The organism is Pseudomonas aestuarii, assembly GCF_027988105.1.
Classification (GTDB): Bacteria; Pseudomonadota; Gammaproteobacteria; order Pseudomonadales; family Pseudomonadaceae; genus Aquipseudomonas; species Aquipseudomonas aestuarii.
On record NZ_JAQJZJ010000009.1, the window covers coordinates 1 to 57,671 of the forward strand.

48 protein-coding genes and 2 pseudogenes (1 of these 50 running past the window's edge) are annotated in these 57,671 nt (G+C 58.5%); 39 read left to right on the forward strand and 11 right to left on the reverse strand.

Going from position 1 to position 57,671, the window contains the following annotated elements:
• Nucleotides 1-1,761 (reverse strand): retention module-containing protein (locus tag PH586_RS17790; protein WP_271349091.1); only part of this gene is annotated, 1,761 nt, incomplete at its 3' end.
• Nucleotides 1,762-2,217: 456 nt separating this feature from the next.
• Between PH586_RS17790 and PH586_RS17795 the strand changes: the two genes are divergently transcribed.
• From PH586_RS17795 to PH586_RS17805, 3 genes are read left to right on the forward strand one after another with little or no spacing between them, the layout of a single operon-like run.
• Entirely contained in the window at nt 2,218-3,573 is a 1,356-nt protein-coding gene (locus PH586_RS17795; RefSeq protein WP_271349092.1) for a TolC family outer membrane protein, read from the forward strand.
• A gap of 31 nt (nt 3,574-3,604) precedes the next feature.
• Nucleotides 3,605-5,755, forward strand: a complete 2,151-nt coding sequence (locus PH586_RS17800; protein WP_271349363.1) for a type I secretion system permease/ATPase — start codon at nt 3,605-3,607, stop codon at nt 5,753-5,755.
• A 10-nt stretch (nt 5,756-5,765) separates the two neighbouring features.
• Entirely contained in the window at nt 5,766-7,124 is a 1,359-nt protein-coding gene (locus tag PH586_RS17805) for an HlyD family type I secretion periplasmic adaptor subunit (protein ID WP_271349093.1), read from the forward strand.
• A gap of 227 nt (nt 7,125-7,351) precedes the next feature.
• Here the strand turns inward: PH586_RS17805 and PH586_RS17810 are convergent, their stop codons facing one another.
• The 3 genes from PH586_RS17810 to PH586_RS17820 all read right to left on the reverse strand — a co-directional run bounded on the left by PH586_RS17810 (nt 7,352) and on the right by PH586_RS17820 (nt 10,979).
• Nucleotides 7,352-7,954: a tRNA-uridine aminocarboxypropyltransferase gene (locus PH586_RS17810; protein WP_271349094.1), complete on the reverse strand. Its 603-nt coding sequence runs from the start codon at nt 7,952-7,954 to the stop codon at nt 7,352-7,354.
• 441 nt (nt 7,955-8,395) lie between these two features.
• Nucleotides 8,396-9,961, reverse strand: a complete 1,566-nt coding sequence (locus tag PH586_RS17815) for a methyl-accepting chemotaxis protein (RefSeq protein WP_271349095.1) — start codon at nt 9,959-9,961, stop codon at nt 8,396-8,398.
• 124 nt (nt 9,962-10,085) lie between these two features.
• A complete protein-coding gene (locus PH586_RS17820; RefSeq protein ID WP_271349096.1) occupies nt 10,086-10,979 on the reverse strand; it encodes a LysR family transcriptional regulator in 894 nt (297 codons plus the stop codon).
• Between the two features lie 189 nt (nt 10,980-11,168).
• Here PH586_RS17820 and speB point away from each other — a divergent pair, with 189 nt between their 5' ends.
• The 5 genes from speB (at nt 11,169) to PH586_RS17845 (ending at nt 16,572) form a co-directional block, all read left to right on the forward strand.
• The gene (gene speB, locus PH586_RS17825; RefSeq protein ID WP_271349097.1) at nt 11,169-12,128 is read left to right on the forward strand and encodes an agmatinase; all 960 of its coding nucleotides are present in this window, start codon (nt 11,169-11,171) and stop codon (nt 12,126-12,128) included.
• Between the two features lie 70 nt (nt 12,129-12,198).
• Nucleotides 12,199-13,593: a YjiH family protein gene (locus tag PH586_RS17830; protein WP_271349098.1), complete on the forward strand. Its 1,395-nt coding sequence runs from the start codon at nt 12,199-12,201 to the stop codon at nt 13,591-13,593.
• An 88-nt stretch (nt 13,594-13,681) separates the two neighbouring features.
• On the forward strand, nt 13,682-15,013 hold the full coding sequence (locus PH586_RS17835; protein WP_271349099.1) for a purine-cytosine permease family protein: 1,332 nt from the start codon (nt 13,682-13,684) through the stop codon (nt 15,011-15,013).
• 5 nt (nt 15,014-15,018) lie between these two features.
• Nucleotides 15,019-15,795 (forward strand): carbon-nitrogen hydrolase family protein, encoded by a 777-nt coding sequence (locus tag PH586_RS17840; protein WP_271349100.1) that lies wholly within the window; start codon nt 15,019-15,021, stop codon nt 15,793-15,795.
• Nucleotides 15,796-15,837: 42 nt separating this feature from the next.
• A complete protein-coding gene (locus tag PH586_RS17845) occupies nt 15,838-16,572 on the forward strand; it encodes an MBL fold metallo-hydrolase (RefSeq protein ID WP_271349101.1) in 735 nt (244 codons plus the stop codon).
• Nucleotides 16,573-16,649: 77 nt separating this feature from the next.
• Here the strand turns inward: PH586_RS17845 and PH586_RS23600 are convergent, their stop codons facing one another.
• Nucleotides 16,650-16,784 (reverse strand): PA1414 family protein, encoded by a 135-nt coding sequence (locus PH586_RS23600; protein WP_300657094.1) that lies wholly within the window; start codon nt 16,782-16,784, stop codon nt 16,650-16,652.
• Nucleotides 16,785-16,956: 172 nt separating this feature from the next.
• Nucleotides 16,957-18,681: a bifunctional isocitrate dehydrogenase kinase/phosphatase gene (gene aceK, locus PH586_RS17850; RefSeq protein WP_271349102.1), complete on the reverse strand. Its 1,725-nt coding sequence runs from the start codon at nt 18,679-18,681 to the stop codon at nt 16,957-16,959.
• 205 nt (nt 18,682-18,886) lie between these two features.
• On the opposite strand from aceK, the pseudogene PH586_RS17855 reads away from it, so the two are divergent.
• The 7 genes and pseudogenes from PH586_RS17855 to PH586_RS17885 form a co-directional block, all read left to right on the forward strand.
• Nucleotides 18,887-19,192: pseudogene (locus PH586_RS17855) on the forward strand (EamA family transporter); the annotation flags it as partial.
• A 45-nt stretch (nt 19,193-19,237) separates the two neighbouring features.
• Complete coding sequence (locus PH586_RS17860; protein ID WP_271349103.1) at nt 19,238-20,809, forward strand: recombinase family protein; 1,572 nt, start codon at nt 19,238-19,240, stop codon at nt 20,807-20,809.
• 935 nt (nt 20,810-21,744) lie between these two features.
• Nucleotides 21,745-22,005, forward strand: a complete 261-nt coding sequence (locus PH586_RS17865) for a hypothetical protein (protein ID WP_271349105.1) — start codon at nt 21,745-21,747, stop codon at nt 22,003-22,005.
• Entirely contained in the window at nt 21,995-22,228 is a 234-nt protein-coding gene (locus PH586_RS17870; protein ID WP_271349106.1) for a hypothetical protein, read from the forward strand. The genes PH586_RS17865 and PH586_RS17870 overlap by 11 nt, the downstream gene beginning before the upstream one ends.
• Nucleotides 22,229-22,262: 34 nt before the next feature.
• The gene (locus PH586_RS17875; RefSeq protein WP_271349107.1) at nt 22,263-22,760 is read left to right on the forward strand and encodes a hypothetical protein; all 498 of its coding nucleotides are present in this window, start codon (nt 22,263-22,265) and stop codon (nt 22,758-22,760) included.
• Nucleotides 22,761-22,971: 211 nt separating this feature from the next.
• Nucleotides 22,972-23,097 carry a hypothetical protein gene (locus tag PH586_RS17880; RefSeq protein WP_271349108.1) on the forward strand — a complete coding sequence of 42 codons (126 nt, stop codon included), beginning with the start codon at nt 22,972-22,974 and terminating at the stop codon, nt 23,095-23,097.
• A gap of 203 nt (nt 23,098-23,300) precedes the next feature.
• The gene (locus PH586_RS17885; protein WP_271349109.1) at nt 23,301-24,572 is read left to right on the forward strand and encodes a hypothetical protein; all 1,272 of its coding nucleotides are present in this window, start codon (nt 23,301-23,303) and stop codon (nt 24,570-24,572) included.
• A gap of 189 nt (nt 24,573-24,761) precedes the next feature.
• Here the strand turns inward: PH586_RS17885 and PH586_RS17890 are convergent, their stop codons facing one another.
• Both PH586_RS17890 and PH586_RS17895 read right to left on the reverse strand, forming a co-directional pair.
• A complete protein-coding gene (locus tag PH586_RS17890; RefSeq protein ID WP_271349110.1) occupies nt 24,762-25,790 on the reverse strand; it encodes a hypothetical protein in 1,029 nt (342 codons plus the stop codon).
• A 334-nt stretch (nt 25,791-26,124) separates the two neighbouring features.
• Complete coding sequence (locus tag PH586_RS17895; RefSeq protein ID WP_271349111.1) at nt 26,125-27,231, reverse strand: hypothetical protein; 1,107 nt, start codon at nt 27,229-27,231, stop codon at nt 26,125-26,127.
• A gap of 274 nt (nt 27,232-27,505) precedes the next feature.
• On the opposite strand from PH586_RS17895, the gene PH586_RS17900 reads away from it, so the two are divergent.
• The gene (locus tag PH586_RS17900; protein WP_333908334.1) at nt 27,506-28,228 is read left to right on the forward strand and encodes a recombinase family protein; all 723 of its coding nucleotides are present in this window, start codon (nt 27,506-27,508) and stop codon (nt 28,226-28,228) included.
• A gap of 469 nt (nt 28,229-28,697) precedes the next feature.
• Nucleotides 28,698-29,390 (forward strand): hypothetical protein, encoded by a 693-nt coding sequence (locus tag PH586_RS17905; RefSeq protein WP_271349112.1) that lies wholly within the window; start codon nt 28,698-28,700, stop codon nt 29,388-29,390.
• Nucleotides 29,391-29,499: 109 nt separating this feature from the next.
• Here PH586_RS17905 and PH586_RS17910 read toward each other — a convergent pair whose 3' ends face one another.
• Entirely contained in the window at nt 29,500-30,282 is a 783-nt protein-coding gene (locus tag PH586_RS17910) for an abortive infection system antitoxin AbiGi family protein (protein WP_271349113.1), read from the reverse strand.
• Between the two features lie 110 nt (nt 30,283-30,392).
• Here PH586_RS17910 and PH586_RS17915 point away from each other — a divergent pair.
• Nucleotides 30,393-31,028 (forward strand): annotated as a pseudogene (locus PH586_RS17915) (DMT family transporter); the annotation flags it as partial.
• 56 nt (nt 31,029-31,084) lie between these two features.
• Here PH586_RS17915 and PH586_RS17920 read toward each other — a convergent pair.
• Nucleotides 31,085-31,765 (reverse strand): alpha/beta family hydrolase, encoded by a 681-nt coding sequence (locus PH586_RS17920; protein WP_271349114.1) that lies wholly within the window; start codon nt 31,763-31,765, stop codon nt 31,085-31,087.
• Nucleotides 31,766-31,869: 104 nt separating this feature from the next.
• Between PH586_RS17920 and ccoN (PH586_RS17925) the strand changes: the two genes are divergently transcribed.
• The 17 genes from ccoN (PH586_RS17925) to PH586_RS18005 all read left to right on the forward strand — a co-directional run bounded on the left by ccoN (PH586_RS17925) (nt 31,870) and on the right by PH586_RS18005 (nt 48,662).
• Nucleotides 31,870-33,309 (forward strand): cytochrome-c oxidase, cbb3-type subunit I, encoded by a 1,440-nt coding sequence (ccoN, locus tag PH586_RS17925; RefSeq protein WP_271349115.1) that lies wholly within the window; start codon nt 31,870-31,872, stop codon nt 33,307-33,309.
• The gene (ccoO, locus tag PH586_RS17930) at nt 33,309-33,917 is read left to right on the forward strand and encodes a cytochrome-c oxidase, cbb3-type subunit II (protein ID WP_271349116.1); all 609 of its coding nucleotides are present in this window, start codon (nt 33,309-33,311) and stop codon (nt 33,915-33,917) included. The genes ccoN (PH586_RS17925) and ccoO (PH586_RS17930) overlap by 1 nt, the downstream gene beginning before the upstream one ends.
• A 3-nt stretch (nt 33,918-33,920) precedes the next feature.
• Entirely contained in the window at nt 33,921-34,106 is a 186-nt protein-coding gene (locus PH586_RS17935) for a cbb3-type cytochrome oxidase subunit 3 (protein ID WP_271349117.1), read from the forward strand.
• Nucleotides 34,103-35,050, forward strand: coding sequence for a cytochrome-c oxidase, cbb3-type subunit III (gene ccoP / locus PH586_RS17940; protein WP_271349118.1), 948 nt, complete (start codon nt 34,103-34,105; stop codon nt 35,048-35,050). Before PH586_RS17935 ends, ccoP (PH586_RS17940) begins: the two co-directional genes overlap by 4 nt.
• Before the next feature lie 389 nt (nt 35,051-35,439).
• Entirely contained in the window at nt 35,440-36,882 is a 1,443-nt protein-coding gene (ccoN, locus tag PH586_RS17945; RefSeq protein ID WP_271349119.1) for a cytochrome-c oxidase, cbb3-type subunit I, read from the forward strand.
• Complete coding sequence (gene ccoO, locus PH586_RS17950) at nt 36,882-37,490, forward strand: cytochrome-c oxidase, cbb3-type subunit II (RefSeq protein ID WP_271349120.1); 609 nt, start codon at nt 36,882-36,884, stop codon at nt 37,488-37,490. The genes ccoN (PH586_RS17945) and ccoO (PH586_RS17950) overlap by 1 nt, the downstream gene beginning before the upstream one ends.
• A 6-nt stretch (nt 37,491-37,496) precedes the next feature.
• Nucleotides 37,497-37,697, forward strand: a complete 201-nt coding sequence (locus PH586_RS17955; RefSeq protein ID WP_271349121.1) for a cbb3-type cytochrome oxidase subunit 3 — start codon at nt 37,497-37,499, stop codon at nt 37,695-37,697.
• Nucleotides 37,694-38,680, forward strand: coding sequence for a cytochrome-c oxidase, cbb3-type subunit III (gene ccoP, locus PH586_RS17960; protein WP_271349122.1), 987 nt, complete (start codon nt 37,694-37,696; stop codon nt 38,678-38,680). Before PH586_RS17955 ends, ccoP (PH586_RS17960) begins: the two co-directional genes overlap by 4 nt.
• Before the next feature lie 137 nt (nt 38,681-38,817).
• A complete protein-coding gene (ccoG, locus tag PH586_RS17965) occupies nt 38,818-40,224 on the forward strand; it encodes a cytochrome c oxidase accessory protein CcoG (protein ID WP_271349124.1) in 1,407 nt (468 codons plus the stop codon).
• Nucleotides 40,225-40,238: 14 nt separating this feature from the next.
• The gene (locus PH586_RS17970; RefSeq protein ID WP_271349125.1) at nt 40,239-40,745 is read left to right on the forward strand and encodes a FixH family protein; all 507 of its coding nucleotides are present in this window, start codon (nt 40,239-40,241) and stop codon (nt 40,743-40,745) included.
• Nucleotides 40,746-40,859: 114 nt separating this feature from the next.
• Nucleotides 40,860-43,268 (forward strand): heavy metal translocating P-type ATPase, encoded by a 2,409-nt coding sequence (locus tag PH586_RS17975; RefSeq protein ID WP_271349126.1) that lies wholly within the window; start codon nt 40,860-40,862, stop codon nt 43,266-43,268.
• 96 nt (nt 43,269-43,364) lie between these two features.
• Nucleotides 43,365-43,583 (forward strand): cbb3-type cytochrome oxidase assembly protein CcoS, encoded by a 219-nt coding sequence (gene ccoS, locus PH586_RS17980; RefSeq protein ID WP_271349127.1) that lies wholly within the window; start codon nt 43,365-43,367, stop codon nt 43,581-43,583.
• Nucleotides 43,576-44,259: a sulfite exporter TauE/SafE family protein gene (locus tag PH586_RS17985; RefSeq protein ID WP_271349128.1), complete on the forward strand. Its 684-nt coding sequence runs from the start codon at nt 43,576-43,578 to the stop codon at nt 44,257-44,259. The genes ccoS and PH586_RS17985 overlap by 8 nt, the downstream gene beginning before the upstream one ends.
• A gap of 171 nt (nt 44,260-44,430) precedes the next feature.
• Complete coding sequence (gene hemN / locus PH586_RS17990) at nt 44,431-45,813, forward strand: oxygen-independent coproporphyrinogen III oxidase (protein ID WP_271349130.1); 1,383 nt, start codon at nt 44,431-44,433, stop codon at nt 45,811-45,813.
• Between the two features lie 529 nt (nt 45,814-46,342).
• Nucleotides 46,343-47,077 carry a fumarate/nitrate reduction transcriptional regulator Fnr gene (gene fnr, locus PH586_RS17995; protein ID WP_271349131.1) on the forward strand — a complete coding sequence of 245 codons (735 nt, stop codon included), beginning with the start codon at nt 46,343-46,345 and terminating at the stop codon, nt 47,075-47,077.
• Nucleotides 47,078-47,148: 71 nt separating this feature from the next.
• A complete protein-coding gene (locus PH586_RS18000; RefSeq protein WP_271349132.1) occupies nt 47,149-47,697 on the forward strand; it encodes an adenine phosphoribosyltransferase in 549 nt (182 codons plus the stop codon).
• 146 nt (nt 47,698-47,843) lie between these two features.
• Nucleotides 47,844-48,662, forward strand: a complete 819-nt coding sequence (locus PH586_RS18005; protein WP_271349133.1) for an ion transporter — start codon at nt 47,844-47,846, stop codon at nt 48,660-48,662.
• Between the two features lie 351 nt (nt 48,663-49,013).
• On the opposite strand, the gene PH586_RS18010 is transcribed toward PH586_RS18005, so the two are convergent.
• Nucleotides 49,014-49,712 carry a DUF6901 family protein gene (locus tag PH586_RS18010; protein WP_271349134.1) on the reverse strand — a complete coding sequence of 233 codons (699 nt, stop codon included), beginning with the start codon at nt 49,710-49,712 and terminating at the stop codon, nt 49,014-49,016.
• 159 nt (nt 49,713-49,871) lie between these two features.
• Between PH586_RS18010 and PH586_RS18015 the strand changes: the two genes are divergently transcribed.
• The 4 genes in view from PH586_RS18015 to PH586_RS18030 are tightly spaced (at most 43 nt apart) and all read left to right on the forward strand, a layout consistent with a single transcriptional unit that may run on beyond the window.
• On the forward strand, nt 49,872-51,167 hold the full coding sequence (locus PH586_RS18015; protein ID WP_271349135.1) for an ATP-binding protein: 1,296 nt from the start codon (nt 49,872-49,874) through the stop codon (nt 51,165-51,167).
• Nucleotides 51,160-52,503: an HD domain-containing phosphohydrolase gene (locus tag PH586_RS18020; RefSeq protein ID WP_271349136.1), complete on the forward strand. Its 1,344-nt coding sequence runs from the start codon at nt 51,160-51,162 to the stop codon at nt 52,501-52,503. The genes PH586_RS18015 and PH586_RS18020 overlap by 8 nt, the downstream gene beginning before the upstream one ends.
• Entirely contained in the window at nt 52,500-53,042 is a 543-nt protein-coding gene (locus PH586_RS18025; RefSeq protein ID WP_271349137.1) for a response regulator, read from the forward strand. The genes PH586_RS18020 and PH586_RS18025 overlap by 4 nt, the downstream gene beginning before the upstream one ends.
• Before the next feature lie 43 nt (nt 53,043-53,085).
• Nucleotides 53,086-57,671 carry the 5' portion of an EAL domain-containing protein gene (locus PH586_RS18030; RefSeq protein WP_271349138.1) on the forward strand. 1,177 nt of this gene lie beyond the right edge of the window, so 4,586 of the gene's 5,763 nt are visible here — the first part of the coding sequence; it begins with the start codon at nt 53,086-53,088; its stop codon lies off the right edge, out of view.

The following is a 57,671-nucleotide window of genomic DNA, read 5'->3' on the forward strand; positions in this document are numbered from 1 at the left end:
GTGCAGGTCGTTATCCAGCACGCTGCCGGTGACCGGGGTAATGCTGTCCTCACTGAGGCTGTTGCCGTCGTCGACCGCATTCGGCACGTCGTCGACGATCTCGATGATGATGCTCGCCGGCAGCGAACTGGCCGTGCCGTCCGAGGTGGTCAGGCTGAATTCGTCGGTCTCGATACCCACGCCGTCGGTGGTCGGGTTGGTCAGCTCGTAGCTGTAGCTGCCGACCCCAGTCAGGCTGTCGTACGCGGTGATGGTCAGGGTGCCGTTGCTACCGGCGAAACTGGCGCCGACCAGGCTGCCGATGGCCACGGTGCTGCCGTTGATGGTCACGCTCTGCAAATCATCGAGGCCATCGGCGTCGCTGAGGCTGAAGCTGCCAACGGCAAACTCGCTGTTGCTGGCCGCCGCCGAGCCCGTCGCCAGGCCGGCCTCATACACCAGATCATTCGCTCCGCCATTACCTGGATCGACGTTTATGACGGGAGTGTCATTGCTGCCATTGATGGTAATGGTCAGGGTTGCGGTGTCGGTATCGCCATCGGCGTCCTGAATGGTGTAGGTAAAGGTCTCGATCAGGCTCTCGCCAGTGTCCAGGCCCTGCACCGCCGGATTACTGGTATTCAGCAGGTAGCTGTAGGTGCCATTGCCGGTGTCGCTGAAGCTGCCGTAGCTGGCGGCCGTACTGGCCCAGCTGACGAAGCTGGCGGGACTGTCCGCTCCAGATTGGTCATTAGCCAGAACATCTCCGGTAATTGCTGCATCGCTGTCTTCAGCAAGACTGTTGCCGTCATCGATCGCAATCGGGCCATCGTCGTTGATCAGGATTATCAGTGGAGCAGCAGGCGAGATATCACCATCGGTATCGACGACCCGAACGGCGAAGGTATCAGCGACCTGATCGTCCGCTCCGGTAGCGCCGGGGATGTTGTGATCGACCGTATTGGTCGTGATGGTATAGACCCAATTACCAGCGGCATCGAAGGTCAATGTCCCGTATTGCCCGGTAACGGTTCCACCCACGCTGATATCAATCCACTCACCGGCGCTATTTTGTACCTGCAACTGCACTTGCAGCGAAGAAACGCCGTCTGGCGACGTAACCAGCAAATAGCCTGACGTTGTCTCATTGGGACTATCGGAATTGCTGCCGCCCGGCAGCGCCGCCTCATCGACCGTGCCTGTTCCGGAGTCGACGCTGGGGTTGTCGTAGACAACCTTGATTGCGGGGATGGAGTTCAGCTCCACAGCTTCTTCGATATCCGGATCGGGAAACTCCGGAATGAAACCGAGGCCCTTGGTAGGAAAACCAATGACCGGGTCGAGCGCACCTGCGGTTTCCCCTAGCAATACGAAAGAATGGCCACCGCCGGCATTGCCACCGGCACCAGCACCAGGTCCCGCAGCCGTAGCAGCCAAACTAGCGGTAGGGTCTTCACCCGCTTCGATGGCCGCCTGCAACTGCTCGACCTCGGCAAGGTCCTGCTCACTGGGTGCGCTCTCGGTGCCTTGGGCCACTGCAGCCGAACCGTCGCCGTGAGCCTCCGCCAGCAGTTGCGTATCGAGCATCAGGTTGCTGTCACGCCCAAGGGTCAGTTCGCCCCCGCCGACCAGGGCAATGGCAACTGCACCGCTTGCACCGGTAACCAACTGCTCACCGGCAAAAACCCGATCACCTTCTGCCAGGGCTCGACGCGCTCCATTGCCAGCTACCGCAAATACCTCGCCGATAACCTGACTGACGACACCAATCAAAGTAGCCATGATTCCTTCCTCACCGCAGCTGCCGACCAGCGTCGACATGCCTGAAAAGAGTCAAGACACCACTGCGACTATGGGACGTTGCTCAAGAGGCGACTGTGTGAAATGAAATGGCAGGAGCAGTCAAAAACCATGTGCGACAAAATAATGTCGCGCTCCCACCGCAGTACTACGCCAATTCAGAACCTACCCTACGCATTGTAAGTCGTGCTTGACCGCCTATTCCGTTCGCCATGCAACAGACTGTTAACCAATGAATACATGGCTCATAGAAGAAACAATGTGCTGCTTTTTCCTGACTGCATAAGATTTTTTCTTCATAAACCTTGTGACAAATTTTTCTTAGCCTCTGCAGAAAGATGTTCTTAGCTCTACTGTTACAAGAGTGGAACAGTTTTACTGGGGCCTTGCCAAAATTTTGGCGACACAAAAAGAACACTAATCAAGGAGATTCATCACATGCGTGCATTAAATCCGCTGTGGAGCAGTATGTTGCTGGCCCTGGCCTGCACTCAGACTCAAGCAATGACCCTCTCGGAAGCGATTCAAAGCACCCTGGACAATCACCCGGAAATCCATGCGGGGATCAACAACCGTCTTTCCTCGGATGAAGAAGTGAAGATGGCCAAAGGTGGCTACCTGCCGACAGTCGACCTGCTGGTCGGCTACGGCCGGGAACACACCGACAGCCCGAGCACCCGCGCACAGGGCGGCCACAACACCGAAACACTCAATGCGCGCAACGCCGAACTGCGTCTGCGACAGATGCTGTTCGATGGTTTCAATACCCCCAATGAAGTCGCACGAACCGAAGCGGTGGTGAACTCGCGGGCCTACCGGTTACTTGGCACCACAGAAAGCCTGGCGCTGCGCACAGTCGAGGTTTATTTGGATATCCTCAAACGCCGTGAACTGATCGATCTGGCAAAAAACAACCTGCTTGCCCACCATCGCATCACCGATCAAATCGATCTGCGTAATCGCCAAGGCGTCGGCAGCACAGCCGACTTCGACCAATCCAACGCACGCCTGGCCCTGGCGGAAAACAACCTCTACACCGAGCAGGTTAATCTGGCGGATGCCGAGGCGAACTTCATCAGCATCACCGGCCTCATGCCGGACGAACTGGTCGCCCCGGTCTCGGTCCGCAGTGCCTTGCCAGAAGACTTGAACGCTGCCCGGCAGGCAGTTATGCAAAACAACCCCTACCTGAAATCAGCGCAAGCCGACGTGCACGCTGCAGAGCAGCAATATGAGGTTGCCAAGTCCCCGTTCTACCCACGTTTCGACGTCGAGTTGGCGACCAATGCCGATGACAATATCCAAGGCGATGAAGGCCACTACAACAGCTGGCGCGCCGCCGTGGTGATGAACTACAACCTGTTCAACGGCCTGCGCGACAAGGCACGCCTGCAGTCCTCCGCTCACCAGATCAACGAATCGATGGACATTCGCAACAACGCGCTGCGCGTGCTCAACGAAAATCTTTCGCTAGCCTGGAACGCCATGGACAACGCCCGCCTGCAAACACCAAAGGCGCGCGACTATGCCGACTACACCACACGGGTTCGCGAGGCTTATCAGCAGCAATTCAGTCTGAGCCAACGCACCCTGCTCGACGTGCTGGACAGTGAGAACGAACTCTTCACCGCCAACCGTCGCTACGCCGAAGTGCGCTACACCGAAGAGTTCGCCATGTACCGCGTGCTGGCTGCCATGGGCGATTTGCTGCGCCACCAGCAAGTGATTGTGCCGACCGAGGCAGTGGCTCTTTCCGATGTAAAGACCGAGGCACGCCTTCCGGCAATGAAGTAATACCGGTCAAGGAGCAGTAACCGTGACGACAATGGAAAGGACTGGACCCGCCAGCGATCCACGCTTGAGCCATGACGATCCATTGCTCGATGGCTTGCTGATCCTCTGCAAGCTCCACGGCTGTAGTGTCAGCCGTGGCAGCCTGAGCGCCGGATTGCCGATGCCCAAGCAACGCCTGAGCGCCGACCTGCTAACGCGCGCGGCAGCACGGGCAGGCCTGCAAGGTCGCTTGCTACGCCGCGAACTGACTGCCATTTCCGCTCTGAACCTTCCAGTGCTGTTATTGCTCAAGAACGGACGCAGCGCAGTCCTGCGCAAGTGGCTGGGCAACGATCAGGCGCTGATTCTGCCGTGTGAAGCAGATGGTGGTGAACAGCGCGTTACGCGCGAGCAACTGGCCGAGGGTTACAGTGGGCAGGCGTTATTCGCTCGTCCTCGACATGAACTGGAAGACGCTCGCACACCACTGCTGCCACGTATCGATGCCTGGTTCCGCGACACCCTCAAGCTGTCCCGCTGGCTGTATACCGATGCCATGCTGGCCAGCCTGCTAGTCAACATGCTTGGCCTGATGGTGCCGCTGTTCGTCATGCAGACCTACGACCGCGTGGTGCCCAACCAAGCCACCTCGACTCTCTGGGTGCTGGCCATCGGCCTGTTCATCGGCACCTCCTTTGAACTGCTATTGCGGGTGCTGCGCGCCAATCTGCTGGACAGCGCTGGCAAGAAGACCGATGTGGTGCTCTCGGCCACCCTGTTTGAACGCATCACCGGCATGTCCATGAAGGCGCGCCCAACCTCTATCGGCGGCTTCGCACAGAACATCCATGACTTCCAAGGCCTGCGCGAGTTCCTAACCGCGGTGACCCTGACCAGCCTGATCGACCTGCCCTTCGCTCTACTGATGATTATGGTGATCGGATTGTTTGGCGGTGCGTTGGTCGCCATTCCGCTGCTGGCCTTTCCACTCACGGCGATCTTCGCCCTGATCATTCAGAGCCGCCTGCGCGACACCGTACAACGCAGCCTGGCATTGGGTGCGGAGCGCCAGGCACTGTTGATCGAAACCCTCGGGGGTCTGGAAACCCTCAAGGCCTGCGGCGCGGAAAGCGAACGCCAACACCAGTGGGAAACCACCCATGGCGCCCTGACCCGGCTGGATGCCCACGCACGCTTCCTCTCATCCCTGGCCACTAACGGCACCCTGTTTCTCCAGCAATGCGCAGGCATGGCCATCATCATCGCCGGGGTCTACGCGATCATCGCTGGCGACATGAGCGTCGGCGCCCTGATCGCCTGTTACATGCTCAATAGCCGGGTGATGGCCCCGCTCGGCCAGGTTGCCGGGCTGATCACCCGCTACCAGCAGGCGCGCCTGACCATGAAAAGTACCGACGCCCTGATGGGGCTGCCACAAGAACGCCAGACCAAGCAGCGCCCCCTGGAACGTACCTTGCTGGAGGGGGCCCTCGATGTGCGACAGGTCAGCTTCAGCTACCCCGGGCAGAGCAGTCCGGCTCTGGCCAAGGTCAGCCTGCGCCTGAACGCTGGCGAGCGTGTCGGCATCATCGGCCGCAGCGGCTCGGGCAAGAGCACCCTGGCGCGCCTGCTGATGGGCTTCTACACGCCGGACGAAGGGCAAATCCTGCTCGATGGCCTGGACCTGCGCCAGCTCGACGTAGCCGACCTGCGCCATCAGATCGGCTACGTTGCTCACGATCTGCCGTTATTGGCTGGCAGCCTGCGCGACAACCTGACTCTCGGCGCACGCTATGTCAGCGACGCGCGCATGCTCGAAGTGGCCGAAATGACCGGCGTCAGTGAACTGGCTCGGCAACACCCGCAAGGCTTCGATCGCCCGGTCGGCGAACGTGGCCAACAACTTTCTGGCGGCCAGCGCCAAGCCGTGCTGCTGGCCCGCGCTCTGCTACTTGATCCACAAATCCTGGTGTTCGACGAGCCGACCAGCGCGATGGACAATACTAGCGAGGAAATTCTGCGCAGCCGCCTGCATACATGGGCCCAGGGTAAAACCATGCTGCTGATTACCCACCGCAGTTCGATGCTCAGCCTGGTCGATCGGCTGGTGGTGCTGGACAACGGCCATATCGTCGCCGATGGACCGAAAGAGGTGGTAATCGAAGCCTTGCGCAAGGGCCGCGTCGGCCCGACAGCGGGATAGGAAGGTACCTATGCAACCGCATCAAGCCATCCTCGCCTACTTCGCCAGCCTGGGCCGGCGCAAGCAGGACACCGAGTTCATGCCAGAGGTCGAGGGCGCGATTCTCGAGGATTCGCCCTGGATGTCGCGAATCACCATCTGGGTAGTCTGTGCCTGCCTGATCGCCGCCTTGCTCTGGGCCCATTTTGCCGTGCTCGAAGAAGTCACCACCGGCGAGGGCAAAGCGATTCCCTCGAGTAAAATCCAGGTTATCCAGAACCTCGAAGGCGGCATCGTCAGTGAGATATTCGTGCGCGAAGGTCAGTTGGTGAACAAGGACGATGTGCTGCTGCGCCTCGACGACACCCGTTTTCTCTCGAACAAGGGCGAGACGGAAGCAGACCGCCTGGCGCTGATTGCCCGCATCGAACGACTGACCGCCGAAGCCGAAGGCCGGCCTATCGCCATGCCCGAAGAAATCACCCGCACGGCAGCGCAACTGGCCGAGGACGAACTGGCACTCTATGACTCGCGACAACAGCGCCTGCACAGCGAACAACGCACCCTCGGCGAACAGCTGCTGCAAAAAAGCCAGGAGCTCGCGGAATTTCGCTCCAAGGCTCGGCAATACCGTTCCAGCCTGGGCCTGATCCAGCAAGAGCTGAACATGTCGCAACCCCTGGTAGCCGCAGGGGCAATTTCCCAGGTGGAAATACTCCGCCTGCGTCGAAGTGCAGTCGAAGTGCGTGGCTCACTGGATGCCACTACCTTGGCCATCCCCAGGGCGGAAGCGGCGGTCAACGAGATCAAGAGCAAGATCGAGGAATCCGAGCTGGGCTTTCGCTCAGACGCCTTCAAGGAACTCAACGATGCCCGCACCGAACTGAAGAAAATCACCGCCACCAGCTCGGCCATTCAGGACCGGGTCAGCCGCACCACGGTGGTGTCTCCGGTCAACGGCATCATCAAACAACTGAAGATCAACACCATCGGCGGCGTCGTCCAGCCGGGCAGCGACATGTTGGAAATCGTACCGTTGGAGGACAATCTGCTGATAGAAGCCAAGGTGCGCCCGCAGGATGTCGCCTTTCTCCATCCAGGGCAGAAGGCCATGATCAAGTTCAGCGCCTACGACTACACCATCTATGGCGGCCTCAAGGCCAACCTGGAACTGATCAGCGCCGACACCATCACCGATGAAGAAGGCAAGAGTTTCTACCTGATCCAGCTACGGACCGATAAAAGCCACTTGGGCAGCGATGAGCATCCATTGCTGATCATTCCCGGCATGATCGCCACCGTAGACATCATCACCGGCAAGAAAAGCGTGCTGGACTACCTGCTCAAACCCGTGCTCAAGGCCCGCGCCGAAGCATTGCGCGAGCGCTGAAGCGGGGCATTTCGTCAGCGACCAGCGCTTGCACGGCGCCGCCGGGCGCGGGTTCCGCAGAGAGCGGGGTTTCCGCAACTCGATGCCGGAGCCTTACCAGCTTTCATGGCTGAATTTGCGCCTGCCTGGCCGCCCCCTCGCCAAGCTCATTTTCCGATGCAATCAGGGAAGGCTCTCAAGTCATGCCCAGCGCCCCCGAGTGCACCCGAATGAACCTGCCCATGCCCTCAGCCGCGCTGATGATTGCGCCGAAACGTCTCAACGCCCATCGCCTCGATCTGCCCTTCGATCAAGGCCTCGAACGGCTTGAGCAACGCATCGAACTGCGCCGGCGCCTCCAGGACTCCCAGCGCACTGACAACCGCCTCGATAGTCGACAAAGCCCCCGGCATCGGCGCCTTGCGCAACCGATAGCGCGACTCCAGCCCATCCACCAAAGTCACCCGCGGCAACGTCGCCAGCAGCGGATTGCAATGCAGCAGTTTGCGCGCCTTGCGCCAGGTGCCATCGGGCACAATCAACAACGCCGGCAACCCGTCCAGTTGCCTCGCGAACTGCGGTAAAGGCTGAGCCTGCTCCCCGGGAAACAGCAAACACGCCCGATAACCGGGCTGCGCCAACAGCGCCGGCAAGTCCTCGAACACCTCGCCTACGCGCAACTCGGCGTTGTTCAGGCCCAGCGCCGCCAAGCGTGCGGTATTCAACGCATGCCTGACTTCGCTCGGGTGCTGCAGAATCAGCACCCGCGTGCGACTCGACAACCGGGGAATCAGCGCACATAAACAGTGGTCTAGCGGGCGACTACAGCGCGGGCAGTGGGGGCGTGACATCGGCATCTCCTTGGCCGATCAGTTTGCCACAGGCCTGACTACAAGCCACTTGCCCGTGCCTATTGCCGGTGGTTTTCGCCATGCCCGCGGGCTGGATAAAGTAGTCATCAGTGCCAGGCGATCCCTTGCCGCGATGCTACTGACCCATGAGATTGCACCCGTCCAGGACCGCTGGCCAGCACCTCGCCTGGATACCATCGGAGGCAGGGTGCAGGCGCAAGATTTCCCAGGTTTTCATTAGGTTGCAAAAATATTGCTCACCCGGTCTAGATGAACAGCAAGGCCTCACTGCCGGCCCTTACAGGTGAGCAGCCTGGTTCACTCCCCCACCCTGCAAGGCTGTTTAGCAGCCTTGCGCCTTGTTGCTAAGGCCCTGCTGATAGCGGCCGTTGGGCTTCGCCGCCAAGCGACCCACCCCAACGGGGCTAATCACAGCCAGCATTAGCGATTGAAGCGCTCGGCCAGGCTGTGCAGATATTCGGCCATCTGCTCCAACTCCTTGCCGACTGCCGCCCCTTGGTGTGCCTGCCCGGCACTCTGGTCGGACAGTTGGGCAATGCGGGTGATCTGCCGGCTGATGTCTTCGGCGACATGGCTTTGCTCCTCGGAGGCGGTGGCCATCTGCTGACTCATGCCGGTGATATGGCTGACCGACGCACTGATGCCATCCAGCGCCAAACGCACCGCTTCGACGCTCTGTACACTCTCGCGGGAGATCTCCTCGCCCCTGCCGGCGGTAACCACCGCCCGCTCCGCACCAGCCCTGAGGGAGGCGATGATCTGGTGAATTTGTTCGGTCGACTCGCGCGTACGTGCGGCCAGTGCCCGCACCTCGTCGGCCACCACGGCGAATCCACGCCCCTGCTCACCCGCACGTGCCGCTTCGATGGCGGCATTCAGAGCGAGCAGGTTGGTCTGTTCGGCAATCGAGGTAATCACATCGGCTACGCTGCCAATCGACTGGGTCGAATTGGCCAGGTCATTCACCGCCTGGCCAATATCGACCACCGATTTGGCCATATGCTGCATAGATAGCAGGCTGTCTGCTGCCAGTTGCAGGCCGTGCCTGGCCAGCCCATCCGCCTCTTCGGCTGCATGGGAGGTGTTTTGTACGTTGTGCGTGACCTCCTGAATGGTCGCGGCCATCTGGTTGATCGCGGTGGCCGACTGGTCGGCCTCGCTGCGCTGCTGATCGAGCATCTCTGCGCCGGAACGCGACAATTGCGCCGATTGCGCCGCATGTTTCTTGACGTTGATACCGGCATCTTCCAGGCGGGTAAGCGCCGTCTGGAGGCGCGCCTCTTCGCTGATCATCGCCATATCCAGCAAAGCCTGGGCACCGCGATTATCGCTATAGGTCAAGGCCACCAGGCTGCTGGTAAAGGCCTTGGGGTGATCGGCCAAGGTCTGCCGAATCGACTGGCGACTACTGGACAGTTGATAAACACCCAAGGCAACCAGGGTTGCCGCGATGAAGGCCAGTAGCCAGGGGCCTTCGACCAGCGAATGCACCCCTAGAATCGCCAGGCCGGCGAGAATCAGTGGCCAGGAGCGAACCAGGCTGTGGGTCCAGTCCTCGAGCAGAGGTGTCGCAGCCTTGCCAGCCCTGAGCCTTGCATAGAGCGCCTCGGCCCGGCGCTTCTGCGCTTCGCTGGGCAAGGTGCGAACCGACTCGTAGCCGGACATCTGGCCGCCTTCATAGATCGGCGTGACATAGGCACTGACCCAGTAGAAATCACCGTTTTTTGCGCGGTTCTTGACGATGCCCATCCAGGGTTTGCCCTGCTTGATGGTTTCCCACATATGGGCAAATACCGTTGGCGGCATATCGGGGTGGCGCACCTGGTTGTGCGGCTTGCCGATCAGCTCTTCCCGGGTGAAACCGCTGATGGTGACGAAAGCATCGTTGCAGTAGCTGACATTGCTATTGAGGTCGGTGGTTGAAATCAGCCGCTCGTGTGCTGCGAAGGTTCTTTCCCGCTGTGTCACTGGAAGATTCTGGCGCATCGCATGCAATCCCTGTCGTTGATAAATTCTGTCCGCCGCCGCTCATAACGCTTATTTCTAGCACAGCGAAAGCAATATGCCACCTCGGCATTAAGTAAATTTGACTGAAACGACAGGAAGTGTGTCAACGAGCGCTGAGCTGGGCCTTCAACAAGTCCCTGAAGGTCTGGATCAACGGCTCGCGCGAACGGCCACGGCGCAGGATCAGGGAAAACGGCGCCTGATAGCCAAAGGTCGCCGGCAGCAGGACGCGCAGCCCCCCTTGCTCGACCCAGGGATGGGCATAGTGTTCCGGCAGATAGCCGATATAGGCGCCGGACAGCACCAGGATCAGCTGCGCTTCCATCGACTCCACCGTCGCCGCGCTGTGCTTGAAGCCGTGTCGCGCCAGCTCGGCCTGACTCCAGTAGCCACGGCCGACCATGCGCTGCTGGGCGATCACCTCCTCGGGGATGCGCCGCTCGCCAAACAGTGAATGGCGCTCGCTGCAGTACAGCCAGTGCTGTTCGCGGTACAGCGGCTGGTAGACCAGGCCATTCATCCGGGTGGAAAAGGCGCCAATGGCCAGGTCCAGGCGGTTATCCAGTACCGCCAATTGCAGCTCGTAAGGGCTCATCACCGACAGATGCAGGTGTACGGCCGGGTGCTCCTGACTATAGGCACCGATCACCTCGGCCAACGGCAGGGCCGGATCGCTGACGGTTGAATCCAGCACGCCGAGGTTGAGGGTGCCGCGCAGTTCGCCCTTGAGGGCGGCAGAGTAGCGTTCGAAGCCTTCCAGCTCGCCGAGCAGGCGCAGGGTTTCCTGGTAGAACAGCTCACCTTTGCTGGTCAGGCTGAAGCCGCCGCGACCACGATGGCACAGGCTCAGGCCGAGCTGGCCTTCCAGCTGGCTCATATAGGTGCTGATCGCCGAAGTCGACAGGTTCAGTTCCTGCTGCGCCGCGGCGAAACCCTGCTGGCGCACCACGCTGACGAAAATGCGCAGCAGCTTCAAATCGGGCAAGGCGTGGCTCATGGTTTTCTCGTCAGGTGTCGCAGAGATCAATGCGCCGCGCGCAGCACAAAGGTCGCCAGTGTAGGACGGGGCCATTAGTTTAGAAATATCTGAACTAAGTTTTTGTCCTCAGCGATTTTTCCTGCCACCTTCCTGTCCAACAATCCGGCCCGACGACTATTACAACCATAACAACCGTGAGGCCTTCCCATGGACAAGATTCTGCACCAACCCCTGGGCGGCAATGAGATGCCCCGTTTCGGCGGCATAGCCACCATGATGCGCCTGCCGCACATCCAGACGTCCGCCGAGCAGCACGACCTCGATGTCGGCTTTATCGGCGTACCGCTCGATATCGGCACCTCGCTGCGCTCCGGCACCCGCTTCGGCCCGCGGGAGATTCGCGCCCAGTCGGTGATGATTCGCCCCTACAACATGGCTACCGGCGCCGCACCCTTCGACTCACTGAACGTGGCCGACATCGGCGACGTCCCGATCAATACCTTCAATATGCTGGAAGCGGTACGTATCATCGAGGAGTTCTATGACAATGTTCTCGAGCACGGCATCATCCCACTGACCCTCGGCGGCGACCACACCATCACCCTGCCGATCCTGCGCGCGCTGAAGAAGAAGCATGGCAAGATCGGCCTGGTGCATATCGACGCCCATGCCGATGTGAATGATCACATGTTCGGCGAGAAAATCGCCCACGGCACCACCTTCCGCCGCGCTGTCGAGGAAGACCTGCTAGATTGCGACCGCGTGGTGCAGATCGGCCTGCGCGCCCAGGGCTATACCGCCGAAGACTTCAACTGGAGCCGCAAGCAGGGCTTCCGTGTGGTCCAGGCCGAAGAATGCTGGCACAAGTCCCTGGCCCCCCTGATGGAAGAAGTGCGCGCCAAGGTCGATGGTGGCCCGGTCTACTTGAGTTTCGATATTGACGGCATCGACCCGGCTTGGGCGCCCGGCACCGGCACCCCGGAAATCGGCGGTCTGACCACTATCCAGGCGATCGAGATCATTCGCGGCTGCCAGGGTCTGCAGCTGATCGGCGGCGATCTGGTCGAGGTCTCCCCGCCCTACGACACCACCGGCAACACCTCGTTGCTCGGCGCCAACCTTCTCTATGAAATGCTCTGCGTGTTGCCGGGTGTCCAGCACCGCTGAACAGGCCTTTCATATTCAACGGGCAGCGCACGCGCTGCCCGTGCACTACAACAATAAATAGGGTGCCAAGATGAACCACGAACAAGCCATGCCCCTGCTGGACGACCAACCGCCGGCAGACAACTCATACAATCTGCGCCAGCTGCTGATCTTCCTGATCCCTTCGCTACTCGGCGTCCTGCTGTTTCTTACCCCGGTTGTCTACGACGGCAAGGTCACCATCGGCCTCGGCGTCATGGCCGACGTCCTGAAAGCCTCGCTGAGCGCCTGGTTGCCGGCTATCGCCACTGGACTGCTGCTGTTCTCCGCCGCCCTCGGCCTGCTCGGCTCGGCTCTCAAGCCGCGCTGGCTTACCCAGCGCCACGCCCTTAACGAGATGTTCAACCTGAGCCCGCTGTGGCTCGGCCTGCGCGTGCTCGGCGCGGTGTTTGCCGCCATGACCTTCTGGCAGTTCGGCCCGGAATGGGTGTGGAACGCCAACACCGGCGGCGTGGTGCTGAAAGACCTGGCCCCGGTGCTGATCACCTTCTTCCTGGTCGCGGGCCTGATCCTGCCGCTGCTCACCGACTTCGGCCTGATGGAATTCTGCGGCACCCTGGTGCGCAACGTGTTCCGCAAGGTCTTCGGCCTGCCGGGCCGCTCGGCCATCGACGCCATCGCCAGCTGGCTCGGCTCCGGCACCGTCGGCGTACTGATCACCGCCCAGCAGTACCAGAAGGGCTTCTATAGCGCCCGGGAAGCGGCGGTGATTGCCACCAACTTCTCGGTCGCCTCGATCGCCTTCAGCCTGCTGATCACCAGCTTTATGAAGCTCGACCACCTGTTCGTGCCCTTCTACCTCACCGTAGTGGTAGCGGGCCTGGCGGCGGCGATCATCACCCCGCGCATTCCACCGCTGTCGTGGAAAAAGGACGAGTACGTCGCCGGCGTCGGCAAGCAGATCAAGGAAGACGTACCGGCCGGCACCTCGCTGCTGCGCTGGGGCGTCTTGCAGGCGGTGAATCGCGCCAATGCCAACCCGTCGCCGACGCAGATGGTCAAGGTCGGCGTGCATAACGTGGTGGATATCTGGCTCGGCCTGCTGCCGCTGGTGATGGCCATCGGCACCGTGTCCCTGGCGATTGCCGAGTACACGCCGATCTTCAACTGGCTGTCCGCACCGATCGTGCCTTTGCTGGAACTGCTGCAACTGCCGGAAGCCGCCAAGGCCGCACCGGCCATGCTGGTGGGTTTTGCCGATATGTTCCTACCGGCGGTGCTGGGCAAGGGCATCGAGAGCGAACTGACCCGCTTCGTGGTGGCCTGCGTGTCGCTGACCCAGCTGATCTACATGTCGGAAGTCGGCGTGCTGATCATCAAGGCCAAGCTGCCACTGAACCTGCTCGAACTGTTCGCCATCTTTATCATTCGCACCCTGATCACCCTGCCGATCATCGCGCTGATGGCGCACTGGATCGTCGGCTGACCGCACTGCCCTTAATCCGCCAGCTCCGCGGCAGGGCGAGGGCTTCTGATCGGATCACAATACCAACAATATCACTGGAGATTCGACAATGACCGGCTCCCTCCTGGGTCACGACACCCTGAGTAGTTCGCAGACGAAGAGCATGAAGTTCTTTGCCACCTTCGCCCTCTGGCTCGGCGCCAACATGGTGGTGACAACCATCCTGACCGGAATGCTGCTGGTTCCAGATCTGGACTTTCGCGATGCCTTGGGCACGGTCGTACTTGGCACACTGATCGGCGCCATCCCCCTGGTACTCGTCGGGTTGATGGGCCAGCGCACTGGCCTGCCGACCATGGTCCTGAGCCGACGCGCCTACGGCAACCTGGGAGCAAAGTTCATCTCCCTGGTCAACATCTGCATGCTGGTCGGCTGGAGCTGGATTCAGGCCCTGCTGGCAGCCATGAGCCTTAATTACGCCATTGAGTCGACCTTCGGCTACAGCAACCTGCCCTTGATGACAGTGATCTGCGAAGCCATCGTGGTGTTGGTCGTGCTGCGTGGCCATCTCGGTATCGAGCGAGTCGAGCGCTGGGCCGCCGTACTGATGCTGACTCTGTCGCTGGCCGTGTTCTATGCCCTGAACAGCCACTATGACCTCGGTTCGCTGCTGGAGCTGCCTAAACGTGTCGACGGCATCACTATCGGCATAGCCTTCGACATCGTCGTAGCTACCGCTTTCTCTTGGATATCGTCTTCGGCTGACTACAACCGCAACTGCAACTCACCACGCACGGCCGTCTGCGCCACCTACCTGGGTTACTTCACCGCCACCCTGCTAGCCATGACCCTGGGCGCGGCAGTATCGGGCCTGTCCCTGCTCAACAACATGGAGCAGACATATGACCCGACCCAACTGCTCAGCCACTTCGGCTTCGGCCTGCCGGCTGCCCTGGTAATTTTTCTCTCGGTAATGACCACCAACATCATGGCGGTTTACAGTGCCACCCTGTCTGCGATGAACCTGGCCCCCGAAATGAAATTCTGGAAGCCGGCCTTGACAATCGGTCTGGTCAGTGTCTTCGGCGCCCTGATCCCAGGCATCCTCGACCAGTTCCAGAACTTTCTGATCATCATCGGTGGCCTGTTCATTCCGGCATTCGCCGTGATGATCTGCGACTATTATTTGATTGATGCCAGCAGCTACAACGCAGGCCTGCTCAGCCAGAAACAGCAGATCGGCTTGCCCACGGCCAAGTTTGCCTTCGCCGCCTACCTGATCGGCGCCGGGCTATCTAGCTACTGGACCCTAGTCTCGCCCCTGTCCTTCGGCTCGTCGCTGCCAGTGTTCATCATCACTGGCTTGCTTTACTGGGCAAGCGTCAAGCTCCTTGTCCTTCCCGGCACGCAGCTGAGCGCCCAGCAAACCTCGAAAGGCTGATACTCATGCGTTTGATGATTGCCCAAACAGCCCCACAAAGAGCGCAGATCCCACACAACCTCGATGAGCTGGAGGCATTGTGCCTGCAAGCCAAGGAGGCCCAAGTGGATCTGCTGGCCCTGCCGGAACTCGCCCTCACCGGCTACCTGATCTTCGATCGCCTCGATGCACTTGCCGAGCCGCTCGATGGCCCGCTGCTCACCGAGGTGGCTCGATTGGCGCGACACTATGGCCTGCACCTGATCATCGGGGTTGCCGAACGGACTACGGACGGGATCTACAACAGCGCCGTACTGCTGGACGACCAAGGCACGCTGCTGGGCTGCTACCGGAAGATGCAATTATGGGCCGATGAGCACGGCGTATTCACCCCTGGCGAGGCGCCGTTGGTTGTGGACACGCGTCTCGGACGCATTGGCCTGATGATCTGCTACGACAACGAGTTTCCCGAAGTCAGCCGGGCATTGGCCCAGCAAGGCGCCGAGCTGATTATCAGCCCCACGGCCAACATGGTGCCCAACGCCAAGCGACAACAACTGCAGATCACCTGTCGCGCCTTGGACAATCAGGTCTTCGTCGCCTGCATCAACCGCAGTGGCCAGGAAGACCACTTGCAGTTCTGCGGCAATAGCTTGGTTGCCGGCCCGGATGGCGAAGTTCTCGCGCAACTGGCGGAGCAACCCGCCAGCGCCATCCTTGACCTCGATCTCAGTCGTTGCCAGAAGAGCCGCAAAGCACAGGACTACTTGCGCGACCTTCATCCTCGACTCAAGATAAGTTGATCAAGCAGGGACCTGACTGCACCTTATGACCCGAGCACAGACATGAAAATAGTCAGCCGCGACCAGTGGTTTGAGGTGGAGCATCGCCATGACGGCATCTGCCTGATCCACGAGCCCTATATCCGCCCCTTCTACCGCTGCAACCTGTGGCATATACAAGGCCGGGAGCGTGACGCGCTGATTGACTCCGGCTCCGGCCTGGTCAGCCTGCGCGAGCAATTGCCCTGGCTCACCGAGCGGCCGTTGCTGGCGGTGGCCAGTCATACACACTTCGACCATATCGCCGGCCACCATGAGTTCCCTGAGCGCCTGGTGCATCCCGCCGAAGCAGACATACTCGCGGCGCCGACCGGGGCCAACACCTTGGCCAAGGACTTCGTCGGCGACGAGATGTTCGAGGCGCACCCCGATTGTCCGCTGTGCTACGCCGAGTACCGGGTCAAGGCCGCGCCTGCAACCCGATTGATCGAGGAAGGTGATGTGCTGGATTTGGGCGATCGGGTATTGCAGGTGCTGCATACCCCGGGTCATTCACCAGGCGGTATCAGCCTGTGGGAGGCGGCAACGCAGACGTTGTTTTCCGGCGATATTCTCTACGACGGCCCGCTGATCGAAGATGCTTATCACTCCAACCTGGAGGATTACGCACAAAGCCTCGCCCGCCTGCGCCAACTGCCGGTACGCAACGTACACGGCGGGCACTTCCCGAGCTTTTCCGGTGAACGCATGCACGAACTGATTGGGCAATGGTTCAACGATCACCCGCAACTGACCTAACCTGCATAAGGCGCACCTTAAGCAGTGGTTGCCGATGCTCGCCCCTGGTGGGCTAATGCCCACCCTACCTTGAACTATTAACGACGGCGGCGAGGCGCTTGTGGGCGGCGCTGATCGTCGTCGCGCACAGGCACAGGCTGCAGTTTCGGCCGATCAAGCAAACCCAAGGCAACCAACAGGTCGTGTAAGGCGTTATGCAACTTGGCCATCATGGAATTACCTCCTGCCAAGGACTTCGATAAGGCACCCGAATGCACCTTATCTCGACATAGATTAACCCTAGCGCAACCGCCGAGGCTTGATGCAAATCAAACCGCCCTGAGCATGACCGGCTGTCGGCCCGGGCAATAACTGCGGCAGAGGCCTGGCGCTTTGCCAGCTGCCCTATTCGATCTGCTCGGCTTTGCGCCGGTAGGGGAACACGTCGATCACCTTGCCTGCGCGAATCGCATCCTGCAGGCTTTTCCAGTAATCGGCGTCATACAGTTCGCCGTGCAGCTGGCTGAACAAGCGGCGTAGCTTCATATCGGCGAACAGAAACGGCGGGAACTCCTCGGGAAACACGTCCAGCGGCGCCACCGAATACCAGGGTTCGGAGGCCATCTCATCCTCCGGGTAGCGCGGTGGCGGGATATGCCGAAAATTGGCCTCGGTGAGGAAGCAAATTTCGTCGTAGTCGTAGAACACCACTCGGCCATGACGGGTCACGCCGAAGTTCTTCAGCAGCATATCGCCGGGGAAGATGTTGGCGGCGGCCAACTGCTTGATCGCCAGGCCATAATCATCGAGCGCTTCGCGCACCTGGGCTTCGCTGGCATTTTCGACATACATGTTCAGCGGCGTCATGCGCCGCTCGGTCCAGCAGTGGCGGATCAGCACGGTATCGCCGTCGACCTCGACAGTCGATGGCGCCACCTCCAGCAGTTCGGCCAGACAATCCGCCTCGAACTTGACCTTGGGGAAGCGAAAATCGGCGAATTCCTGGGTATCGGCCATCCTGCCGACCCGGTCGACCCGCTTCACCAGGCGGTACTTCTCGATCACCGTATTGCGGTCGACGTTCTTCGACGGGGCGAAACGGTCCTTGATGATCTTGAACACGGTATTGAAGCCGGTCAGGGTGAACACGCTCATGACCATGCCACGCACGCCGGGAGCCATGATGAACTTGTCGTCGGTGCTCGCCAGGTGATTGATCAACGCGCGATAGAACTCCGACTTGCCATGCTTGTAGAAGCCGATCGAGGTGTACAACTCGGCAATATGCTTGCCCGGCAAGATGCGCTTGAGAAACCCGACGAACTCAGCCGGATAGTCGACCCGTACCATGAAATAGGAACGGGTGAAGGAGAAGATGATCGACACCTCGGCCTCATCGGTGATCAGCGTATCGATCTGGATACCCTGGCCCTCGCGGTGCAATAGCGGGATCACCAACGGCCACTGTTCGTCACGGGTATTGATGCGCCCGACCAGGTAGGCACCCTTGTTGCGGTACAGGCGCGAGGAGAACAGCTCGATACGCAGCTCGGGATCCTTGCACACCCAGTCCGGCAAGTTCTCGTGCACCTGCTTGATCAGCCGCGCAAGATCCCGCTCGACGTTATCGTAAGCCACCTCGAAACGGTAATCCTCGACGATCTGCCGCAGCGCCTGCTCGATATTGCCCTGGGGTCGGTAGATCCGGGTCAGCGGCGTCGGAACATTGGCGCGCAGGGCCGGGCGCGTGGTGTGAATGAACATGCAGCCATCGTTGATCTGGTCATGGCTGAACAGCCCGCAGAAGATCGAGTTGAACCAGGTTTCCGCCAGTTCGTCGTCGCAACGCACATCGATCAGGCTGATATAGGCCGACTTGACCAGCGGCCACTGCGCCACATCCAGCAGCACCTCGGGCGCATAGGCCCTGCGCAGGCGCTCACTGACTTCTCGGACGCAGTCTTCGTAAAGGGCGATACGCGCGGCCGCAGCCTGCTGGATTTCCTGCCACTGCGCCTGCTCGAAACGCTCCCGCCCGCCGTTGGTGATCTGCCGGAACTGCTCACGATAATCGTCAAAACCGTCGAGAATAAGCGTGGCGATAGCGCTGGCGGGCCATTGCTGCGACATGGGCAGACCTCTAGGTGAAATATGAACCGACTGGATGAACTGCCGAGCTTAGCCAGTGACCGCCGCGAGGAAAAGCCGGAAAAACGGCTAAACCGCTTTATCGCCGCGAAATACTGCCGGCTGGCGAGTTTAAAAGCTGTTTTCGCATTGCCTTGCCCTGCATGGCCGGCAACACTGCTCGCCCCTACCCAAGTTGGAGTTCGTTGTGCGCCTCGCCGACCTGCTGCGCCTGTTATTGCTCGCCGCCATCTGGGGCGCCAGCTTTCTATTCATGCGCATCGTGGCACCCGTGCTCGGCAGCATGCCGACCGCATTCTTCCGCGCCAGCCTGGGCGCCCTCGGTCTCCTGGCGATTTTGCTGATCATGCGTGTGCAATGGGATTTTCGCGGCAAGCTCAAGCACTGCCTGGTGCTCGGGGTGATCAATGCCGGCCTGCCGTCGGCCATGTATTGCCTGGCGGCGCTGGTACTGCCGGCCGGCTACTCGGCAATCTTCAACGCCACCACGCCGAAGAAATACGCAGTGTTATGATTGGCACTCTCAGGAGTGCACCCTATGCCAACAGCCTTCAGCTACGTCAGATTCTCCAGCGCCCAACAGGCCCACGGGGCTAGCTTCCAACGCCAGCAAGACATGATTGCAGGCTGGCTCCTCAAACACCCTACATACACCCTCAGCACGTCCAGCTTCCAAGATTTGGGTATCAGCGGGTACAGCGGCAAGCACCTTGATAATGGCTTTGGCAAACTCCTAGCAGCGGTTGAGGCTGGCTCCATCCAGTCTGGCGACGTTGTATTGATTGAGGCCATCGACCGTGCAGGCCGGCTAGAGCCGATGGAAATGCTGCCACTTCTCTCCAAGGTGGTTAACGCTGGAGTGAATATCGTCACGCTAGACGATGGCATTACGTACAACCGGGAGTCAGTGAACAGTAACCACTTGTTCCTGTTGGTCGCCAAGGTGCAGCAGGCATACCAGTATTCCGACGCTCTCAGTAGGCGCATTAAGGATGCCTACCAGCGGAAGCGGGAGAAGGCAGCAGCCGGGGGAGGTGTGAAACGCCGCACCCCACTATGGCTGGACGCAGAAGGCCGGCTAGTGGACGACATAGCCCCATTCATCGTGCAAGTGTTCGAGGACTACGCCGCAGGCATTGGCGAGCGCCGCATCATGGCCCGAATCCGTGGCAAGCATGAATTGCTTGAATCCCTGAACCCCAGCACAGTCAAGAAGTGGCTACGCAACCCAACAGCCATGGGCAATTGGGGAGACACACCAGACGTCTACCCTGCTGTAGTTTCCAAAGACCTTTTCTATCGTGTGCAGAAGCGCTTGCAAGCTGCATACAAGCCCAAGGGCGCCTCTAGCCAATACCTGCTTTCCGGTCTGGTGAAGTGTGGTCGCTGTGGTGCCAATTTCGGTGTACTGAACACTGGCCGTTCACCTCTGGCAATGGTGTGTATGTCTCGCCATCGTCTAGGGGCCAGCGGTTGTAGTAACTCCAAATCCCTACCGTATACAGTGCTGGACTACATACGTTCTCAGACCTCCCACAGCGCCCTCCAACGGGCCGCACAGAGCCAGCACCTGACAGCCAACGAGAAACGAGAGATTGCCATCGAAGGCGAGCTAACCCAGCTGCACCAGCAATCAACCACTGTCGTTGATGCCTTGGCCGAATACGGCAAGCTACCTGCCATTGTGGCGAAGCTGAACACCATCACCAGCACCATAGAGAAGTTAGAAGCTGAACGTGCATTGCTGAAGGCTACAGCCGCCCCGCTCTCACTGGATGACGTGATCGAGGCAGAGAACGATTTCCTTGATGATGACCCAATAAAGTTGAATGCACTGTTGCAAGGTGCTGGGTACGCCATCCATTGCGATGACAAGACAATCACGGTGCACGAAGCCAGTTTCCAAGGAGACAGCACCACGCAGACGTACAGGTACAGCCACGTATCCCGCCCATCGAACACTTACGTCCTATTTCATGCAGACGAAGAAATACGTCTCCGTGTACCCAATGCAGAACGAGACGCCGCAGAACTTGCCGAATTCCTTGCACAGCCCATCACCCAGCACCTTGTTTACAGGGATGGGGAGTTTGTAGAGGCTGAGGTGTAGGAGGCTCAGGAAGGCCGCATAAAGGCCGTAGGCTGCACGACAGGGAAAAGGCAGGGATAGCCAATGGCTTAGAGAGAGCGCTTCAGGAAGGCCCCTTACAGGAGCTTGTAGAGCAATACCCTCGCTTGTGCACAAAGATGTATACGATCTATTGACAGAATTGAAAACATCTGTAGTATAGAGCGACAGCGAACGAGGCGAAGCCGAGAGAGCTGGAGCGATGCTCTTGATCTTTTCCATATACGAAGTATATATATTATCTTATTGTATTATATAAACACTCTATCACCGATGAGGTGATAATATATATACTCTATATAATAAGACTTATTCTCTTCTGTGTTCGCTACGCTCACAGCGCGTAACTCCCTCCAGCAACATCTATACCACCCCGCCAACACCGCGTAGCTAGGAGCCTCCACAAGGCCACTTCCTGCGCCCTTACACCCGACCCTAGGCCATGGCCCTACCTTACGAGAGATCGTGCAGCAGAGAGCCTTACAGGAGCTTGCAGCCAATCCTGCAAAAGGCAGTGCACCCGATCATCGCTAGCAAACTATTTTCATAAAGTCAAGAAATAATTCCGTCAGGTATTGACTTTTAGTGATTCTCGTGGGATAATAACCTGTAAATAGAGATAAATATAACTCCTCGTTAGAATACCACCTCCACGCAACACACACAACCCCACAAAATTTTCGTTATGCACTCGGTATCCATGCTGGGTGCATGGCTGGGCGGCAGTCCTCGATTAACTGCTGGGCAAATGTTCCACGGGTAGCACCCACCACCCGTCTTGAATTCACTCTCCGTGTGTCCGCTGGAACTTCCAGCATTGGCCCCCCTGTGGGCCATTCTTTTACTTTCCTGCGATCACCTTCGATCACACCAACTACAAACCAAAACCTAATCCATTTTCCTTGGAGGAATACCCTATGAAAGAAATCGATAAATACCTTGATCTAAAGAAACTGCGTCAACACTTCGCTGTATGTACTACCCGCCAATGCAAGGTATGTGGCACCAGCTTTGAACCCCGCAGAGCGAACCACGAATTATGCTCGCATGTTTGCGCTCAGCGAATCCATTTGGCCCGTAAGAAGTTGAGAGCAAGCATTGCCGACCACGTTGAGGACTTCAAAGCCTTGTCTGAACTGTTGGCAAAGCGTATCGAGGAGCTTGCAGATGAAGCTTGACGCAATCGAGAAACTTCAACTTCTCGCAGAGCATGCAGTTGATGTTCTCGCCAAAGACCTTGATGACCCGAGCATTACACCTGCCAAACGAGCAACGCTTTCAAAGTCAATAATTGAAATCTACGTCAGGGTCTTCAGAGTCATATCAGCCCCGCTAGATGCACCCGCAGAAGTTGAAGAGCTTTCTACCGAGCCTCAACCAATGTTCCGGCTACTAGGCTAACTTACAAAACCCAATAATCAGGAGTAATACACACATGAGCAAATACACCCCTACACAGACAGTGAGCCACAAGTTTGTGCAAGAAGACTTTGATCGTCTTCTAGCCAACAGAGTTTCATTTTACCTCGTTGAAGAAGACAGCCCCCGCAAACGTGGTGCGCTAGTCAGACTTGTTACAGACAGCGCCGAAGCCCTGCTAGACGAATACGTGACCAAGATCAACGAGGGCTATACACGCAGTACAGACGCCCACGTAACTTGCGAGCGATACGGCGGCATTGGCCATTTCGCAGTAACTATGTTGAAGCCCCAGCAGCAACAAGACGAAGACATTGCAGCCATTCGTGCAGAAGTTGAAGAGAGTTACACAGCCGAACTCAAGGCCCGGTATGACTTACATCTTGCAGCCATGATCTCTGAAACGGTTTCCCGCGAAGAAACAGCCCAGCGGAAGAAAGAAGAACAGGCCAAGCAGAAACTAATAGACAAGGCTCGGTCTGAGGCACTTGCAGTTTTGGGCGAGTTCCAATGAGCCGAAAAATAGAGCTTAAGGAGTATACGTATAATGAACGCCGCCAATCTAGAATCCTTTCTTGGCATCGTGCAGAAAAATACGACGACACATTAAACGAATGCAAATGCTGTGGCGAGCTAACCAAAGTTGGCCAGAGTTTTTGCAGTCTATTTTGCAGGATCGAGTATCAAAACCAATAGGCACTAACAATCCACCTAGGAGATACACCATGACTAAGAAATCAGATCAAAGCAAAAGCACTCAAGAGCTCGTTGATAAAGTTAAGTCAGGCCAGCCGCCAAAGCGGGAAAGCCAATATGACTTTGTGAAAGATGTTCCAGTAACGAAGCGTTAAGCGAAGTTCCAGAAACACCAAGAGGGGGCATAACGCCCCTTTAATTTATCCAGAGGAACCCCTTATGAAAACGTGCAAGTGTCGCAACTGTAATCATGTTTTCGTTGTTAACAAAGTTAAACCGTTTTGCTCTGGCGAATGCCGCCGTGCTTACACCCTGATTCATCCAAACCCCCATGCTAACCTAGTCGGAGCTACAACAGATGACAACCGTCGAACACAAAGTTAAGACCTGTAAACACTGCCTACAACCATTTGAATTCAAGAGAAAGACAGCAGATTTTTGTGCAGAAAGTTGCAAGAAGAAACACAAGGCAATACGCCAGCGAAAGCTGCAAAAGAAGCGACTGTATCGCGCTGAGACTTCTGCCTTCTTTTACTATCTAGCCGATGAGTGCCGCAGAGCAGAAACAATCGAGATTCTCCGCGACCACACCCTAGAATCTATAACTGAGCTACACACCGTTTACAAATACCGAATGAAGGCTAACGGCTTCGGCAGTGAAGCAACATATAGCCTTTGTCATCTTTTCCCCGTTAAACATCCCTTCCAGATCGGTGTGCTGCGTGCTGAAAACCTTGTCGTCTCCTACAGCAATCTCAACAGCAAACACAGCAATACGGCTGCTGCAGGGATCGGTGTCAGTATTCCCCGCCATACACTTAGCCCCAAGTGGAAGATTAGCGAGAACGCCACCAAAACCGCAGTAATCTCTAAGATTGTTGAATACTGGGGCCAACCTCTAGTTGAACAACTGGCAGTAAAGCTAAAACTACAGCCCACAGTACGGCAACAAGTCTTCGACTTCCTAATCTCTTCTACTGATCCTCGTGTGCCAACTCAATCCAAACTTGAGGCGATGAGTACACAAGAGCTTTCAACGTTAAAAGCTCTCATCACAGGTAAAGAGACTTCCGGGTTTGGTGCTTATGCTGAACTCCAAGAATACGGGCAAGTTTTCGGTCACGAACTACGCCGCTTGTCGAATTACCGTGAAGAACTGCTGACTACGTGCAAAGCTTGGGAGGCTTGTCTGGAAGACTACATTCGACTGGAACTATCTCTTCACTACGGCAAGCTTCACAAGAAAACTAAAAGCAAGCTTGCTGTTGTGCTACAAGCAATCTATGCGGAGCAATTCAACTTGCTACATGGTGGCAATGCTCAAGGCTTTAACCAACGCTTCTCAGTCCTTGTCATTGAAGGCTGTGCAATACAGGGCGAAAAACTTTCCTACGAGGATACTCTTTCAGACAAAGACCGGGCAGATTGGGAGGAACAAAAGCGCAGAGCAAAAGGCCGATCTGCCGTGGTAGACACTCCCCCAGCACGTGCAGAATTCACACCCTCAACCCCTGTTACAACAACAGACTGGGTAGCAGAGCTAGACAATGAATACGAAGCGATTCTACGTGTTCCTGTACGGTATGACACACCACCAACGACTACATATTTCGACCCGCCGCCTTTCTGAATACCTCTAAACCCGCACGACTCCCAAAACAACACCTCCTGATGCTATCCATGCCATGTATTACACTCTAAACTTGGTCATAAATCCACCATCAAAAAATCCTCAGCAACCCAATAGTTGCTGGACAGTAATTTCACGATCAACAATTCATCATAAACTTTTACACACTGAACAAGCCCCCCAAGAAAGCTAAGAGCCCAAAACAAAAACCCCACTTCTATTATATATCCGCTCAACAAAAGGCCAGTAGGCTTCTTGCCTGCTCGGTGAGCGCGTTTCCATAAACCTAGAAACAACAGCCTCCAGCCATCGGGCATCGCTTTCGCTTAAACCAACTTCATTTGTATTATCACAGACTACAATGATGGCCATATTTCTCATATTAGGATTATCAGAAACCTGATAACAGACATAAGAATAGAACTCACAAATGAAAGAATAAAATCTAATTTTTTTATCATTTTCAACTTTCGACGAAAGCAACAGATCATCAACTGAAACCAATGGCCATTTGTATTCCTCAACATATTCGTAGGGACGCAATCCGTTATTTTTGCAATACGCCGCCAAATCACATTCCTCATCAAAACTAGATGATGAATATGGGTAATCACTTTCACGCGCCTTACTGAACAAAGGGTCATCAGACGTAATTATCGCAGACGAATCATCACTGCCTTTAAACTCTATAAACTTGAATGCCTTGGCGGCCTTTTTTATTTCCAAAAGATTTAGCATTGAAAACCCACCACTATATCTTTCAAAAACAAACAAGTCTCGAATTTCTTCTGCGCGAGAATTTAACCCATACAGCAATAATGCATATTCGTACTCAGTCAAACCATAAGAATTTCTAAAGTAACTTGGACTTAGCTCCCCATATCCCATGAATCTTGAAAAATACTTAGCCACCTGCCAGTTATCACAAGCTATGGCCCGATGAATAGGCGTATCACCATTATCATCCTGAATGGATAGAGCATTCTTCATGCTTATTTTTTCATCTCGCAACCTTGCCTCATACACCGCAATGTATTCCATGCTAGGTCTTAATTTTTTTGAAAAGAATGTCTTCACAAAATTCTCTTCTTTTTTTCTAGCAATCACATGTAAAACCGTCTCACCTTTGCATTCCTTCTCAAGCAAATTTTGGCATTCGTTAAGAGCCTTACAAAATTCATCAAATCTTCCGCTTGATATGTAGTACTGAAGTTTCATCATGCACCCCTTATAAATGCCTCTTCCGAAACGCTGAAAGCCCCACCCAGTCCATTGCTCCTAAAAACTACCCTCTAAGGGATCAACAGTCCCTTCAAACAGTAAGGCATCAGGTGCGTGTATTCCTCCCTAAGAAGACTTCATTCCGTATATGGCTTCACGCCAGCTATAGCCCAAATAACGGAGATGGTGCAAACCGTTTGCTGGACTGGAAAAAGCAATCTCGTTGACCCCACCGTAAGCGCCCCGCATGAAAAATACTTGCACCTCCGAGATAAATGGCCCCTCCTTGCTCCTCACGCCCTAACTCATGAAAACACGACAAACCCAAAGCTCACTGCTTCGCCTCGACATAACCACACCACAATCGAGTTCCACTTGAATTCCGACCCGGCTTCCAAAACACCTCCCCTTCCAACTCATCAGGGATTCTATAAACAATCTTTGTTTCCATTGCAATCAATGGATTTATTGGCCGAAACCAAATATTATAACCATCAAGTATTATTGGCTCAACAGAATCGAACTTGTACTCTTTTCCACCATAATTAACATATAATTCACCAACAACCGGAAGACGAGACTCAGTATCCGTATTCTTGAATTTTACATTAACAATAAAAAACCGAGAACCATCCCAGAGCCTTGGCTCAGAAAACCTATTACCAGTACCAACCTTTGGCGCCGCCGAACACCCTGTTACAGAAATATCGAAATACCCAACACTAGCCCTTGTCCTTCTTGCCATAGCATAGTCAATATATCCGTAAACATCTTCAACCCCCTTCCCCACACCAATAGCAGCAGACAGACATAGCTGGTGCTTCCTTACTCCCAAAATATTTTCATCACTATTATTTTCCATTATAGCCAACCATACAGAATACTTAACTTCTAACTCTTTCTTAGAATAAATCCCTCCTTTATATTTATCTATAAAATAATTCTCGCCTTTAAGATCCAAAAAGCCCCGAGAGACCTTCTTATCAATATCAAACCCTTTATCACGAAGCCTTTCATAGACCTTTGGAGACATTGTATTGCCACCATAAAAAGACAATATTACATCCTGAACCTCAAAAAGCTTATTTATATCCTTCACCACCCCTCGTTCCAGCAGAGTAAGGCCAGACAAATACTTATCGCACCCCCCATTCAAATAGTATTCATCCTCAATAACTTCATGCTCCCATTCTCCCCCATCGACTTCCCCCTGCATCTCACCCGCTAGCGCAGTGAAACTAACCGCAGACAAATAAAAAACAACGCAAATTAATTTTGCACGACAAAAAAGCACCCTTACCATAGCAACTCCAAATATTGGTAAATTACGTAGCTCTACTTCAAATTCACATGACATTGAGGCAGCCCCCAACAATGCTACAGATATCTGTAAGCCAATGTAACTGGAAGCCAGCACTTCCGGGGAGCGTGCTTGCACACAATCAAACGGGACAGATTCTCACTCTCTGCACAGTTTTTATTTTTTGCACTAGAAACGCAGAAAACAGCCCCCAGCCGCAGGCGAACGCCCACCCCCCGCACAGATTACGCTGCACGCTGCTTTCAGCTCTGGATTCCAGCAACACGCTTTTCAGGAGCCTCTATGCGGCTCCCCCTTGTTACATTCCTAGTTGAAAACCGGTGTTTCATTTCTTGAATGAACGTTGTAACAAAGTTACACTGTGCACACAGACAGAATGCCGGGGGTTGCCATGTTGAACGTTGTTGCTTATTACCGAGTGTCCACGAAGAGCCAAGGCGATTCTGGCCTAGGCTTGGAAGCTCAGCGGGAGTACATCGAGACAGCCGCCAAGGCCAATGGCTGGAATATCGTTGGGGAGTTTGTCGAGTCTGGTGTGTCTGGTTCCATTCCTTTGGAAGAACGCCCGGAAGGCTCTAAGGCCATTTCCCTGTGCAAGGAATCAAAGGCCCCCTTAGTGGTCGCCAAGCTAGACCGCCTCTCTCGTGATGTTGAACACATTGCAGGCCTGATGAAGCGCCTAACGTTCAAAGTGGCAACCATGCCAAACGCCGACACACTGCAACTTCACCTCTTCGCCATGCTGGCAGAGCAGGAACGTACATTCATCGCCCAACGCACCAAGGATGCTCTAGCCTCCCTGAAGCAACGTGCAGAGGGTGGGGATGTAGTTTCCCAAGAGAAGATTGAACGCCGCTCTCAGGCGCTCGCCAAAGGCCGCACAGAGGCCAATAGGGCTAAGGCCCATGCTGTGGTCGGCTCTCGTGTGAACAGCTTCCACGCCTCTGTACAGCCCCACCTTGAAGCCTGTCTGTATCGTGGGCTGAAGAGCTTGCGAGAAGTGGCGGAATGCTTGAATGCTCGTGGTGTAGCCACAAGCCGTGGAGGCCAATGGAGCGCTATTCAGGTGAGCCGCGTCATGCAATCCCTGAGCTTGTCATTCGTGCAGGAATAACCTTTACAACCCACACAGAAGCCACACAGACACGAGCCGGGAGACTACTTGCATAGTCCCCGGCTTTGTCACGTCTGGCCGATGGAGAACGATTCAAGAGGTTTTGAAAGGCCCGTGCATATTTTGATTTTCCGGCCGTTTCCGGTTGGCCCACTTGGGTTGTGTTAAACACCTCAGGTAGAGAGCAGCCATTGATATTATTCAATGGCTACGTCCTAGCGTTTCCGAACTGTGCAGAGGCATTTTTAGCGAAAAATTGAGTTTAGTTTTGGCCTTCAGGTAATATTCAGCTTTCGAGGGCATGGGGAGGAGTACACAGATGGATCATAGGCCATTGCACAAGTGCTGGTACTTTCTACTAGCAATAGCCCTTCCAGTTGGGCTTGGTTGTATAGCAGCCATTTTGATAATTATCGCTGAACCTGCTGCAAGTTGGTGTTTCAAATCCTCCTGCTTTTCGAACGCTTTCTTGAAATTCCAACTCCCTTCTGCCTTGATTGCCTTAGCAATTCCCACAGCCGGTATTGCAGCTGCTGTTCACAGATCACTGGAGACGCAGACGCAAATAAAACTGACCATACAGAATAATATGTTTTCCAACTTTATCAGGCACCGTGAAGAATTTAAAAAATCGCTGACAACACTGCAAGAAATTGACAGCGGCCTAGGCAGCTATCATTATGGATCCACAGAGAAATTGTATCTCGAATTATTTCCAAACAACCACTATGGCCACCTTGAAACAAGCGTCACATCTAGCTCAGCATTAGCAATTTTTGACAACATCGACACGCGCATTAAAAACTCCATACTAACAGCTACCAAATCAAGCCTGTCTGATGACGAAATGTATCAGTATTATTATATAATAAGCCAATGCTTGAGAAAATTAAAAGTCAATACGAACTCAACCCGATCAACAAAAATAAACTACAAAGGTAGATTTTTATACCTACCATACTCCGAAATCCCTCATGTAACGAACATATTATTGCTCGTACACATTGCCTCTCAGCTACATTATTTTTGCCACAACCAGTTCACAAGCTACAACGTGACTGAACTGCGCGACAACATGAATGACTCCGACTTCCAGAGATTTAACGAACAGTACGCCACTGAAAAAACGAGACAAAATAAGCAATTCCCGCCATGTCCATGATGATTCGCTTCATCGCCTTACCCTCCCGCTAGCCCTAGAAGACAAGCGTAGTCAGATCAGGATTGGATGCTTGAGTCGAGAGGAGAGAGCGCAGCAGACTGTTATGACTTCACAGCTCGTGAATCTCGTAACCGCTGAACTGGGGTAGCTCCTTCCTCAAGCGCTCCGCAAACCCAGCAGCCACAATAAGACGCTGTACTGTCCTTGGTGTAATCTCGACACTGCCAAGCAATCGCCACTCCCTTTCCGTGTAGTAGTTATCCGGATCGGTTAGGGATAGCTCGCAATTGTACGGTTTGATGAAAGCAGCAACATCGCGTTCAAGGATTCTGCCAATGCCGGACAGCGGATGCTGTATCTCGATCTCCTGCCACCCTTCCTCGTCTTCTGGATTGTGCTCATCCTCCCAATCGCTCACCTCCCTATGGAGACGCGATATCTCTTCGGTCATGTTATTGAGGAGGCCGTAGCTCTTGTAGTTTGGCTCAAAAGCACCATTGTTAGCCAATGGGACGTAGCTCACTGGCCTCGCCCCATAGCCAGCCAGAACACTGGCTGACACCCCTAAGCCAAACTTCCCATACTTCCCTGCATGAACTCCTATCGAGGTCAGCGGAATGTCGCAGTAACAGGTGATCGCCCCTTTTACCAAGAAGCCGTCGAAGTCTCCATGCTTAAGATGCCCATCTGGATTAATGGAAATGCTTACCATGCTCTCCTGATGCTGCCACTCTCCATCCAAACCTTTCGCAGAGATAAACCCGCTTCCCAGAACCGTAAGCAGCCTCTGGAAGCAAGCCTCGTCTTTCTCCCCCGCTGTTAATCCGCTGTCTTTCATTACCCCACCACCCACGAAGTGATACAGGGTGTTCGAGACGTATTCGTTGTCCATCCTCGCAATCCTTAGCGTGCGTGAGAAGTACAGGATAAGGCGAGCTAGCGGTTGTCGAAATACTGATATTGAAAATCGTAAATCCGCATCACAACACTGCCGACTATATCCCGATGATGGGTGTGCTGATCGGCATGCTGTTCTTCGCCGAGGCACTGACCATCAGCAAAGCCGCTGGAGTGGCGCTTGGCCTGTTTGGCGTCGCCGTGCTGACCCGAACCGGGCCGGTCGAGGTCGATCAGCAACTGCTGCTCGGCGCTGCGGCCTGCCTGATCGCCACTACCTGCTACGGTTTTGCCGGCTTTCTCACCCGGCGCTGGATCGGCCAACGGGGCGGCCTGGACAATCGCCTCGCCGCGTTCAGCAGCCTCTGCGGTGCCAGCCTGTTCCTCCTGCCCCTGTTCGCGGGCAGCTTGCTCGTACAGCCGCCGACGAGCTGGGGCGGCCTGCAGGAGTGGCTGTCCCTGGCAGGCCTTGGCTTTATCTGCACGGCTTTCGCGTACGTGCTGTTTTTCCGCCTGCTGGCAGATATCGGCCCGATCAAGGCATCGACCACCACCTTTCTGATCCCGCCGTTCGGCGTGTTGTGGGGCGCCCTGCTTCTCGACGAACCACTGTCCTGGGCCTACCTGTATGGCGGCGTATTGATCGCCATCGCCCTGTGGCTGGTGGTACGACCGAGCACCGCCATGAACATGCCCGGCAATCCCATCGAGAAACCCGCCAGGCTTGAGCGTCACCCATAAGCGACTTGCGCTATCGACTGCCGGATGACCCGTTTCGCTCGCCCAGCGAGGGGTCCTTAGCGCGAGAGAAAGCCTGCCACGCAATCTGCCGCGGCCTGCATATGCTGTTCATGGCTGAAGCCCGAGCGCTTGAGCGGTTTGAGGTCGTGATCGCCACTCGCCAGCCAGTGCAGCGTTATCGCCCTGGATAATGGATAACCGGCGACCGTCTGCCGGTCGCCGAGGGCGTCGCGTTCGCCCTGCACGATCAGGGTCGGCGTCTGCAGTTCGGCCAGGTGCGCGACGCGGGGCTTGTCCGCTTTGCCAACGGCATAGAACGGATACCCCAGGCAGACCAGCGCATCGGCCCCCAGTTCGTCGGCGAGCAGGCTGGCCATGCGCCCGCCCATGGACTTGCCGCCGATGGCCACTGGCCCTGCGACTTGTTGGCGCACCTGGGCATACACCCCACGCCACTTTTCCAGCAGTTTGACCTGAGGATTGGGTGGGCGTTTCTTGCCGTCCAGGCGGCGGGCGGCCATGTAGTCGAACTCGAAGCGCAGCACCGCAACCCCGCGTGCGGCCAGCAGTTGCGCCATCTGCGTCATGAATTCGCTGTCCATTGGCGCACCCGCGCCGTGGGCGAGGATCAGGGTGGCTTGCGCCGCCGCGGCAGGCCGCGTCCACAGCCACTCGTCATGCCCCGCCGGTTGCGCACATTGACCCCCGTCAATACCGGCACTTTGCCCTTTGCTCATGCTTGCCTCGCTTTAGAAGTCCTTCGGCCTGCGTCAGAGCTCATGCTCGCGCGAGGCCAACTGTTTTGAATGATCTGCCCATAACCGTGGATGGAAGCCCATACATGAACACTACAATCAGTTCCGCCTACAACTACAAGGTGGTGCGTCAGTTCGCCATCATGACGGTGGTGTGGGGCATAGTCGGGATGGCGGTCGGCGTACTGATCGCCTCGCAACTAGCCTGGCCTGCGCTTAACTTCGACCTGCCGTGGACCAGCTTCGGTCGCCTGCGCCCGTTGCACACCAACGCAGTGATCTTCGCCTTCGGCGGTTGCGCACTGTTTGCCACCAGCTACTACGCGGTGCAACGCACCTCCCAGGCGACCCTGTTCGCACCCAGGCTGGCAGCCTTCACATTCTGGGGTTGGCAGGCGGTGATCGTGCTGGCGGCCATCAGTCTGCCGCTTGGCTACACCAGTTCCAAGGAATACGCAGAACTGGAATGGCCGATCGACATCCTGATCACGGTGGTCTGGGTCAGCTACGCCATCGTGTTCTTCGGCACCATCATGAAGCGCAAGGTCAGCCACATCTATGTGGGCAACTGGTTCTTCGGCGGTTTCATCCTCACCGTGGCAATCCTCCATCTGGTCAACAATATGGCCATTCCGGTGACCTTTACCAAGTCCTACTCGGCCTACGCCGGGGCGACCGACGCGATGATCCAGTGGTGGTACGGGCATAACGCGGTGGGCTTTTTCCTCACGGCCGGCTTCCTCGGCATGATGTATTACTTCGTGCCCAAGCAGGCCGAGCGCCCGGTGTACTCCTATCGCCTGTCGATCGTGCACTTCTGGGCGCTGATCGCCGTGTACATCTGGGCCGGCCCGCACCACCTGCACTACACCGCACTGCCGGACTGGGCACAGAGCCTGGGCATGGTCATGTCGCTGATCCTGCTGGCGCCCAGCTGGGGCGGCATGATCAACGGCATGATGACCCTGTCGGGCGCCTGGCATAAGTTGCGCACCGACCCGATCCTGCGCTTTCTGGTGGTATCGCTGGCCTTCTACGGCATGTCCACCTTCGAAGGCCCGATGATGGCGATCAAGACCGTCAACGCCCTGTCGCACTACACCGACTGGACCATCGGTCACGTCCATGCCGGCGCCCTCGGCTGGGTGGCCATGGTCTCGATCGGTTCGCTCTACCACATGATCCCCAAGGTCTTCGGCCGCGATGAGATGCACAGCATCGGCCTGATCAACGTGCATTTCTGGCTGGCCACCATCGGCACCGTGCTCTATATCGCCTCGATGTGGGTCAACGGCATCGCCCAGGGCCTGATGTGGCGCGCAGTCAACGAAGACGGCACCCTCACCTACTCCTTCGTCGAAGCCCTGGAAGCCAGCCATCCCGGCTTTGTGGTGCGTCTGATCGGCGGGGCGATCTTCTTCAGCGGCATGCTGGTGATGGCCTGGAACGTCTGGCAGACCGTTCGCCATACCAAGGCCGCCGAGTTGCAAGCCGCCGCGCAGTTTTCGGTTGAAGGAGCCCACTGATGAGACACGAAATACTCGAAAAGAATATCGGCCTGATGGCACTGATGATGGTGCTCGCCGTCAGCATCGGTGGCCTGACCCAGATCGTCCCGCTGTTTTTCCAGGACGTCACCAATGAGCCGGTGGCCGGCCTCAAGCCGTACACCGCGCTGCAACTGGAAGGCCGTGACATCTACATCCGCGAGGGCTGCGTCGGCTGCCATTCGCAGATGATCCGCCCGTTCCGCGCCGAAACCGAGCGCTACGGCCATTACTCGGTCGCCGGTGAAAGCGTCTACGACCATCCGTTCCTCTGGGGCTCCAAGCGCACCGGCCCGGACCTGGCCCGGGTCGGCGGCCGCTACTCGGACGAGTGGCACCGCGCCCACCTGTACAACCCGCGCAACGTGGTGCCTGAGTCGAAGATGCCGTCCTACCCATGGCTGGTGGAAAGCACCCTGGACGGCCAGGACACCGCGGCCAAGTTCAAGGCGCTGCGCACGGTCGGCGTGCCTTACAGCGAGGAGGACATAGCCGGCGCCGCACAAGCGGTCCAAGGTAAAAGCGAGATGGATGCCCTGGTCGCCTACCTGCAAGTACTCGGCACCGCCGTCAAGAACAAGAGGTAGGCCATGTCACCCGCAATCATTGATATCGGCACCCTGCGCGGCATAGGTACGGCACTGGTAATGCTGTCCTTTGTCTGCGTGACGCTCTGGGCATACAGCAGCAAGCGCCGCGCCACCTTCAGCGAGGCGGCACTCCTGCCTTTTGCCGATGAACCCACGTCCGCCGCATCGAGGAGCAACACCCCATGAGTACCTTCTGGAGCTGGTATGTAACCCTGCTGACCGTTGGCACCCTGCTCGCCCTGTTCTGGCTGGTTTTCGCGACCCGCAAGGGCGAGGCGCATAAGAACGAGACTGAACAGACCATGGGTCACTCCTTCGATGGTATCGAGGAGTACGACAACCCACTGCCCAAGTGGTGGTTCATGCTGTTCATTGGCACGCTGATTTTCGCCGTCGGCTACCTGGTGCTCTACCCCGGCCTGGGCAACTGGAAAGGTGTGCTGCCGGGCTACGAGGGTGGCTGGACCCAAGTGGCCCAGTGGCAGCGCGAAGTGGATCAGGCCGATGAGTTGTACGGGCCGATCTTCGCCAAATATGCGGCCATGCCCCTGGAAGAAGTGGCTAAAGATCAGCAGGCACTGAAAATGGGCGGGCGCATGTTCGCCACCTACTGCGCGGTCTGCCATGGCTCCGACGCCAAGGGTTCGGCGGGCTTCCCCAACCTGGCCGACAGCCATTGGCGCTGGGGCGGCGAGCCTGCCACCGTCAAGGCCACCATCCTCAATGGTCGCATGGCCATGATGCCGGCGTGGGCCCAGGTGATTGGCGAGGAAGGCGTGCAACAAGTTGCCGCTTACGTGCGCCATGACCTGGCCGGCCTGTCACTGCCTGCCGACAAGTCCTTCGACCTGCAGCAGGGAGCGCAGCTATTCGCCAACAACTGCCAGGCTTGCCACGGCGCAGCAGGCACAGGCATGGCCATGCTCGGCGCGCCCGACCTGACCAAACCCGCCGGCTGGATCTACGGCAGCAGCCTGGTGCAATTGCAGCAGACCATCCGCCACGGCCGCAACGGCCAGATGCCGGCCCAGGAGCAGTACCTGGGTAACGACAAGGTGCACTTGCTGGCCGCCTACGTACTGAGCTTGAGCCAGAACACCCCGAGCATCACCGAGGTCGCCGCCAAGTAAGCAACAATCCGCCAAGCTGCTGAGGCCCAAGGGTCGCCAGCAACCTGGCGGACGCCTCTCTCCCGCTCCATCGGCCTTCCGGCCCAGCTTCCAGCAGTGCGACCCAAGGTCGCACCCCGCCGACCAATGACCTTGTCATTGCCTCACTTGAGCTAATCTAGTCAGCAGTCGCCACGCACCGTAACGCCAAGGCGACTCCTATCTTCGCGCTGTGCCTTGCTGGCGCATGTTGCTGATGACAGAGCGTTTTCGAGCGATGCCAAAGCGCCAGTCGAGAGCATTGAACCCCCAATAGCCTCGGCCTGTGTCGTTGCAATGGCTACCTGCTTTCTCCATACTTGCCGCCGATTTTTACCCTCTATAAAAATCCATTAACCGTGGAACCCAGCATGAGCACAGCAATCAGTCAGACTGCTTATAACTACAAGGTGGTTCGCCAATTCGCCGTGATGACGGTGATTTGGGGAGTCATTGGCATGCTTCTAGGTGTGTTCATCGCCGCACAACTCGTGTGGCCGGAACTCAACCTGGGATTGGAATGGACGAGCTTCGGCCGTCTGCGTCCGCTGCACACCAACGCGGTGATCTTCGCCTTCGGCGGATGTGCGCTGATGGCCACCTCCTTCTATGTGGTGCAACGCACCAGTCAGGCCCGCCTGATTTCCGACTCCTTGGCGGCTTTCGTCTTCTGGGGTTGGCAGTTGGTGATTGTGCTGGCAGTCATCACCCTGCCAATGGGTTACACCGGCAGCAAGGAATACGCCGAACTGGAATGGCCGATCGATGTACTGATCACCATTGTCTGGGTCGCTTATGCGGTGGTGTTCTTCGGCACAGTGGTCAAGCGCAAGACCAAGCACATCTATGTAGGCAACTGGTTCTACGGTGCCTTCATCCTGGTCACCGCGATGCTGCACATCGTCAACAGCGCCGCCATGCCGGTGAGCCTGTTCAAGTCGTACTCCATGTACTCCGGAGCGACCGACGCGATGATCCAGTGGTGGTACGGCCACAACGCCGTGGGCTTCTTCCTGACCACCGGCTTCCTGGGCATGATGTACTACTTCGTACCCAAGCAGGCCGAGCGCCCGATCTACTCTTATCGCCTGTCCATCGTGCATTTCTGGGCGCTGATCACCCTGTACATCTGGGCTGGCCCGCACCACCTGCACTACACCGCGTTGCCGGACTGGGCGCAATCGCTGGGCATGGCGATGTCGCTGATTCTGCTGGCGCCGAGCTGGGGCGGCATGATCAACGGCATGATGAGCCTGTCGGGCGCCTGGCATAAGCTGCGCACCGACCCGATCCTGCGCTTCTTGGTGGTATCGCTGGCGTTCTACGGCATGTCGACCTTCGAAGGCCCGATGATGGCGATCAAGACCGTCAACGCCCTGTCGCACTACACCGACTGGACCATCGGCCACGTGCATGCTGGCGCCCTCGGCTGGGTAGCGATGATCTCCATCGGTGCGCTCTACCACATGATCCCCAAGGTCTACGGTCGTGAGCAGATGCACAGCATCGCGCTGATCAACCTGCACTTCTGGCTGGCCACTATCGGCACCGTGCTCTATATCTCCTCGATGTGGGTCAACGGCATCACCCAAGGCCTGATGTGGCGCGCAATCAACGAAGATGGCACCCTCACCTACTCCTTCGTTGAAGCACTCGAAGCCAGCCATCCTGGCTTTGTGGTGCGCATGATCGGCGGCATGTTCTTCGTTACCGGCATGCTGCTGATGGCCTACAACACCTACCGCACCGTGCGTGCCGCCAAGCCGGCTGAATACGAAGCGGCTTCGCAGATTCCCGCCGGAGTAGCTCACTGATGAAACACGAAATCATCGAGAAGAATATCGGTCTGATGGCGCTGCTGATGGTGCTCGCCGTCAGCATCGGTGGCCTGACCCAGATCGTCCCACTGTTCTTCCAGGACATCACCAATGAGCCGGTGGAAGGCCTCAAGCCCTATACCGCACTGCAACTGGAAGGCCGTGACATCTACATCAAGAACGGCTGCGTCGGCTGCCACTCGCAGATGATCCGCCCGTTCCGCGCCGAAACCGAGCGCTATGGCCACTACTCGGTCGCTGGTGAAAGCGTCTACGACCACCCGTTCCTCTGGGGCTCCAAGCGTACCGGCCCGGATCTGGCTCGGGTCGGCGGTCGCTACTCGGACGAGTGGCACCGTGCCCACCTGTACAACCCGCGCAACGTGGTGCCGGAATCGAAGATGCCGGCCTACCCCTGGCTGGTCGAGCACAAGCTCGATGGCAAGGACACCGCAAAGAAACTTGAAGTCATGCGCGGCTTTGGCATTCCGTACACCGATGAAGATATCGCCGGGGCCAAAGACGCAGTGAAGGGCAAGACCGAAATGGACGCGCTGCTCGCGTACCTGCAGGTTCTGGGCACCTCAATCAAGAACAAACGGTAACGCAACATGCCTTCCTTTCTTACGGATGTCGGGACCATTCGCGGCATAGGCACAGTAGTGGTGTTCATCGCTTTTATCAGCGTGGTGCTCTGGGCCTATAGCAGCAAGCGCAAATCGAACTTCGACGAAGCAGCCAATCTGCCCTTCGCCGACGAACCCAAATCCAGTGAGCGTGACGAGAAATCTTCCAGGAGCAATAACCAATGACCACGTTCTGGAGTTGGTACGTAACAATCCTCTCCCTAGGCACCATCTTTGCGCTGACCTGGCTTATCTTTGGCACTCGCAAGGGCCAGCGCCAGGAAGCCACCGAAGAGACTGTCGGGCACAGCTTCGATGGCATCGAGGAATACGACAATCCACTGCCCAAGTGGTGGTTCATGCTGTTCCTCGCCACCATCATCTTCGCCTTGGGTTACCTGGTGCTCTATCCGGGCCTGGGTAACTGGAAAGGTCTGCTGCCAGGCTACGAGCACCTCGATAACGAAGCCAAGACGCCGTTCGCCACTGACATTCAAATCAGTGACGGCGTGCGTAATGCAGGCTGGACCGGCGTGCATCAGTGGGAAAAGGAAATGGCCAGGGCCGAGGCACAATACGGGCCGCTTTTCGCCAAGTATGCAGCCATGCCAATCGAACAGGTCGCCCAGGACGAACAAGCGCTCAAGATGGGCGGCCGCCTGTTCGCCTCCAACTGCTCGGTATGCCATGGCTCCGACGCCAAAGGTGCCTACGGCTTTCCAAACCTGACCGACAACGACTGGCTGTACGGTGGCGAACCAGAAACCATCAAGACCACCATCATGGGTGGTCGCCAAGCTGCAATGCCGGCGTGGAAGGATAACCTCGGCGAGCAGGGCATCAAGAACGTTGCCAGTTATGTGCGCAGCCTGTCGGGCCTGAAAAACCCGGAAAGCATTGAGACAGACGTTGCCGCAGGTCAAAACATCTTCGCGACCAATTGTGCAGTCTGTCATGGTGCTGACGCCAAGGGCCAACAGGCCATGGGCGCGCCGAACCTGACCGACCGGGTCTGGCTGTATGGCTCCAGCTTCGCCCAGGTTCAGCAGACCCTGCGCTATGGTCGCAATGGCAAGATGCCTGCCCAGGAAGATTTCCTCGGCAATGACAAGGTGCATCTGCTGGCGGCTTATGTGTACAGCCTGTCGCAACAAACCGAGGAGAAGTAATTCTCCACCTGAGTTGCGCGCGACCTCCGGTCGCACCCAACCAGGGCAAGCCAGGCGTACCATAGCGTAATAGCGAGAATGACCCCGGCCGGCATGTATCGGCCGGGGCAGCCAACCAACCGCCGTGGTACACACTGATGAGTACGCAGATTCCTGTTAAAGACGTTACCCCGGACAAGGTCGACACCGTCGACCTCTACGCCAATCGCGAAAAAATCTACACCCGCTCCTTCACCGGCATCTTCCGCAATTTGCGCATGCTCGGCGGCGCACTGCTGTTCCTCCTCTATTTCGGCACTGTCTGGTTGACCTGGAATGGCCGTCAAGCCGTCTGGTGGAACCTGCCAGAGCGCAAATTCCATATCCTCAGCGCCACCTACTGGCCCCAGGATTTCGTCCTGCTGTCGGCCATATTGATCATCGCCGCCTTCGGCCTGTTCTTCATCACCGTCTATGCCGGCCGCGTCTGGTGCGGTTACACCTGCCCGCAAAGCGTATTCACCTGGGTGTTCATGTGGGCGGAAAAGGTCACCGAAGGTGATCGCAACCAACGCATGAAACTCGACAAAGCACCGATGACTGCGCAGAAATTCCTGCGCAAACTGGCCAAGCACGGTATCTGGGCCGGTGTATCGCTAATCACGGCGATCACCTTCGTCGGCTATTTCACGCCGATCCGCGAACTGATTCCCGCCATTTTCACCCTCGAGGCCGGCGGCTGGGCACTGTTCTGGGTCGGCTTCCTCACCGTGGCGACCTACGGCAACGCCGGCTATCTGCGTGAGCAGGTGTGCATCTATATGTGCCCCTATGCGCGCTTTCAGAGCGTGATGTTCGACCAGGACACCCTGATCGTGTCCTACGACCCACGTCGCGGCGAGCAGCGCGGCCCGCGCAAACGCGATGCCGACTACAAAGCCCAAGGCCTGGGCGACTGCATCGACTGCAAGATGTGCGTGCATGTCTGCCCGACCGGCATCGACATCCGCGACGGCCTGCAGATCGAGTGCATTGGCTGTGCCGCCTGCATCGACGCCTGCGACAGCATCATGGACAAGATGAACTACCCGAAAGGGCTGATCAGCTACACCACCGAACACAACCTGTCGGGACAGAAGACCCAGCTGGTCCGCCCGCGCCTGATCGGCTACGCCATCGCCCTGCTGGCGATGATGGCAGTCTTCGCCTGGGCCGTGGCCAGCCGCTCGCTGGTCGAGCTGGACGTACTCAAGGATCGCGTGCTCTACCGCGAGAACGAGGAAGGCCGAATCGAGAACGTCTACACCCTGAAGATCATGAACAAGGCCCAGCAACCGGTCACCTTCCTGATCGCAGCCGATGGCCTCGACGGCCTGGTCTACGAAGGCAAGCGTGAAATCAAGGCCCTCGCCGGTGAAGTGTTGTCGCTACCGGTCGAGCTGTCGATCGAGCCGGAAAAACTGCCGTCCAGCACCAATGAAATCATGTTCCACATCCGCTCCGCGGATGATGCGAGCATCAACAACGACGCTGCCAGCCGCTTTATCGGCCCGAGCGTCCGCTGATCAAAAGGCCAAGCATGTCTGACGAAGCACCGATCAAACCCTGGTTCAAGCAGTTCTGGCCCTGGTTCCTCATTGCCCTGCTGGGTTATTCGGTCGTGCAAGGGCTGACTCTGCTGACCATTGCCACCCGCAATCCGCCAGGGTTGATCTCCGACGACTATTACGATGTCGGCAAAGGCATCAACCAGTCGCTGGAGCGCGAATCCCTGGCCGTGCAATTGCAACTGAGCGCTTCCCTCGACCTCGACGACGAGAGCGGCGTTGCCCACTTGCAGTTGCGCGGCAATAGCGGCCCGGCGCAACTGGTGCTGAACCTGATCTCGCCGACCCAACCGGAGCGCGACCGCCGAATCGTCCTGCAGCCGCAAGGCCAAGGCCTCTACCGCGGGCAGATGCAGGATGCGGTGCAAGGCCGGCGCTTCGTCGAACTGATCGGCCAGGAAGGCGGCAAGGACTGGCGCCTGTTCGAAGAGAAAACCCTGGAAAGCGGCAAGACCATCCGACTGGGGGATACCCAGTAGTGTGCGGTCGCGACACCATCGCTACCGGTGAAACGGCTCGGCGTACAGCCCGTACCCCATCGCTACCACCGCTAGCAGGCTTTAAAGCAACGCCAGGTACCCGACTCCGCCCCCATGGCTAGCCCAACCCCCTGTTACCACTGTGGCCTGCCGGTTCCTGCCGGAAGCCGCTTTCTCGCCCAGGTGCTGGGCGAGACTCGCGCCATGTGCTGCCCAGGCTGTCAGGCGGTAGCCGAGGCCATAGTCGCCGGCGGGCTGGAGCACTACTACAAGCACCGCAGCGAAAGCGCCGCCAACCCGCAAAGCCTGCCGCAGGCCCTGCCCGATGAGCTGGCGCTGTATGACCGCGCCGACGTGCAGCAGCCCTTTGTCGAACAGCACGGCGAGCTCAGCGAAACCTGCCTGCTGATCGAAGGCATCAGTTGCGCCGCCTGCGGCTGGCTGATCGAGAAGCACCTGCGCGATGTGCCAGGCATTGCCGAGGCTCACCTCAACCTGTCCAACCACCGCCTGCAGGTGCGCTGGGCCGATAGTCAGCTGCCGCTCAGCCAGCTGCTCAAGGAGCTGCGCAAGATCGGTTATGCCGCACATCCCTGGCAGGCCGACGCCGCCGCCGAGCAGCTGCAACGGGAAAATCGCCGGGCCATGCGCGAACTGGGCGTGGCCGGCATGCTGTGGATGCAGGTGATGATGGCGACCATGGCCACCTGGCCGGAATTCAACATCGACCTCAGCCCCGAGCTGGACATTATCCTGCGCTGGGTCAGCCTGTTCCTGACCACCCCGATCGTCTTCTATTGCTGCGGACAGTTCTTCCGCGGCGCCCTGCGCGACCTGCGCACCCGCCACCTGACCATGGACGTCTCGGTATCCCTGGCCATCGGCGGCGCCTATGTCGCCGGCATCTGGTCGACCGTCAGCGGCCAGGGCGAACTGTATTTCGATGCAGTCGGCATGTTTGCCCTGTTCCTGCTCACCGGCCGCTACCTGGAGCGCCGCGCCCGCGAACGCACGGCGGCCGCCACTGCGCAACTGGTCAATCTGCTCCCGGCTTCCTGCCTGCGCCTGGATGCCGATGGCCAGAGCCAGCGGATCCTGCTCAGCGAACTGCGCACAGGCGAACAGGTACTGGTGCCGCCCGGCGCCCTGCTACCAGCCGATGGCCGCATTCTCAGTGGCCAGTCGAGCGTCGACGAATCGCTGCTGACTGGCGAATACCTGCCGCAACCACGCGGCGTCGGCGACAGCGTGACCGCCGGCACCCTCAACGTCGAAGGGCCGCTGACGGTCGAGGTGCAGGCGCTTGGCGATGCCACCCGGCTGTCGGCCATCGTCCGCCTGCTCGAGCGTGCGCAAAGCGAGAAGCCACGCCTGGCGGAGATCGCCGACCAGGTGGCGCAGTGGTTCCTGCTGATCGTGCTGGTGGCCGCCGCCGTGGTCGGCCTGGCCTGGCTGCAGATCGATTCCTCGCGTGCCTTCTGGATAGTGCTGGCCCTGCTGGTCGCCACCTGCCCCTGTGCCCTCGCCCTCGCCACCCCGACGGCCCTGACCGCCGCCACCGGCAGCCTGCACAAGCTCGGCCTGCTGCTGACCCGGGGCCATGTGTTGGAAGGCCTCAACCAGATCGACACGGTGATCTTCGACAAGACCGGCACCCTGACCGAGGGCCGCCTGACCCTGAGCGCCATCCATCCGCTCGGCGCGCTGGACAGCGATGCCTGCCTGGCCCTGGCCGCCGCCCTGGAGAACCGCTCGGAGCACCCGATCGCCCGCGCTTTTGGCCGCGCCGCCCAGGCCGCCGAGCAGGTCGACAGTATTCCCGGGCTGGGCTTGCAGGGCCTGGTCGATGGACGCCAACTGCGTATTGGGCAGCCCGATTTCGTCAGCCAGTTGAGTGGCCAGGCGGCGCCGGCGATTCCCGGCGCACAGGGCCAGTGGCTGTTGCTGGGCGACAACCGGGGCCCGCTCGCCTGGTTCGTCCTCGATGACCACCTGCGCGACGACGCCCCCGCCCTGCTCGCGGCCTGCCGCGCGCGCGGCTGGCAGGTGCTGCTGCTCTCGGGCGACAACTCGCCGATGGTCGGTGAAGTGGCGCGCCAGCTGGGCATCGAGGACGCCCGCGGCGGCATGACTCCCGACGCCAAACTGGCTGAGCTGCACAAATTGCATGAACAGGGTCGCCGGGTGCTGATGCTCGGTGACGGGGTCAACGACGTGCCGGTGCTGGCCGGCGCCGATATCAGCGTGGCCATGGGCAGCGCCACCGACCTGGCGAAAACCAGCGCCGATGCGGTGCTGCTGTCCAACCGCTTGAGCAGCCTGATACAGGCCTTCAGCCTGGCCCGGCGCACCCGCAAGATCATCATCGAGAACCTGGTCTGGGCCAGCCTATACAATGGCCTGGTGCTGCCGTTCGCCGCCATCGGCTGGATCACGCCGATCTGGGCCGCGCTGGGCATGTCGCTCAGCTCGCTGCTGGTGGTGCTGAATGCCCTGCGCTTGACCCGCAGCCCCAATCCGTAGGTTGCTGCCGAGGAACGAAGCCGTCAGATTGAGCATGTTGGGCTTCGCGCAACACAGCCCAACCTACCCCGTTTTTTTATTGGCCCCGGAGCCCCCATGCCCGCGCTCTACATCCTGATCCCGGTGGCCATTGTCCTGGTCGGCTTCGCCATCTGGCTGTTCTTCTGGGCCGTCGACAGCGGCCAGTACGATGACCTCGACGGCCCGGCCCACAGCATCCTGTTCGACGACGACGACCCCATGCACAAGGCCGGCGTCAGCCAAGCGCAAAATCCCGACGAACCAAGCGACGGAGAGGAGCCGCCCCGTGCTTGAGCTGGCGCCCCTGCTGCTGTCTGCCCTGATCCTCGGCCTGCTCGGCGGCGGCCACTGCCTGGGCATGTGCGGCGGCCTGATGGGCGCACTGACCCTGGCCATACCGGTTGAGCAGCGCGCACAACGCTTACAGTTATTGCTCGCCTACAACGTCGGGCGAATTTTCAGCTATACCCTCGCCGGCCTGCTCCTCGGCATGGCCGGCTGGGCCCTGGCCAGCAGCCCGGCGGCCATGTTGTTACGGGTTGTCGCCGCGCTGCTGCTGATCGCCATGGGCCTGTATCTGGCCGGCTGGTGGAGCGGCCTGACCCGCATCGAAGCACTGGGACGCGGCCTGTGGCGCTATATTCAACCACTGACCCGGCGCTTCATGCCGGTCACCAGCCTGCTGCGCGCCCTGTTCCTCGGTGGCCTGTGGGGCTGGCTGCCGTGCGGCCTGGTCTACAGCACCCTGCTCTGGGCGGCAAGCCAGGGGGATGCGCTCGACAGCGCCGCGCTGATGCTGGCGTTCGGCATCGGCACCCTGCCGGTGTTACTGGCCACCGGCATGGCGGCCGAACACGTGACTGCGTTGCTGCGCAAACAGGGCGTGCGCATGGCGGGCGGCCTCCTGGTAATCCTCTTCGGCCTCTGGACCCTGCCCGGTCCGCATCAGCACTGGCTGATGGGGCATTGAGGCATTAACCGGAAAGCCGATGAGGTGGCTGTTCTGCCTGACCCACGTGCGTCTCAGCCCCGATCCCGGTGGCCTTGCCCCACCCCGAACTCCCGTTGACACAGGTCAAGACGCTCAAAAGCACGCTTGCATAGACTCCCGGCATTGATAGCTGGATCGGGGATTACCCGTATGTTTGACACCATCCACTGGGATACAAACCTGATCCGCCGCTACGATCAGGCCGGGCCGCGTTACACCTCCTACCCCACCGCCGGGCAGATGCACAGCGGCATCGGCTCATTCGAACTGCTGCACGCGCTGCGCGAAAGCCGCAAGGAATTGCGCCCGCTGTCACTCTATGTGCATGTGCCCTTCTGCGCGCACGTCTGCTACTACTGCGCCTGCAACAAGGTAATTACCAAGGATCGCGGGCGCGCCCAGCCCTATCTGCGGGCGCTGGAACACGAGATGGCCATCATCGGCCACCACCTCGATCGTCGCCAGCGCGTCGAACAGCTGCACTTTGGCGGCGGCACTCCGACGTTTCTCAGCCATGACGAACTGCGTCACCTGATGAGCCAGTTGCGCCAGCACTTCAACCTGCTGGATGACGACTCCGGCGACTACAGCATCGAGATCGACCCACGTGAAGCCGACTGGTCGACCATGGGCCTGCTCCGCGAACTGGGTTTCAATCGGATCAGTCTCGGCGTGCAAGACCTCGATCCGGCGGTGCAGCGTGCAGTCAATCGCCTACAAACCCTGGAAGAAACCCGCTCCATCGTCGAAGCCGCCCACACCCTGCAATTCCGTTCGGTCAATATCGACCTGATCTATGGCCTGCCCAGGCAGACCCCGCAAGGCTTCGCCCTGACCCTGGACGAGATCATCGCCCTGCAGCCCGACCGACTGGCGCTCTTCAACTACGCTCACCGGCCCGAACGGTTCATGCCACAACGCCGCATCGACAGCAGCGATCTGCCCAGCCCGGCAGACAAACTGGCGATATTGCAGGGCAGCATCGCCCAGCTCAGCGCAGCGGGTTACCGGTATATCGGCATGGATCACTTTGCCCTGGCCGATGACGAACTGGCCAGCGCCCAGGAAGACGGCCGCCTGCAGCGCAACTTCCAGGGCTACACCACCCACGGCCATTGCGACCTGATCGGTCTCGGCGTATCGGCCATCAGCCAGATCGGTGACCTCTACTGCCAGAACGACAGCGAACTGGGCCAGTACCAGCAGACCCTGGGCAGTGGCCAACTGGCCACCCAGCGTGGGCTGCACTGCAATGCCGATGACCGCGTACGGCGCGCGGTGATTCAGCAGCTGATCTGCCATTTCTGCGTGAACTTTGCCGAGATCGAGCAGGCCCACGGCATCCAGTTCCGCGGCTACTTTGCCGAGATCTGGCCACAACTGGAGCAAATGGCCCGGGACGACCTGATCGACCTCAGCGCTACAGGCATCGACGTGCGCCCAGCCGGTCGCCTACTGGCGCGCTCACTGTGCATGCTGTTCGATCACCACCTCAATCAGAACAGTCAGCAGCGCTTCTCGCGGGTGATCTAGCAGACCGTTGAAAAATGTAACGAGCGACGGCTAGGCAAGGCGAAATCAACCAAAAGGCGCAGTTTACGGGTTGTAAATTTGCATTTTGATGGGGCCGCCTAGCCTGGGCTCGCACGCGAGGCCGAATTCAACGCCGCATAGCCAAGCGCAGTTGTTTTTCAACGGCCTGCTGGCGACCTGATCGATCAACCTATCCATCCGTGGACTCCAGCGCGCGCAGCCCCCTGCAGGCCGCCGCGCCCGTGTCCGAAAATGCTCCCGGCACTTTTCCTCGCCTCTCCAGCCATGGGGCGCCCCCAGGCCTGGGGCATCCCCACATTCATGGGGATCGCGCCCGCGCGGCGAATGCAGTCCTCAAGAGTGACAGCCGGAGCTGTCGCGATTTAGCGGCAAACCCAGACGAGCGGTCATTTGCCGGCACTGTAAAGCCGCATTCCGCGAACCGATTAAGACTTTCCTCGACTGGCTGAGGCCGCCACCCTGCTGTAACCTTACGAGCATTGCGTGTTTTACCTAGGAATCGACGCCGATGTCCGGAAGCATCAAGCTGCATACGCCACATCAAGCTCATTGCAAGGATTGCAGCCTGGCAACCTTGTGCCTGCCGCTTTCACTGAATCTGGAAGACATGAACTCGCTGGACGAAATCGTCAAGCGTGGCCGCCCGCTGAAGAAAGGCGAGTTCCTGTTTCGCCAAAGCGATGTCTTCGATTCGGTGTTCGCCGTGCGTTCCGGCGCCCTGAAGACCTTCAGCTTGAGCGACAGTGGCGAAGAACAGATCACCGGCTTCCACCTGCCCAGCGAACTGGTCGGCCTGTCCGGCATGGACACCGAGACCTACCCGGTCTCCGCGCAAGCGCTGGAGACCACTTCGGTCTGTGAAATCCCCTTTGAAAGGCTCGATGAGCTGTCGATTGTGCTGCCACAACTGCGGCGCCAGCTGATGCGGGTGATGAGCCGGGAAATCCGTGACGATCAGCAGATGATGCTGCTGCTGTCGAAGAAAACCGCCGACGAACGTATCGCCACCTTTCTGGTCAACCTGTCTGCCCGTTTCCGCGCCAGGGGCTTTTCACCCAACCAGTTTCGCCTGGCCATGTCACGCAACGAAATTGGTAACTATTTAGGCCTTGCGGTGGAAACCGTCTCCCGTGTATTTACCCGCTTCCAGCAGAACCAGTTGCTCGAAGCCGAAGGCAAGTCGGTGCATATTCTCGACCCCATCGAGCTGTGCGCCCTGGCCGGTGGCAACCTCGACGGCTGACCGAAGCATGAACGTCGGTCGCCAACCGCTGGCGACTTGCCTTCACTTCAGGCAGAGACAGGAGCCTCACCATGATTTTCGACGAATTCAGTATCAAAACCTTGATCCGCCCGGTCGCCGACTTCCCCAAGCCCGGGGTGATTTTTCGTGACATCACCCCGCTGCTGCAATCGCCACGCGCCCTGCGCATGGTCGCCGACAGCTTTATCCAGCGCTACGTCGAAGCCGAGTTCAGCCATATCGGCGCCCTCGACGCCCGCGGCTTCCTGATTGGCTCGATCATGGCCTATGAACTGAACAAGCCGCTGATCCTGTTTCGCAAGCAGGGCAAACTGCCTGGCGACGTGCTGCGCGAGAGCTACCAGAGCGAATACGGCGAGGCCTTTCTCGAAGTGCACGCCGATAGCCTCTGCGAAGGCGACCAAATACTCATGTTCGACGACCTGATCGCCACCGGTGGCACCCTGCTGGCGGCCGCGCAACTGGTGCGGCGCATGGGCGCAAGCATTTATGAAGCCGCCGCGATCATCGACCTGCCTGAACTGGGCGGCTCGGAAAAACTGCAAGACATCGGCATTCCAACCTTTACCCTCACCGCCTTCGCCCTCGACGACCGCTAACAGGCCGTTGAAAAACTACCTACGTTGCCAATACTGCGTTAAAAATTGCCTCAAAATGCTCATTTACAACACGTAAACTCCGCTTTTTCGGCCATTTTTGCCTTGTCTTGGCTGCCTCGCCTACATTTTTCAACGGTCTGTTAATCATGCCCGAAAATATCCTGACCCCGAGCTACGGCACTTGGCGCGAGCGCCTGGCCGAACGAATGGAAAGCCCAGGCATCACCCGCCTGGTGACCACCCTGATCATCCTCAATGCGGCAATTCTCGGCATGGAAACCTCGCCACGCCTGATGGTCGACTGGGGCAGCCTGCTGCAGGCACTGGACAAGCTGATACTCGCTATATTCATCCTCGAACTGGCACTGCGCTTCATTGCCCGCGGCGCGAGCCTGCTGCGCGACCCCTGGGCGGTATTCGATTGCCTGGTGGTGGGCATCGCCCTGGTGCCAGCCAGCGGCCCATTCGCCGTGCTACGCGCACTGCGGGTTTTGCGAGTTTTGCGGCTGATCTCGATCAACCCGAACATGCGCCGGGTGGTGCAGGCTCTGCTGTCTTCGCTGCCGGGCATGGGCAGCATCGCCATGCTCCTCGGCCTGGTGTTCTACGTGGCGGCGGTAATGGCTACCCAACTGTTCGGCGAGGCTTTTCCGCAATGGTTCGGCAGCCTCGGTGCCAGCCTCTATACCCTGTTCCAGGTGATGACCCTGGAAAGCTGGTCGATGGGTATCGTACGCCCGGTGATGGAACAGTTTCCGCTGGCCTGGATGTACTTTCTGCCCTTCATCCTGATCGCCACCTTCATGATGCTCAACCTGTTCATCGCGGTAGTGGTCAATGCCATGCAAGCCACCCACGATCAGGAAGCCCTCCAGGCGCCACCCTCGAAAACCGAACAATTGCTGCTCGATGAACTGAAAGCCCTGCGCGCAGACATCGCCGAACTGCGCCAGCCCAGATCCTGACCCGACGCCCCCCCCCCTGCAGGAGCGGTTCGCACGGCCTTCATGCCCCTGCAAGTCCGTAGGATGGGTTAGCCGCCGAGACGATGCGTGACAAAACTGCATGTTATGCGCGGTGTAACCCATGGTTGCGGTGTACCTGCTGACGCCATGTCGGGTTACCCGGCGTGTTGAGCCGGAGGCTTCGTGCATGCACCCTTAATCCAGAAAGCCAAGCTCCGAGCGCAGACCTCACGCACCAATGATGGGTGCGCCACGCACAGCCTGCTGCCTCAGCAGGGGATCGTTGGGCGGCTAACCCAGCCTACGATCCTCGCTTTTGATCGCGCCCGGCTTCCTCTCCCCCACCCGGATCTACTCGAAAAACGCCTCGAAGAAACGATCCAGTTCGCCCTCGTACTGATCCAGGAAATACAGGGTATCGGCCGCCAGCAAGTCGAGCAGGATCATGCCATTGGGCCCCGAATCTTCGCCGGCCGCTGCGCGCAGGCGGGCTGTCATACCCAGATTGACCTGGCGCAAGTTGCGATACACCTCGCGCAAGTCACTCAGCGACCAGTCCGCACTCATGCCCCGCTGCTGGCGCAGGTATTGGCCAAGCAAGTAGGTGCCGAACACCCGGTACAGTGTTTCGTCGGTACCGCTGAACGGCAGGTGGAACCAGGCCATGGCTTTGAGCTGTCGCGTGTGTGGACAGCCCGAGGCGGCGCCAAGCACACCCAGCAGTGAACCGAAAGCACGCTGCAACGAGGTTCGCTGACGGATATCCCGGCCCCGCCACAGCACACGCACCGCCACCTCCTCATAGGACGGCATTTGCGCCAGCACCTCGACAGGCTTGACCAATGCTACGGCGAAGGGACAGTAGGGCGTGTCTGCATCACGCAGCGGGCAATGACCGCATTGCTGGAATTCAAGGCGCGCCCAGTCTGGAGGATCCGCGTCTGGCGCGCCGGGGGGCGCCGCCAAATCAACCTTGTGCTGCCAACTGCGGCCGTCGGCAAACTCGAAGTGATAGTGGATGAGCGAATCATCCGTTGCTGGCTGCGCCATGGACTAACCTGAGTGGCAGGGTGATTAAAAATTAGTGTGGCAGTGAAGGGCCAGCGCCGCCATAATTTCGACGTCAAAATAAAGTCCTAAGACCAAATAACCAAGCGCAACCCAGGCAAAACGAATAACTTACGGCCGGATAGCCCAGCGGAGTTCGCCATGGATAGCAGACAACGTGAATTGGCCTCCGCTCTGGTTGAGCGAATCGAAATCGGCGTGATCATCCTCGATGCCGAGTTGCGTGTTCAATACTGGAACAGCTTCGTCACCCAGTGTAGCGGCAAGGCACTTGAGCAGGCGCGAAAACAGCCGCTGACCCTGATCTTCCCGGAAGCCGACACCCCCTGCCTGAGCCAGATGCTGGTCTCGGCCCGCGATCATGGCGAGCACGTCTACACCGAGTGGCTCCCCCCCACCTACCTGATTCATCTGCCATTTGACATGTCCGGGAAAACGGCCCCGCTGGCACTACAAACCACCCTGCTGTTTCCATTCAAGCGCAGCGATGACCAGCCGCTGCTGGGTTTGCTGCTGTACGACAGCAGCGCACTTGCCCGCGACAACAAGCAGCTGGATGCCGCCCTGCATACCCTGAGCAACAAGCAAGTCGAGCAGGAACTGCTGATCACCAAGCTGGGACAAGCCAATGCCCAGCTCATGCAATCGGAAAAACTCGCGGCCATCGGCCAGCTCGCTGCGGGCGTGGCGCACGAGATCAACAACCCGATCGGTTATGTATTTTCCAATCTGCAGACCCTCGCCGGGTACGTCCATGACCTGCTGCGCATCATCGATGCGGTGGATGGCGCGGTCAGTCTGGAGGAGCTGCGCCAGCTCAAGCGCAGCTTGGAATATGACTATATCCGCAGCGATGTCGAGGCGCTGATCGGCGAATCCGAGGATGGTATCGAGCGGGTCAAGAAGATCATTACCGCGCTCAAGGATTTTTCCCACTTCGAGGAGGATGAATTCCGCTTCGCCGACCTGCATCGCGGCCTCGACACCACCCTCAGCGTGGTCAACAACGAACTCAAGTACAAGGCCGAAGTGGTCAAGGATTACGGCCAGCTGCCTGCGGTGGAATGCATGCCCTCGCAAATCAACCAGGTCATGATGAACCTGCTGGTCAACGCCGCCCATGCCATCGAGCACTTCGGCCGCATCACCCTGCGCAGCGGGCACGAAGGCGATTGGGTCTGGCTGGAAGTGGAAGATTCCGGCCAAGGCATCGCACCGCACCTGCTCAACCGTATCTACGAACCCTTCTTCACCACCAAACCGGTAGGCAAAGGCACCGGCTTGGGCTTGTCGCTGTCATATAACATCGTGAACAAGCACAATGGCCGCATGGAGGTCTTCAGCACGCCAGGCCAGGGCACGCGCTTCCGAGTCTGGTTGCCGGCCCGACAGCCAGCACAGTCACAGGTCAAGGAGGGCGCCGTTCACCATGAATGAACCGAACAGCATCGCCAGCGTCCTTCTGGTCGACGATGAAGAGAACATTCTTAGCAGCCTACGCCGTGTGCTCAGGGGCGAAGCCTACAACGTGCAGATCGCCAACGGCGGCGAGCAGGCGTTGCAAATACTGCGCGGCCAACCAATCGACCTGGTTATTTCAGACGCCCGCATGCCGGGCATGGATGGCGCGGCCCTGCTGGCCGAAGTGCAGAAACACTGGCCCTCGAGCATACGCATCCTGCTCACCGGCTATGCCGACATCAGCACCACCATCCGCGCCATCAACCAAGGGCAGATCTACCGCTACATCAGCAAGCCCTGGGACGACGACGAACTGCGCCTGACCATTCGCCAAGCCCTGGCCCACCAACACTCGGAGCGCGAGCGTGTGCGCCTGGAAGCGCTGAACCTGGAACAGAACCAGCGCCTGCAGGAACTCAACGAAACCCTGGAACAGCGGGTCATGGCGCGCACCGCCGAGCTGGAACAGACCGCCGACATGCTCGATCTGGCATACGAGGAACTCAAGCGTAGCTATGTCACGGCAACCGAGGTGTTCTCCAGCCTGGTCAACCAACGCATCCCCAAGGACAAGCAGACCAATACTCAAATCATTGCCCTGGTGCGCGCCTATGCCGAATTGCACGGCCTCGACGCAGCCCCCAGCAACGACCTGACCATGGCCGCCGCGCTCTACAATATCGGCAAGCTGACCTGGGACGATCAACTGCTCAGTCGCCCTTCCGACCTGCTGTACAAGCAGGAGCGCGATCGCTACCGAGAATACCCGGTTCAGGGTGAGAGCCTGCTGATGACCCTGGAACCCCTGCAGGATGCGGCCCGCCTGATCCGCCATCATCAGGAGCGCTGGGACGGCAGTGGCTTCCCCGACCACCTCAAGGGCGAAGCCACGCCTTTTGGCTCACGCCTGCTGAAACTGGCCGTGGATTTCATCGAATTGCAGCGCGGTAGCATTCTCGAGCGCCGGTTAAACCGCGATGAAGCCCTGCTGCTGATCAACAAATACAGCGGGCGCCTCTACGATCCGCAATTGTGCAAGCAATTCATCAGCCTGTGCACCGAACTGGCACCGGACATCACCCTCGCCGACCCGAGCATTCTCGCCCTGGACACCCGCCGCCTGGAGCCTGGCATGGTGCTGGCGCGCAACCTGCACGCCGACAACGGCATGTTGTTGCTCAATGAGGGCAAGCCGCTGACCGCTCTTTTAATCGACAAGCTGCTCGCCTTCGAAGCCAGTGAAAGTGGCCACTACACCCTGTTTGTCCGCACCGCTGAGGATGCCACGGTTGCCACGGAGAAGACGCCATGATCAAGATTCAACTGCTGGATGACGAACCGCAGATACTCAAGGCGCTGCAGCGGGTGCTGCGCCCTCACGACTGGGAAGTGCATGCCTTCAGCGAGGTACAGGAAGCCCTGGATGCGCTGACCGAGCATGAGTACGCGGTGATCGTCTCCGACTTCAAGATGCCGCACCTGGACGGCGTCACCTACTTGCAATTTGCCAAGCAGCGTCAGCCCAATGCCATGCGCATATTGCTGACCGGCCATTGCGACCGCAATTCGATGATGCAGGCGATCAACCAGGCGGAGGTCTACCGTTTCATCTCCAAGCCCTGGGAGGACTTCGAGATCGAAGTCGCTTTGCGCGGCGCCATCGATCTGTTTCTCCTGCGCGATGAAAACCAGCGCTTGCTTATGCAGGTGCGCCAGCAGCAAAGCGCCATTGATCGCCAGCAACAGGAATTGCTGCGCCTGGAAGTCGAACACCCAGGCCTTACCCGCGTACGCCGCGACAGCGATGGTTCAGTGCTGATCGACGAACTGGACGACGCACAAGCCAACTGATGATCATCCGCGCTACCCAGCGCAGATCGATAAGGACGCGAGGATGGACATCAAGACCCGCCATCTGATCTACCAGGCCTATCTGCATATTCTGGCCTTCTGCATTCTGGCCCTCAGCGGCATCAGCCTGCTGGATTATCTGTTCTGGTGGCAGCCCAATACGGCCCAGGTTGTGCTCCTGCCGGACAGTGCCCTGGCCGGACTGCTGCTCGGACTTGGACTGCTGGGCTGCATCCAGCAAAAGCCCCGGCTGGCCAACTTAACCCTCAGCCTGCTGCTCGGACTGGCGCTCTACAGCCTGGCGCACAACCTGCTAAGCGGCAGTTCGGAGCAAGGCCAATCGCTGGTCAGCGGTTATAAGCGCATGCGCAGCTCCCTGGCCCTGCTGTTCTGCCTGCTCGCCTTTGGCCTGCTGCTCAGCCAGTGGGGCAGCAAAGCCAAGCGCCTGAACTGTGTGTTCGGATGCGCAGTGCTGGTGTTAGCCGGCCTGTCGCTGCTGTCATCCTGGCTGCCGGAGTTCGATGCCTGGCGCCTGGGTTTCAACACCAGCATCAGCCGCCCGGCCAATCTGTTCGCCTTGTCCACGGGCCTTGCGCTGCTTTTCATCACTCAACTGCCTGCCGAGCGCGGCCACTTGCTCTTGCGCAGCACCGTCCTGATCGGTGCCCTCGGCACCATCATTACCTGCAGCGTCTGGTATCTGCTGACCCTGCAGAACATCGAATCGCACAGCCGACAAAGCGAACTGCGGCTGGTTAACCAACAGAATGCGATCACCAACACCCTGAATACTCGCCTCTCGCTGATCCAGCGCATAGCGGAACATTGGACAGTCAACGAAAAGCTGCCCACTCACGCCCAATGGCAACAAGAGAGCCGCAACACGCTGCGCGATTTTGCCGATATCGGCGTGACGGCCCTGCTCGATGAGCACCTGCGCCCGCAACGGCTGCTCGGCCGCAGCCAGGTAGAAACCGAACGACTGACCACCCTGCTCAGCCAAGCCAGCCCGCGCGCATGGCTAGAGCGCCTGCCCCTCGACGGCAAGCCACACATGAGCGAGGCGTATGACCTCGCCACCCAACCGCAGGGACTGATAGCGATCCGCCTGACCTTGCCGAACAAGCCTGGCTGGACGCTGGTAGCCAGCCTGGACCTGAACCGCGCCCTGCAGGACAGCCTGGGCAGGATGCCGAATGACAACGGCATCCAGGTCTACCAAGGCAAGCATCTGCTGTTCGACAAAACCGACTACCCGCCCAGCGAGACCGGGGCCAGCAAGATGCTCGGCCCGACCGCCAACAACTGGCAGCTGGTCAGCTATCAGGACGCCAGTACTAGCAGTCGGACCACCGACCACTTGCCCGGGATCGTGGTGCTGTTCGGCCTGGCCTTCAGCCTCGTCATCATGGTCAGTCAACGCCTGGCCCTTTTGGCCATAGAGCACTCGAAGCACCTGCAGCAGAGTAACCGGGTGCTTGAGCAGAGCCTGCACCGTCAGGCCGAACTGCAGGCCCTGAATCAGCGGATCATGGACTACTCCATGGACGTGCTCTGCTCGATCGATGCCCAGGGCTGCTTCACCCAACTCAGCCCGTCCGCCAGTACAGTGCTCGGCTACTCGCCAGAAGAGTTGATCGGGCGCCCCTACTTGCAACTCATCGCACCCGAAGACCGCGAAGGTACTCAGGCCACGGTCGCCGCCATCATGGCGGGCGAATCCCATCACGGCTTTCGCAACAGCGCTCGCCGCAAGGATGGCAGCATCGTCCACCTGCTCTGGTCCGCAGGCTGGTCGGAGAACGACCGCACCCTGTTTGCCGTGGCCCACGACGTTACCCGCCTGGTGTACAACGAAGCCTACGCCGAGGATCAGCGCGACATCCTCAGCATGATCTCCACCGACCAAGCGCTGCCGGAGATTCTCAAAACCATCTGTCTGCTTGCCCAAACGCAGGCCCCGGAGACATTGTGCTCGGTGTTACTGGTCGATAAACAGCAGAAACACCTGATTCATGGTGCGACGCCGAGCCTGCCAGACCGTTTCAACCAGGCAATGCATGGCATCGCCATCGGCCCCAGTGTCGGCTCGTGCGGCACCGCCGTGTATCGCCGCCAAGTGGTCATCGTCGAAGACATCGGCAGCGACCCGCTGTGGCATGAGTTTCGTGACATTGCCTTGGAGCATGACCTGCGTGCCTGCTGGTCGATCCCGCTGATCTCCCACCACGGCGATGTACTCGGCACCTTCGCCATCTACAGCCATCACCCCGGCGGCCCAAACGACCACGATCTACAACTGATGGCCACCGCTGGCCAGCTGGCCGCCATCGCCATCGAACGCCAGCACGACCGCTTGCGCCTGCAGGCAAGCGAGCAGCGCTACCGTTCACTGTTCACCTTCAACCCCAACCCGGTGTTCTCGTTCGACCTGAAGGGCAATTTCGAGAGCATGAACCAGGCGGGCTGCCAGCTATCGGGCTACAGCGAAGCGCAACTGCTCGGACAACACATGTCGATGCTGGTACACAACGAAGACCTGGCTCTGATCCAGGACTACATCGACTCCGCCAGCAGCGGAGGCAGCCAAAGCTACGAAGTCCGCTGCCGCAACAGTGATGGGCAACTCTTGGAAGTCGACATCACCAACCTGCCGATCATCATCGACGAGCAGATCGTCGGGGTGTTCGCCATCGCCAAGGACATCGGCGAACGTAACCGCATGACCCGTGCCTTGCGCGAAGCCTTGCAGCACTCCGAACACCAGGCCGAACTGCTGCGCGGCCTGAGTGAAACCGCCGTCAACATCAACAGCATCATGGGCACCCAATCACTGCTGGACTACATGAGCGAACGCCTGCGCCTGCTGCTCGGCGCACACCAGTCGGCCATGAGCCTGAACCGGGGCAACAACTGGCCACAGTCGATCAATGCCGTCTCGCTCTCGGAAAAGTACGCGGCCTGGCATGACGCCCCCACCCCGTTCGGCGACAGCGCCATCCGCAGCCTGACCGGCGAGACCAAGCAGCCGACCCTGCTGAGCCAGGCGGAACTGGAACAGCACCCCTGCTGGCCGGAGCTAAGCAGCCCCGACAAGCACCACCTGCCCATGCGCGGCCTGCTTGCTGTGCCCCTGAGCGACCACAGCGGAACCCTATTCGGCCTGTTGCAGTTATCAGACAAATACGCCGGCGAGTTCAACCCGGACGACTTGGCGATTGCCCAGCAGTTTGCCCAGATGGCGGTGGCGGTATTGGAGAACAACCGCCTGATGCAAGCGGTGATCACCGGCGAACGACGCCTGAAAACCCAGCTGGGGTTCACCTCGGCGATCACCAACAGCATCGCCGAGGGCCTGCTTGCGGTAGATCGCCAGGGCCTGCTGAGCTTCGTCAACCCCACCGCCGCCGAACTGCTCGGCCAACCGGCGCAAACGCTGCTCGGCCAGGCCCTGGCGAGCTTCCTGCCACTGGCACTCAACGACAGCGAGCATAACGAACGAACCAGCAGTTTCCACGGCGAGATCAGGCTGTCGCTGACAACCCTGGGCGAGCGTTATATCGCCTACGACAGCGCCCCCCTGCTCGATGATGATACGCCCCAGGGCTGGGTGGTCGCCTTCCGCGACATCACCGCGCAGAAGGAGGCTGACAAGCAATTGCGCCTGCTCAAGCGCAGCCTGGAGGCCAGCTACAACGGTGCGCTGATCTGCGATGCGCTGGCCGATGACCAGCCGATCATCTACGTCAATCCGGCCTTTGAGCGCATTACCGGCTATAGCGCAGCAGAAGTCATCGGTCGAAATTGCCGCTTTCTCCAAGGGGCTGAGCACGCTCAAGCGGGCATCAGCGAAATTCGCCAGGGCCTGGCGGAAAAGCGCGACAGCCATGTGGTCCTGCGCAACTTCCGCAAGGATGGCACGCCATTCTGGAACGACCTGTATATCGCCCCAGTGCCTGATGAAGAGGGCAATATCACCCACTTCATCGGCGTACAGAGCGATATTTCCGAGCAGAAACGCTACGAATCCGAACTGGCCTACAACGCCAGCCACGATGTTCTCACCGGCCTGCCCAACCGTTCGCTGCTGGAGGATCGCCTGAGCCAGGGTTGCCAGATCAGCCGCCGCTACAAGCGCAGCCTGGCCGTGATGTTCATCGACCTGGATGGTTTCAAGCCGATCAACGACAGCATGGGTCACGGTGCCGGCGACCTGATTCTGATCGAAGTGGCGCAACGCATGAACCTGCAGGTACGTCCAGGCGACACCGTGGCGCGTCTTGGTGGCGACGAGTTCATCGTCATCCTGCCGGACCTGGCCCGCGAAGAGGATGTGCTACTGGTAACAGACCGGATCATGGAGAGCATCGCTCGGCCCTACACGGTCGGCGGCGTCGACCTGCACATCACCGCAAGCATCGGCATCACGCTCAACGACGGCAGCATCGAGCAGCCCATGCAACTGATCCAGCAGGCCGACCTGGCCATGTACAAAGCCAAGCAGCAAGGCCGCAACAACTATCAATGGTATACCGAGGATCTCAACCAGAAGGTCAGCGAGCGGGTGACCTTGCGCAACGAGATACAGAAAGCCATCGACACCGAAGCCTTCGAACTCTACTACCAGCC

Bases quoted from the DNA above. Each gene is read 5' to 3' on its own strand.
- PH586_RS17795 (WP_271349092.1), top strand. From the start codon at position 2,218: ATGCGTGCATTAAATCCGCTGTGGAGCAGTATGTTGCTGGCCCTGGCC.
- PH586_RS17800 (WP_271349363.1), top strand. From the start codon at position 3,605: ATGGAAAGGACTGGACCCGCCAGCGATCCACGCTTGAGCCATGACGAT.
- PH586_RS17805 (WP_271349093.1), top strand. From the start codon at position 5,766: ATGCAACCGCATCAAGCCATCCTCGCCTACTTCGCCAGCCTGGGCCGG.
- PH586_RS17810 (WP_271349094.1), bottom strand. From the start codon at position 7,954: ATGTCACGCCCCCACTGCCCGCGCTGTAGTCGCCCGCTAGACCACTGT.
- PH586_RS17815 (WP_271349095.1), bottom strand. From the start codon at position 9,961: ATGCGCCAGAATCTTCCAGTGACACAGCGGGAAAGAACCTTCGCAGCA.
- PH586_RS17820 (WP_271349096.1), bottom strand. From the start codon at position 10,979: ATGAGCCACGCCTTGCCCGATTTGAAGCTGCTGCGCATTTTCGTCAGC.
- speB (WP_271349097.1), top strand. From the start codon at position 11,169: ATGGACAAGATTCTGCACCAACCCCTGGGCGGCAATGAGATGCCCCGT.
- PH586_RS17830 (WP_271349098.1), top strand. From the start codon at position 12,199: ATGAACCACGAACAAGCCATGCCCCTGCTGGACGACCAACCGCCGGCA.
- PH586_RS17835 (WP_271349099.1), top strand. From the start codon at position 13,682: ATGACCGGCTCCCTCCTGGGTCACGACACCCTGAGTAGTTCGCAGACG.
- PH586_RS17840 (WP_271349100.1), top strand. From the start codon at position 15,019: ATGCGTTTGATGATTGCCCAAACAGCCCCACAAAGAGCGCAGATCCCA.
- PH586_RS17845 (WP_271349101.1), top strand. From the start codon at position 15,838: ATGAAAATAGTCAGCCGCGACCAGTGGTTTGAGGTGGAGCATCGCCAT.
- PH586_RS23600 (WP_300657094.1), bottom strand. From the start codon at position 16,784: ATGATGGCCAAGTTGCATAACGCCTTACACGACCTGTTGGTTGCCTTG.
- aceK (WP_271349102.1), bottom strand. From the start codon at position 18,681: ATGTCGCAGCAATGGCCCGCCAGCGCTATCGCCACGCTTATTCTCGAC.
- PH586_RS17860 (WP_271349103.1), top strand. From the start codon at position 19,238: ATGCCAACAGCCTTCAGCTACGTCAGATTCTCCAGCGCCCAACAGGCC.
- PH586_RS17865 (WP_271349105.1), top strand. From the start codon at position 21,745: ATGAAAGAAATCGATAAATACCTTGATCTAAAGAAACTGCGTCAACAC.
- PH586_RS17870 (WP_271349106.1), top strand. From the start codon at position 21,995: ATGAAGCTTGACGCAATCGAGAAACTTCAACTTCTCGCAGAGCATGCA.
- PH586_RS17875 (WP_271349107.1), top strand. From the start codon at position 22,263: ATGAGCAAATACACCCCTACACAGACAGTGAGCCACAAGTTTGTGCAA.
- PH586_RS17880 (WP_271349108.1), top strand. From the start codon at position 22,972: ATGACTAAGAAATCAGATCAAAGCAAAAGCACTCAAGAGCTCGTTGAT.
- PH586_RS17885 (WP_271349109.1), top strand. From the start codon at position 23,301: ATGACAACCGTCGAACACAAAGTTAAGACCTGTAAACACTGCCTACAA.
- PH586_RS17890 (WP_271349110.1), bottom strand. From the start codon at position 25,790: ATGAAACTTCAGTACTACATATCAAGCGGAAGATTTGATGAATTTTGT.
- PH586_RS17900 (WP_333908334.1), top strand. From the start codon at position 27,506: ATGTTGAACGTTGTTGCTTATTACCGAGTGTCCACGAAGAGCCAAGGC.
- PH586_RS17910 (WP_271349113.1), bottom strand. From the start codon at position 30,282: ATGGACAACGAATACGTCTCGAACACCCTGTATCACTTCGTGGGTGGT.
- PH586_RS17920 (WP_271349114.1), bottom strand. From the start codon at position 31,765: ATGAGCAAAGGGCAAAGTGCCGGTATTGACGGGGGTCAATGTGCGCAA.
- ccoN (WP_271349115.1), top strand. From the start codon at position 31,870: ATGAACACTACAATCAGTTCCGCCTACAACTACAAGGTGGTGCGTCAG.
- ccoO (WP_271349116.1), top strand. From the start codon at position 33,309: ATGAGACACGAAATACTCGAAAAGAATATCGGCCTGATGGCACTGATG.
- PH586_RS17935 (WP_271349117.1), top strand. From the start codon at position 33,921: ATGTCACCCGCAATCATTGATATCGGCACCCTGCGCGGCATAGGTACG.
- ccoP (WP_271349118.1), top strand. From the start codon at position 34,103: ATGAGTACCTTCTGGAGCTGGTATGTAACCCTGCTGACCGTTGGCACC.
- ccoN (WP_271349119.1), top strand. From the start codon at position 35,440: ATGAGCACAGCAATCAGTCAGACTGCTTATAACTACAAGGTGGTTCGC.
- ccoO (WP_271349120.1), top strand. From the start codon at position 36,882: ATGAAACACGAAATCATCGAGAAGAATATCGGTCTGATGGCGCTGCTG.
- PH586_RS17955 (WP_271349121.1), top strand. From the start codon at position 37,497: ATGCCTTCCTTTCTTACGGATGTCGGGACCATTCGCGGCATAGGCACA.
- ccoP (WP_271349122.1), top strand. From the start codon at position 37,694: ATGACCACGTTCTGGAGTTGGTACGTAACAATCCTCTCCCTAGGCACC.
- ccoG (WP_271349124.1), top strand. From the start codon at position 38,818: ATGAGTACGCAGATTCCTGTTAAAGACGTTACCCCGGACAAGGTCGAC.
- PH586_RS17970 (WP_271349125.1), top strand. From the start codon at position 40,239: ATGTCTGACGAAGCACCGATCAAACCCTGGTTCAAGCAGTTCTGGCCC.
- PH586_RS17975 (WP_271349126.1), top strand. From the start codon at position 40,860: ATGGCTAGCCCAACCCCCTGTTACCACTGTGGCCTGCCGGTTCCTGCC.
- ccoS (WP_271349127.1), top strand. From the start codon at position 43,365: ATGCCCGCGCTCTACATCCTGATCCCGGTGGCCATTGTCCTGGTCGGC.
- hemN (WP_271349130.1), top strand. From the start codon at position 44,431: ATGTTTGACACCATCCACTGGGATACAAACCTGATCCGCCGCTACGAT.
- fnr (WP_271349131.1), top strand. From the start codon at position 46,343: ATGTCCGGAAGCATCAAGCTGCATACGCCACATCAAGCTCATTGCAAG.
- PH586_RS18000 (WP_271349132.1), top strand. From the start codon at position 47,149: ATGATTTTCGACGAATTCAGTATCAAAACCTTGATCCGCCCGGTCGCC.
- PH586_RS18005 (WP_271349133.1), top strand. From the start codon at position 47,844: ATGCCCGAAAATATCCTGACCCCGAGCTACGGCACTTGGCGCGAGCGC.
- PH586_RS18010 (WP_271349134.1), bottom strand. From the start codon at position 49,712: ATGGCGCAGCCAGCAACGGATGATTCGCTCATCCACTATCACTTCGAG.
- PH586_RS18015 (WP_271349135.1), top strand. From the start codon at position 49,872: ATGGATAGCAGACAACGTGAATTGGCCTCCGCTCTGGTTGAGCGAATC.
- PH586_RS18020 (WP_271349136.1), top strand. From the start codon at position 51,160: ATGAATGAACCGAACAGCATCGCCAGCGTCCTTCTGGTCGACGATGAA.
- PH586_RS18025 (WP_271349137.1), top strand. From the start codon at position 52,500: ATGATCAAGATTCAACTGCTGGATGACGAACCGCAGATACTCAAGGCG.